At 55.4% G+C, this 57,671-nt stretch carries 57 protein-coding genes (2 of these 57 only partly in view); 36 read left to right on the top strand and 21 right to left on the bottom strand.

From position 1 onward, the window contains the following. The 4 genes from eda to zwf all read right to left on the bottom strand — a co-directional run. A protein-coding gene (gene eda, locus D9N14_RS11635) for a bifunctional 4-hydroxy-2-oxoglutarate aldolase/2-dehydro-3-deoxy-phosphogluconate aldolase (protein WP_290579780.1) crosses the window boundary here: on the bottom strand, window positions 1-94 show its beginning. It extends 524 nt beyond the left edge of the window; 94 of the gene's 618 nt are visible here — the first part of the coding sequence; it begins with the start codon at window positions 92-94; its stop codon lies off the left edge, out of view. A gap of 84 nt (window positions 95-178) precedes the next feature. Continuing rightward, window positions 179-1,978, bottom strand: coding sequence for a phosphogluconate dehydratase (gene edd, locus D9N14_RS11640; protein ID WP_290579782.1), 1,800 nt, complete (start codon window positions 1,976-1,978; stop codon window positions 179-181). Between the two features lie 3 nt (window positions 1,979-1,981). Next, on the bottom strand, window positions 1,982-2,659 hold the full coding sequence (pgl, locus tag D9N14_RS11645) for a 6-phosphogluconolactonase (RefSeq protein WP_290579784.1): 678 nt from the start codon (window positions 2,657-2,659) through the stop codon (window positions 1,982-1,984). Window positions 2,660-2,694: 35 nt separating this feature from the next. Continuing rightward, window positions 2,695-4,167 carry a glucose-6-phosphate dehydrogenase gene (gene zwf, locus D9N14_RS11650; RefSeq protein ID WP_290579786.1) on the bottom strand — a complete coding sequence of 491 codons (1,473 nt, stop codon included), beginning with the start codon at window positions 4,165-4,167 and terminating at the stop codon, window positions 2,695-2,697. 252 nt (window positions 4,168-4,419) lie between these two features. Here zwf and galU point away from each other — a divergent pair, with 252 nt between their 5' ends. After that, window positions 4,420-5,247 (top strand): UTP--glucose-1-phosphate uridylyltransferase GalU, encoded by an 828-nt coding sequence (gene galU / locus D9N14_RS11655; protein WP_290579788.1) that lies wholly within the window; start codon window positions 4,420-4,422, stop codon window positions 5,245-5,247. Here the strand turns inward: galU and pgi are convergent, their stop codons facing one another. The 3 genes from pgi to galE are packed head-to-tail and all read right to left on the bottom strand — an operon-like array spanning window position 5,248 to window position 8,577. Continuing rightward, on the bottom strand, window positions 5,248-6,885 hold the full coding sequence (pgi, locus tag D9N14_RS11660; protein ID WP_411267935.1) for a glucose-6-phosphate isomerase: 1,638 nt from the start codon (window positions 6,883-6,885) through the stop codon (window positions 5,248-5,250). Between the two features lie 4 nt (window positions 6,886-6,889). Then, on the bottom strand, window positions 6,890-7,576 hold the full coding sequence (locus tag D9N14_RS11665) for a 4'-phosphopantetheinyl transferase (protein ID WP_290579792.1): 687 nt from the start codon (window positions 7,574-7,576) through the stop codon (window positions 6,890-6,892). Then, window positions 7,573-8,577: a UDP-glucose 4-epimerase GalE gene (gene galE / locus D9N14_RS11670; RefSeq protein WP_290579794.1), complete on the bottom strand. Its 1,005-nt coding sequence runs from the start codon at window positions 8,575-8,577 to the stop codon at window positions 7,573-7,575. Before galE ends, D9N14_RS11665 begins: the two co-directional genes overlap by 4 nt. Before the next feature lie 139 nt (window positions 8,578-8,716). On the opposite strand from galE, the gene D9N14_RS11675 reads away from it, so the two are divergent. The 15 genes from D9N14_RS11675 (at window position 8,717) to D9N14_RS11745 (ending at window position 23,489) form a co-directional block, all read left to right on the top strand. Next, on the top strand, window positions 8,717-9,712 hold the full coding sequence (locus tag D9N14_RS11675) for a hypothetical protein (protein WP_290579796.1): 996 nt from the start codon (window positions 8,717-8,719) through the stop codon (window positions 9,710-9,712). A 122-nt stretch (window positions 9,713-9,834) separates the two neighbouring features. After that, entirely contained in the window at window positions 9,835-11,352 is a 1,518-nt protein-coding gene (gspE, locus tag D9N14_RS11680) for a type II secretion system ATPase GspE (RefSeq protein ID WP_290579798.1), read from the top strand. A 14-nt stretch (window positions 11,353-11,366) separates the two neighbouring features. Continuing rightward, window positions 11,367-12,587, top strand: a complete 1,221-nt coding sequence (gspF, locus tag D9N14_RS11685) for a type II secretion system inner membrane protein GspF (RefSeq protein ID WP_290579800.1) — start codon at window positions 11,367-11,369, stop codon at window positions 12,585-12,587. 98 nt (window positions 12,588-12,685) lie between these two features. After that, complete coding sequence (gspG, locus tag D9N14_RS11690) at window positions 12,686-13,114, top strand: type II secretion system major pseudopilin GspG (protein ID WP_290579802.1); 429 nt, start codon at window positions 12,686-12,688, stop codon at window positions 13,112-13,114. Window positions 13,115-13,118: 4 nt separating this feature from the next. Beyond that, on the top strand, window positions 13,119-13,826 hold the full coding sequence (gene gspH / locus D9N14_RS11695) for a type II secretion system minor pseudopilin GspH (protein ID WP_290579804.1): 708 nt from the start codon (window positions 13,119-13,121) through the stop codon (window positions 13,824-13,826). After that, window positions 13,807-14,190 (top strand): type II secretion system minor pseudopilin GspI, encoded by a 384-nt coding sequence (gene gspI, locus D9N14_RS11700; protein WP_290579806.1) that lies wholly within the window; start codon window positions 13,807-13,809, stop codon window positions 14,188-14,190. The genes gspH and gspI overlap by 20 nt, the downstream gene beginning before the upstream one ends. Beyond that, window positions 14,187-14,909, top strand: coding sequence for a type II secretion system minor pseudopilin GspJ (gene gspJ / locus D9N14_RS11705; RefSeq protein ID WP_290579808.1), 723 nt, complete (start codon window positions 14,187-14,189; stop codon window positions 14,907-14,909). Before gspI ends, gspJ begins: the two co-directional genes overlap by 4 nt. After that, a complete protein-coding gene (gene gspK, locus D9N14_RS11710; RefSeq protein WP_290579811.1) occupies window positions 14,899-16,005 on the top strand; it encodes a type II secretion system minor pseudopilin GspK in 1,107 nt (368 codons plus the stop codon). The genes gspJ and gspK overlap by 11 nt, the downstream gene beginning before the upstream one ends. A gap of 30 nt (window positions 16,006-16,035) precedes the next feature. After that, window positions 16,036-17,397, top strand: coding sequence for a type II secretion system protein GspL (gspL, locus tag D9N14_RS11715; protein WP_290579813.1), 1,362 nt, complete (start codon window positions 16,036-16,038; stop codon window positions 17,395-17,397). Beyond that, the gene (locus D9N14_RS11720) at window positions 17,394-17,906 is read left to right on the top strand and encodes a type II secretion system protein M (RefSeq protein ID WP_290579815.1); all 513 of its coding nucleotides are present in this window, start codon (window positions 17,394-17,396) and stop codon (window positions 17,904-17,906) included. The genes gspL and D9N14_RS11720 overlap by 4 nt, the downstream gene beginning before the upstream one ends. Then, on the top strand, window positions 17,907-19,670 hold the full coding sequence (locus D9N14_RS11725; protein ID WP_290579817.1) for an ExeA family protein: 1,764 nt from the start codon (window positions 17,907-17,909) through the stop codon (window positions 19,668-19,670). Next, a complete protein-coding gene (locus tag D9N14_RS11730; RefSeq protein WP_290579819.1) occupies window positions 19,670-20,395 on the top strand; it encodes a general secretion pathway protein GspB in 726 nt (241 codons plus the stop codon). Before D9N14_RS11725 ends, D9N14_RS11730 begins: the two co-directional genes overlap by 1 nt. Window positions 20,396-20,470: 75 nt before the next feature. Further along, window positions 20,471-20,839, top strand: coding sequence for a PilZ domain-containing protein (locus D9N14_RS11735; protein ID WP_290579821.1), 369 nt, complete (start codon window positions 20,471-20,473; stop codon window positions 20,837-20,839). 36 nt (window positions 20,840-20,875) lie between these two features. Next, the gene (locus D9N14_RS11740) at window positions 20,876-22,156 is read left to right on the top strand and encodes an ABC1 kinase family protein (RefSeq protein ID WP_290579823.1); all 1,281 of its coding nucleotides are present in this window, start codon (window positions 20,876-20,878) and stop codon (window positions 22,154-22,156) included. Between the two features lie 139 nt (window positions 22,157-22,295). Beyond that, complete coding sequence (locus tag D9N14_RS11745) at window positions 22,296-23,489, top strand: MORN repeat-containing protein (RefSeq protein ID WP_290579825.1); 1,194 nt, start codon at window positions 22,296-22,298, stop codon at window positions 23,487-23,489. On the opposite strand, the gene D9N14_RS11750 is transcribed toward D9N14_RS11745, so the two are convergent. From D9N14_RS11750 to D9N14_RS11760, 3 genes are read right to left on the bottom strand one after another with little or no spacing between them, the layout of a single operon-like run. Next, window positions 23,486-24,193 carry an LrgB family protein gene (locus D9N14_RS11750; RefSeq protein ID WP_290579827.1) on the bottom strand — a complete coding sequence of 236 codons (708 nt, stop codon included), beginning with the start codon at window positions 24,191-24,193 and terminating at the stop codon, window positions 23,486-23,488. The two genes, D9N14_RS11745 and D9N14_RS11750, sit on opposite strands and share 4 nt — an antisense overlap. After that, complete coding sequence (locus D9N14_RS11755; protein ID WP_290579829.1) at window positions 24,190-24,525, bottom strand: CidA/LrgA family protein; 336 nt, start codon at window positions 24,523-24,525, stop codon at window positions 24,190-24,192. Before D9N14_RS11755 ends, D9N14_RS11750 begins: the two co-directional genes overlap by 4 nt. Before the next feature lie 56 nt (window positions 24,526-24,581). Continuing rightward, on the bottom strand, window positions 24,582-25,607 hold the full coding sequence (locus D9N14_RS11760; RefSeq protein ID WP_290579831.1) for an NAD-dependent epimerase/dehydratase family protein: 1,026 nt from the start codon (window positions 25,605-25,607) through the stop codon (window positions 24,582-24,584). A gap of 261 nt (window positions 25,608-25,868) precedes the next feature. Here D9N14_RS11760 and D9N14_RS11765 point away from each other — a divergent pair, with 261 nt between their 5' ends. The 3 genes from D9N14_RS11765 to gorA all read left to right on the top strand — a co-directional run bounded on the left by D9N14_RS11765 (window position 25,869) and on the right by gorA (window position 28,263). Continuing rightward, on the top strand, window positions 25,869-26,018 hold the full coding sequence (locus tag D9N14_RS11765; RefSeq protein ID WP_290579833.1) for a hypothetical protein: 150 nt from the start codon (window positions 25,869-25,871) through the stop codon (window positions 26,016-26,018). Between the two features lie 137 nt (window positions 26,019-26,155). Next, window positions 26,156-26,791: an OmpA family protein gene (locus D9N14_RS11770; protein ID WP_290579835.1), complete on the top strand. Its 636-nt coding sequence runs from the start codon at window positions 26,156-26,158 to the stop codon at window positions 26,789-26,791. Window positions 26,792-26,907: 116 nt separating this feature from the next. Continuing rightward, window positions 26,908-28,263 (top strand): glutathione-disulfide reductase, encoded by a 1,356-nt coding sequence (gene gorA / locus D9N14_RS11775; RefSeq protein WP_290579837.1) that lies wholly within the window; start codon window positions 26,908-26,910, stop codon window positions 28,261-28,263. A 28-nt stretch (window positions 28,264-28,291) separates the two neighbouring features. Here gorA and D9N14_RS11780 read toward each other — a convergent pair whose 3' ends face one another. The 6 genes from D9N14_RS11780 to D9N14_RS11805 all read right to left on the bottom strand — a co-directional run bounded on the left by D9N14_RS11780 (window position 28,292) and on the right by D9N14_RS11805 (window position 34,599). Next, the gene (locus tag D9N14_RS11780) at window positions 28,292-29,722 is read right to left on the bottom strand and encodes a hypothetical protein (protein WP_290579839.1); all 1,431 of its coding nucleotides are present in this window, start codon (window positions 29,720-29,722) and stop codon (window positions 28,292-28,294) included. Window positions 29,723-29,919: 197 nt separating this feature from the next. Beyond that, window positions 29,920-31,695, bottom strand: a complete 1,776-nt coding sequence (locus D9N14_RS11785; protein ID WP_290579841.1) for an OmpP1/FadL family transporter — start codon at window positions 31,693-31,695, stop codon at window positions 29,920-29,922. A 93-nt stretch (window positions 31,696-31,788) separates the two neighbouring features. Then, the gene (locus tag D9N14_RS11790) at window positions 31,789-32,103 is read right to left on the bottom strand and encodes a hypothetical protein (RefSeq protein WP_290579843.1); all 315 of its coding nucleotides are present in this window, start codon (window positions 32,101-32,103) and stop codon (window positions 31,789-31,791) included. A 48-nt stretch (window positions 32,104-32,151) separates the two neighbouring features. After that, complete coding sequence (locus D9N14_RS11795) at window positions 32,152-33,399, bottom strand: cytochrome P450 (RefSeq protein ID WP_290579845.1); 1,248 nt, start codon at window positions 33,397-33,399, stop codon at window positions 32,152-32,154. 55 nt (window positions 33,400-33,454) lie between these two features. Beyond that, complete coding sequence (locus D9N14_RS11800; protein ID WP_290579847.1) at window positions 33,455-33,871, bottom strand: hypothetical protein; 417 nt, start codon at window positions 33,869-33,871, stop codon at window positions 33,455-33,457. Window positions 33,872-33,897: 26 nt separating this feature from the next. Beyond that, window positions 33,898-34,599 (bottom strand): hypothetical protein, encoded by a 702-nt coding sequence (locus D9N14_RS11805; protein ID WP_290579849.1) that lies wholly within the window; start codon window positions 34,597-34,599, stop codon window positions 33,898-33,900. A gap of 508 nt (window positions 34,600-35,107) precedes the next feature. Here D9N14_RS11805 and D9N14_RS11810 point away from each other — a divergent pair. From D9N14_RS11810 to D9N14_RS11835, 6 genes are all read left to right on the top strand, one after another. Further along, a complete protein-coding gene (locus D9N14_RS11810) occupies window positions 35,108-36,217 on the top strand; it encodes a spirocyclase AveC family protein (protein ID WP_290579851.1) in 1,110 nt (369 codons plus the stop codon). 2 nt (window positions 36,218-36,219) lie between these two features. Next, complete coding sequence (locus D9N14_RS11815) at window positions 36,220-37,113, top strand: SDR family oxidoreductase (protein ID WP_290579853.1); 894 nt, start codon at window positions 36,220-36,222, stop codon at window positions 37,111-37,113. A 433-nt stretch (window positions 37,114-37,546) separates the two neighbouring features. Beyond that, the gene (locus D9N14_RS11820; RefSeq protein WP_290579855.1) at window positions 37,547-38,845 is read left to right on the top strand and encodes a nitric oxide reductase activation protein NorD; all 1,299 of its coding nucleotides are present in this window, start codon (window positions 37,547-37,549) and stop codon (window positions 38,843-38,845) included. A 24-nt stretch (window positions 38,846-38,869) separates the two neighbouring features. Beyond that, window positions 38,870-39,679 (top strand): CbbQ/NirQ/NorQ/GpvN family protein, encoded by an 810-nt coding sequence (locus tag D9N14_RS11825; RefSeq protein ID WP_290579857.1) that lies wholly within the window; start codon window positions 38,870-38,872, stop codon window positions 39,677-39,679. Between the two features lie 69 nt (window positions 39,680-39,748). Next, window positions 39,749-39,871 (top strand): hypothetical protein, encoded by a 123-nt coding sequence (locus tag D9N14_RS11830; protein WP_290579859.1) that lies wholly within the window; start codon window positions 39,749-39,751, stop codon window positions 39,869-39,871. After that, a complete protein-coding gene (locus D9N14_RS11835) occupies window positions 39,868-40,650 on the top strand; it encodes a spirocyclase AveC family protein (protein ID WP_290579861.1) in 783 nt (260 codons plus the stop codon). Before D9N14_RS11830 ends, D9N14_RS11835 begins: the two co-directional genes overlap by 4 nt. A 2-nt stretch (window positions 40,651-40,652) precedes the next feature. Here the strand turns inward: D9N14_RS11835 and D9N14_RS11840 are convergent, their stop codons facing one another. Both D9N14_RS11840 and gltS read right to left on the bottom strand, forming a co-directional pair. Beyond that, window positions 40,653-41,666 (bottom strand): HAD family hydrolase, encoded by a 1,014-nt coding sequence (locus tag D9N14_RS11840; RefSeq protein ID WP_290579863.1) that lies wholly within the window; start codon window positions 41,664-41,666, stop codon window positions 40,653-40,655. Between the two features lie 139 nt (window positions 41,667-41,805). Next, window positions 41,806-43,023, bottom strand: a complete 1,218-nt coding sequence (gltS, locus tag D9N14_RS11845; protein ID WP_290579905.1) for a sodium/glutamate symporter — start codon at window positions 43,021-43,023, stop codon at window positions 41,806-41,808. Between the two features lie 219 nt (window positions 43,024-43,242). Between gltS and D9N14_RS11850 the strand changes: the two genes are divergently transcribed. The 7 genes from D9N14_RS11850 to D9N14_RS11880 all read left to right on the top strand — a co-directional run bounded on the left by D9N14_RS11850 (window position 43,243) and on the right by D9N14_RS11880 (window position 50,146). Continuing rightward, window positions 43,243-44,175, top strand: a complete 933-nt coding sequence (locus D9N14_RS11850; protein ID WP_290579865.1) for a hypothetical protein — start codon at window positions 43,243-43,245, stop codon at window positions 44,173-44,175. 114 nt (window positions 44,176-44,289) lie between these two features. Then, window positions 44,290-45,186, top strand: a complete 897-nt coding sequence (ppk2, locus tag D9N14_RS11855; protein WP_290579867.1) for a polyphosphate kinase 2 — start codon at window positions 44,290-44,292, stop codon at window positions 45,184-45,186. Window positions 45,187-45,270: 84 nt separating this feature from the next. Continuing rightward, the gene (locus D9N14_RS11860; RefSeq protein WP_290579869.1) at window positions 45,271-45,555 is read left to right on the top strand and encodes a hypothetical protein; all 285 of its coding nucleotides are present in this window, start codon (window positions 45,271-45,273) and stop codon (window positions 45,553-45,555) included. A 43-nt stretch (window positions 45,556-45,598) separates the two neighbouring features. Continuing rightward, complete coding sequence (locus D9N14_RS11865) at window positions 45,599-46,690, top strand: AI-2E family transporter (protein WP_290579871.1); 1,092 nt, start codon at window positions 45,599-45,601, stop codon at window positions 46,688-46,690. Window positions 46,691-46,718: 28 nt separating this feature from the next. Continuing rightward, the gene (locus D9N14_RS11870; protein WP_290579873.1) at window positions 46,719-47,936 is read left to right on the top strand and encodes a cation:proton antiporter; all 1,218 of its coding nucleotides are present in this window, start codon (window positions 46,719-46,721) and stop codon (window positions 47,934-47,936) included. A 109-nt stretch (window positions 47,937-48,045) separates the two neighbouring features. Next, window positions 48,046-49,191, top strand: coding sequence for a BamA/TamA family outer membrane protein (locus D9N14_RS11875; RefSeq protein ID WP_290579875.1), 1,146 nt, complete (start codon window positions 48,046-48,048; stop codon window positions 49,189-49,191). Window positions 49,192-49,258: 67 nt separating this feature from the next. After that, on the top strand, window positions 49,259-50,146 hold the full coding sequence (locus tag D9N14_RS11880; protein WP_290579877.1) for an autotransporter domain-containing protein: 888 nt from the start codon (window positions 49,259-49,261) through the stop codon (window positions 50,144-50,146). A gap of 45 nt (window positions 50,147-50,191) precedes the next feature. Here the strand turns inward: D9N14_RS11880 and D9N14_RS11885 are convergent, their stop codons facing one another. Together D9N14_RS11885 and D9N14_RS11890 are read right to left on the bottom strand one after the other, a co-directional pair. Beyond that, window positions 50,192-50,530, bottom strand: coding sequence for a zinc ribbon domain-containing protein YjdM (locus D9N14_RS11885; protein WP_290579879.1), 339 nt, complete (start codon window positions 50,528-50,530; stop codon window positions 50,192-50,194). Between the two features lie 60 nt (window positions 50,531-50,590). Then, window positions 50,591-50,773, bottom strand: a complete 183-nt coding sequence (locus D9N14_RS11890) for a CopG family transcriptional regulator (protein WP_290579881.1) — start codon at window positions 50,771-50,773, stop codon at window positions 50,591-50,593. A gap of 104 nt (window positions 50,774-50,877) precedes the next feature. Between D9N14_RS11890 and dauA the strand changes: the two genes are divergently transcribed. Further along, window positions 50,878-52,599 carry a C4-dicarboxylic acid transporter DauA gene (gene dauA, locus D9N14_RS11895; RefSeq protein ID WP_290579883.1) on the top strand — a complete coding sequence of 574 codons (1,722 nt, stop codon included), beginning with the start codon at window positions 50,878-50,880 and terminating at the stop codon, window positions 52,597-52,599. Window positions 52,600-52,619: 20 nt separating this feature from the next. Here the strand turns inward: dauA and D9N14_RS11900 are convergent, their stop codons facing one another. Continuing rightward, on the bottom strand, window positions 52,620-53,246 hold the full coding sequence (locus D9N14_RS11900) for a TetR/AcrR family transcriptional regulator (RefSeq protein ID WP_290579885.1): 627 nt from the start codon (window positions 53,244-53,246) through the stop codon (window positions 52,620-52,622). Window positions 53,247-53,411: 165 nt separating this feature from the next. Here D9N14_RS11900 and D9N14_RS11905 point away from each other — a divergent pair, with 165 nt between their 5' ends. The 3 genes from D9N14_RS11905 to D9N14_RS11915 all read left to right on the top strand — a co-directional run. Continuing rightward, entirely contained in the window at window positions 53,412-54,896 is a 1,485-nt protein-coding gene (locus D9N14_RS11905) for a carotenoid oxygenase family protein (protein WP_290579887.1), read from the top strand. Window positions 54,897-54,910: 14 nt separating this feature from the next. After that, entirely contained in the window at window positions 54,911-56,152 is a 1,242-nt protein-coding gene (locus D9N14_RS11910) for a saccharopine dehydrogenase family protein (protein ID WP_290579889.1), read from the top strand. Between the two features lie 255 nt (window positions 56,153-56,407). Then, a protein-coding gene (locus tag D9N14_RS11915) for a GMC family oxidoreductase N-terminal domain-containing protein (RefSeq protein ID WP_290579891.1) crosses the window boundary here: on the top strand, window positions 56,408-57,671 show its 5' portion. The gene runs 389 nt beyond the window's last position; 1,264 of the gene's 1,653 nt are visible here — the first part of the coding sequence; it begins with the start codon at window positions 56,408-56,410; its stop codon lies off the right edge, out of view.

Consider the following 57,671-nt stretch of genomic DNA (forward strand, 5'->3'; position numbering starts at 1 on the left):
CAGCCAGGGGAAGTGCGCACTCCAGCGTGGGCAATGCGATGACCGGAACAATGGGTTTGCCTTGCGTTGCCAGTTCCTGAAAGCGGGTCGTCACGGGCGTCTCCTGGTTGGTTTGAGTTCAGTGCTGGAGCGGATGTCTTTATATATACGTATAAACGCTGTCTGTCTGCAGCAGCCCTTAAACGATGAAGCTGGCGCCCTGGTTGGCGGGCCCTACACTGGCGCGGGCATTGCCAAACAGTATGCGACCGATACTGACCTCGGCGGGTGGCAGACAATACTCCGGCCGTTGCTCCAGGGTGTCTGAACTCACGTCGAGAATCAACTGGTCGCGGGACCAGTCCAGGGTAATCATGTCACCGGTTTGGATCTTGCCGATGACACCGCCTTTGGCGGCTTCCGGAGTAAGGTGGATCGCCGCTGGAAACTTGCCGGATGCTCCGGACATCCTGCCGTCGGTCACCAGCGCCACTTTGAAGCCGCGATTCTGCAATGAGGTCAGTGGGGGGGTCAGCTTATGCAGTTCCGGCATGCCGTTGGCGGCGGGGCCTTGCCCGGGCAGTATCGCGATAAAATCCCGGTCCAGTTTGCCCGCCTTGAATTGTTCCTGGATATCCAGTTGGGATTCGAATACCACCGCCGGCGCGGTAATGCTGCCAGCGTTGTCCTGCAGGGACGACACCTTGATGACGGCTTCACCGATATTGCCACGCAACCGCTTCAGCCCCCCGGATGGACTGAAGGGGGAGGAGGCAGGCCGGAACACGCTGTCGTCTTTATCGACACGGGATGCGTCCACCCACTCCACCTGATCGGCACCGGTGGGAAAGCGACGGGCCTCTTTGTAAGGAAGGCTGTAGGCGGTAGCAATGTCGGTGAACAGTAGCTGTTCATCCCATAAGGTATCAATCACCGCCGGGGTGCCACCGTTGGCATGAAAGGCATTGACGTCCGCTTTGCCATTGGGATACAAGCGGGTCAGCAGGGGAATCACTTTCGATAATTCGGCCATGTCTTCCCAGGTCAGTTGCCAGCCGCAGGTACGCCCGATGGCCACCAGGTGCAAGGTATGATTGGTGGAACCTCCGGTGGCCAGCAAGCCGATGACGCCATTCAGCAGGTTGGTCGCGTCCATGACATAGCCAAGGCCGGTCTTCGCCTTCAAGGTGCTGTTCACCAGCGCAGCCACCGCAGCCTCGGTGAGCGCATGCCGCAACGGGGAATCCGGGCCGACGAAGGCGCTGCCGGGAAGTTGCAACCCCATCATTTCAAGCAGCATCTGGTTTGAGTTGGCGGTGCCATAGAAGGTGCAGGTCCCCTCGGAGTGGTAGGATTTTTCCTCGGATTCCAATAATACCCGCTCATCCACTTTGCCTTCAGCATAGGCAACCCTGACCTTCGCCTTTTCTTCATTGCTGATGCCGGAATGCATCGGCCCGGAAGGAATAAACAGCCCTGGCAGGTGGCCAAAGGAAAGCGCACCCATCAACATGCCGGGCACGATTTTGTCGCAGATACCCAGGTAGACTCCAGCGTCAAACGTGTTATGCGAAAGGGCGATGCCGGTGCACAGCGCAATCACATCCCGGCTGAACAGAGACAGCTCCATCCCCGGCTGGCCCTGGGTAACCCCGTCACACATGGCTGGGGTGCCGCCCGCCACCTGGGCGGTGGCGCCGTGTTTCAAGGCGTACTGTTTGATGCGCTCAGGGTAGCGGTAATAGGGTTGGTGGGCCGAAAGCATATCGTTATAGGCCGTGACGATGGCCAGGTTCGGTGTGCTCTGGGTCTGCCGCAGCAGCAGTTTTTCACTGCTTTCCGCGGCGGCATAACTGTGGGCAAGGTTGGTGCAGCCCAGATGGCCCCGTTGGGGGGAAGCGGTTTCCATGCTGTCGCAGAGCGCGAGATAGGCCTGGCGGGAGTCCGCACTCCGCTTGCGCAGTTTGTCCAATACGGATAGCAGCACAGCATGGGTCATGGCTTAATCCTCGCTGGTGAAGACAGTCAGGTTATTCGCGTGGGCCGCCAGGGTTTTAACCGGGCTGACCACTGTGGGGTCTGACATCAGGTGACGAAAGCAATCCAGTTTGTCTTTGCCCGGAATATACAACATCAGGTGCCTGGCATTCTGCAGCCAGTGATAACTCATGGAAATACGGGGAAACGGTGCTTGGCCCGGAACCACCGGCACATAGCGGGATTTGCTGTGCATGGCTCCGTGATAGTCCGTTGAGTCCGGGAACAGGGAGGCCGTATGGCCATCCAGGCCCATCCCCAGTACCACCACGTCCAGGGCTTCCGGCAGCATGGCAGCCGTTTCATTGGCCCGCGCCAGGGTGTCTGCCAGGGACAAATCCGCCAGCAGGGTCAGCAATTTTGGTCGGGGCTGCGGCAGGGAATCGACAAACCCGCGGAGCATAGTCTGGTTTTGCTGGGATTCATCGGTGGTGAAGCGCTCATCCACCATGACCAGGGTGATTTTCTCCCAGGGAAGGTCGGCTCCGGATAATGCCTGCAACAGCCCCTTGGGAGAGCTGCCGCCGGATAATCCGCAATAGCAGTGCCCATTTTCATCAATGGCCGCCTGCATCCATTCCGACAGGCTGGCAGCGGCAGCAGCGGGTAGCTGCGCGTTGGGTTTTACACGAATCTCAGCCATGCGCCATCCCTTTTCAGCGTTATCCGGTTTCAGATCTATCCGGTAGCCCCTTCATGCCAGAGCCGTCCATCTTTTGCCAGTAACAGAGTGGAACCGGCAGGCCCCCAGCTGCCACAGGCGTAATACTCCGGTGGGCTGGTAGTGCTTTCCCAATCCAGCAGGATGGGGTCAATCCAGTGCCAGGCCTGTTCCAGCTCATCCTGTCGCACGAACAGGGTTTGGTCTCCCTTCACCACATCCAGCAGCAGACGCTCATAGGCGTCTGCGGAGCGCTTGTTGCCGCGGGAGTTGGGGTTAAGGTTCAGGTCCACCGTGCGCACATCCATACCCGGGCCCAGGCGCTTGCCACAGAGTCGTAACGTAATGGATTCGTCCGGTTGCAGGGTGATGACCAGTTGGTTGCTCATGAGTTGGCCGCGTACGGTATCAAAGATCCAATGGGGGATTTCCTTGAACTGAACCACGATTTCACAGCTGCGGCTGGGCAGGCGTTTGCCGGTGCGCAGGTAGAAAGGGACACCGGACCAGCGCATGTTGTCGATCATGACTTTCATGGCAACGAAGGTTTCGATGGTGCTGTGTTCGGACACGCCTTCTTCTTCGGTATAGCCGATGCAGTCTTTGCCTTTGATGGCACCTGCGGAATATTGCCCCCGCACCACAGAGCGGGCAATGTCATCACCCAGTAATGGTTTCAGGGCATAAAGGACTTTCAGCTTTTCGTCGCGGATGCGGTCGGGTTCGATATTGGGGGGCGGTTCCATCGCCAGGATACACAGCAATTGCAGCAGGTGGTTTTGCACAATATCCCGCAGGGCGCCGGTCTCTTCATAAAACTCACCTCGACTTTCCACACCAATGGATTCCGAAATGGTGATCTGGATGTGGTCGATGTAGTGATGGTTCCACAGGGATTCGAACAAAGGGTTGGCAAACCGCAACACCAGCAGGTTCTGAACGGTTTCTTTCCCCAGGTAATGGTCGATGCGGTAGATCTGGCTTTCAGTGAAGTAATTCGACATCTGGCCGCTGATGTTGCGGGCGGTGTTCAGATCCCGGCCGATGGGTTTCTCCAGCACCACCCTGGCGCAGGGGGTAATCAAGCCCAGCGCACCCAGGCTGGAAGCAATGGTGGCGTAGAGCGACGAATGGGTGGAGAAGTAAAATACCCTGGGGCGTTGGTCTTCGCTGAGCAGGGGAATCAGGTTGCGGTAGGACTCTGTTTTATCCGCCTCGATACTGACGCAGTTCAGGTGTTTGGCAAACTGCTGCCAGGACACGGTGTCCCAGCTGTCCTGGGGCAGATGTTGCTCAAGCTTGTCCTGCACCCGGTGGAGAAAAGCCTCTTTGCTGGGAGCGGTGCGTCCTACGGCGATGATGCGGGTGCTGGCGTGAAAGGGGGTCGTTCTGTAGAGCTGATAGAGCGCCGGAAGCAGTTTGCGCATCGACAGGTCGCCGGTGCCGCCAAACAGAACCAGATCGAAAAGGAGGTTGCTTGATTCTTTCACCCAATGACTCCTGCTCAGTTGACTGCGTGTGCTGTCACGCTATGGCCGAACGGCGTTATCTTTATGAATCAATCACAGCACTTTTTATACCAATACGCTCAAATATGAATTCTTGCAAGTTTTTGGTTAACGATAGTGGGCTGGATATTTAATTCTGGATGTGGGTAAAATCTGGGCTCCATCTCCGGTCCTGCTAGCCGACTGAGGATTGCGGATGGCATGGAAATTAATTTTTTTGCACAAGGTTGGGTCATGATCAGTAAATGTATTTTTCCTGTGGCCGGTTATGGAACACGATTCCTGCCCGCTACTAAATCGCAGCCAAAAGAGATGTTACCTATTGTTAATAAGCCCCTGGTGCAATATGGGGTTGAGGAAGCCATGGACGCAGGGTTGACCGACATCGGTTTCGTCACCGGACGGGGCAAGCGGGCTATTGCGGACCACTTCGATATCAGTTATGAATTGGAGCACCAGATCAAAGGCACGGGTAAAGAAGCCTATCTGGACAGTATTCGCCAGGTTATCGACAAGTGCACCTTCACCTACACTCGCCAGAGCGAAATGAAAGGTTTGGGGCACGCGATTCTGACCGCTCGCAAAATGGTGGGCGATGAAGCCTTCGGCGTGATTCTGGCGGACGACCTGTGCATCGAACAGGAAGAGGGCGTAATGGCCCAGATGGTTAAGCTGTACAAGCAGTTCCGTTGCAGCATTGTGGCCATCGAGGAAGTGCCCAAAGAAGAGATTTTCCGCTACGGTGTGATTGATGGTGAGTACATCAAGGAGGGTTTGTATCGTGTCACCGACATGGTGGAAAAGCCTGAGCCGGAAGCCGCGCCCTCCAACCTTGCCATCATCGGCCGCTACATCCTGACCCCGGATATCTTCGAGATCATTGAGCGTACCCCGCCGGGCGCCAACGGCGAGGTGCAAATCACCGACGCATTGCTGACCCAGGCCAGGGAAGGTGCGGTCATGGCCTACAAGTACCGCGGCAAGCGCTTTGACTGTGGTAGCGTTGATGGCTTTGTGGAAGCCACCAACTATATGTATGAGAACTTCTACAAGAAAAGCTGATTATTGATTCTGTTTGAAAAAATCAATCAGACCCTGAGTGGAGCCGTCTTCATCGGCGGCTCCCTGTTCCCCCGCCAGCTTGGCCGTGATCTTTTTGCTGAGCTGTTTGCCCAGTTCCACGCCCCATTGGTCGAAGGCGTTGATGTCCCAGATGATGGATTGGGCGAAGATCTTGTGTTCATACAGCGCAATCAACTGGCCCAGTACGTACGGCGTGAGCACCGGATACACCAGGGTGTTGCTGGGCTTGTTGCCCGGTACGTGGCGATGTCGCGCCAGAAAAGCCGCTTCCTCTTTTGACTTGCCCTGGGCCAGCATTTCCTCGATCAGGCTGGCTTCGCTGCGTCCCTGCATCAGCGCCTGGCTTTGGGCCAGGCAGTTGGAATAAAGGGACATTTGCTGATCCGCCACCGGGTCGGTGGATTGGGCACCTACGATGAAATCCACCGGAACAAAGTGTGTGCCCTGGTGCAGTAATTGATGGAAGGAGTGCTGGGTGTTGGTGCCCACGCCACCCCACAAAATGGCGCCGGTGGCATAATCCACCGAATCACCGGAAAAACGCACGGATTTACCGTTGCTCTCCATATCCAGCTGTTGTAAATAGGCGGGGAACAGGCTCAGGTTCTGGTCATAGCACAGCAGCGCCTGACTTTGGGCGTTGAAAAAGTCGGAGTGCCAAACCCCAAGCAGCGCCATGATCACGGGCATGTTGTGGCGAAACGGCGTCTGTCGGAAATGCTCGTCCATGGCTTTGCCACCTTCCAGGAACGCTTCAAACTGCTCAGGACCGATGGCCAGAGCGATGCTGAGCCCGATGGCGGACCACAGGGAATAGCGACCACCCACCCAATCCCACATGGGAAACAGGTTGGATTCGGGGATACCGAAGTCCGCTGCGGCCGCCAGGTTGGTGGAGACCGCCAGGAAGTGTTTGGCAATGGCCTGCTCGTCACCGGTCTGCTGCAGGAACCAGGCCCGGGCTGCCTGGGCGTTGGCCAGCGTTTCCAGCGTGGTAAAGGTTTTCGAGCAGATAATAAAAAGGGTGGTTTCCGGATTGCATTGGGGCAAGGCGCGGGAGATGTGTACCGGATCAATGTTGGAGACAAACAGGAATCGGGTTTTGCTGCTGTGGTATTTGGCCAGGGCATCCACCGCCATGGCCGGGCCCAGGTCGGACCCACCCACACCAATGTTGACCACTGTATCGATGGTTTTGCCTGTGTACCCTTTCAGATTCCCGGTCTCAAGATCACCGGCCAGCGCCAGCATTCGTTGCCGGGTGGAATTGATCAGTGCAGCCGTTTCCGGATCGAGCTCAGCACCGCCGTTGCGTAATGCCGTATGCAGTACTGCCCGTTGTTCGGTGTTGTTGATGATGTCGCCGCGAAACATGGCTTCCGTCTTGTCGCGCAAAGACTGGGCTTGCGCCAGGTCTGTCAATGCAACCAGGGCTTGCTCATCGATGTAGTTCTTGGAGTAATCCAGTAGCAACTCCCCGCAGGACGTGGAGAAGCGTTGGAATCGCTCGGGGTCAGCCTGGAACAGCGCCGCGATAGCGGTATCGGTCAGGCGGGTTTTATGGGCTTTCAATGAGTCAGTCTGAATAGTATTGCGTGACACAATAACTTCCTTAATTGCACTACAGTGATGTGTTTTCCGATTTCAGTGAGATAAAGGTAGCGACATAGCCCCTGTCAAAGCAGTAATTCCCCTGAAGAGTCCTGATCGGCACCGTCGGAGCCGGCTCCGGCTTGATGATGGTGGCGGTAAAGGCGCTGTTGGAGGGCTCAATCTCCACCTTTGCATCCAAAAAGTCCAGCGTATGGTAATTCAATGGAAAGTAGGTTTTATGGATGGATTCCTTGGCGCTGAAAATCAGTTTGTCCAATGCATGAGAAGCAAGTTCCTGGCCAAGCTGGAGTCGTAGCCGGGTGAGCATGTCCTGTTCGGCGGGCGAGCAGATCAGGTCCCGAATCTCTTCGCCCAGGGGGGAAGCCTGCTCCACATCCAGTCCGATACTGCGGTAGTGGGCGGTGGGCGCCAGCGCCACGACGCACAAACCCTGGGTGTGGCTGATGCTGCCGACCCAGCCAGCGGGCCAGGCTGGCTCCCGTTGCTTGCCCTTTAATAGTGCATCGCAGGGGACGCCCAGGCTATTGAACAGGTGATGGGCGCAGTTTCTTCCGGCGCGAAACTCCCGTTTGCGCTTGTCCACGGCCTTTGCAATCAAGGCTTCCTCTGCCGCGCAAACGGGGGTTTCCCACATCCAGTCTTCGGCAATCTTCCACTCCACGCCGCCGGGAAACAGAGGGCCCAGGTCGATCACGAACGCCGCTCCGCCAGTTTACGCTCCCAGTTCAGTGAGGTCCGGACGATGGTTTCCAGGTCGTCATAGCGGGGTTCCCAGCCCAACACTTTACGGATTTGATCCGCAGCCGCGATGAGGGCAGGGGGGTCACCGGCCCTGCGATCAGTTTCTATGATATTCAATGGCTTGCCATTCACTCTTTCAACCATTTCTAAGACTTCGCGCACGCTGTAGCCATGGCCGTAGCCAGCGTTCAGGGTGGTGGATACACCGCCCTTGCGCAGATATTCCAGAGCCTTGATGTGGGCCGAGGCCAGGTCATCCACATGAATGTAGTCCCGTACTCCGGTGCCGTCGGGGGTGTCGAAGTCGGTGCCGAAGATGTACACCTGCGGGCGTTTGCCCACGGCACACTCCACCGCCACTTTGGTGAGCAGGGTGGCTTTCTCTGTGCTCTGGCCGATGCGTCCCTCCGGATCGCAGCCTGCCACATTGAAGTAGCGCAGCACCACGTGGGTCATGGGGCAGGCTGCCGCCAGGTCCCGCAACATGGTTTCGCTCATCAGTTTTGACATACCGTAGGGATTAATGGGCTGTGTCGGCGATGCTTCGGTGATGGTGGCGGTTTCCGGTTCGCCGTACACCGCTGCCGTGGAGGAGAAAACAAAGTGTTTGATCCTGTTCTGCTGGCAACATTCCAGCAGGTTGCGCGTGTTGGCGGTGTTGTTGCGGTAGTATTTCAAGGGGTTTTCCACCGACTCGGGCACAATGGTATGGGCCGCAAAGTGCATCACCGTGTCCACCTCGTGGTGCTGGAGCAGCTCGTTGACCAGCGCCATGTCACCGGTGTCGCCTACGATCAGTTCCGCATTCAACACCGCATCGCGGAACCCGGTGGACAGGTTATCCAATACCACCACGCGCTCCCCGAGCGCCGTCAGTTGGCGAACCACATGGCTGCCAATGTAGCCGGCACCGCCGGTAACCAGAATTGCGCCGTTGCCATTCACATGCTCCATAATTGTTCCCTGTAAATTAATAAATCCCAACTAAATCAAAGGCTAGCAAGTATATCATTAAGTTGTTACCGACTTCAGAAAAAGCATCGCTGGCCGATACTAACTATAGTAGATACAGGTTTCTGCAAGGCGTAGCGAGATGAAGCCCATACCGGGTCTGACGTTTATTGGATGTATATTGCTGGCTGGAGTGGCGTTCAGCCATCCTGCCGATCCTTGCCTGGCGCGCATTGCCCAGTTGGCTCAGTCTGCCAAGGGTTGTGAGCTGACGCAAAAGGAAAGCGGGGAGTGTGACCCCATCAATGGTCAGTTGGAAGTCCAGGTGCAGCGTTGCAAAAGCCAACAATTCACAGAATCTGCCATTCAAGACGCGATAGAATACGGCGCTGCGGCCGTGGAGGGGGATGTCAGTCAAAGTCCATATCGGCTCCAGGTGAAGCAGCAGCAGTGGGAGTACCAGATGATGAAACCCAATCTGGAGCGCTTCGCAGATTATTTTCCGGAAGCCCATCACATTCAGGATGCCCTGCTGGAACGTTTCAATACGGCTGCCTGTCCCAAGCAGTATGAAGGGCGCCCGGACCGATATCGATTTCAGGGGCATCAGACTCTGTCCCGCTACCCAGGGATGGACGCTGCCCCGGATGGCAGCCAAAGCGCTGAGAAGCACGCTTTTTACGGCTTTTCCCCGGAGCGCCCGGGGGCTTGCTACCCTGTGTTGCCGGCGACGCCCGGCACCGCAGAGGGTGCGCAGAAAACCTTGATGCCGGTTAATATACCTGACTACTTTCTGGCGGAATTGGAGCAGAGGGAGCGGGTGAGAGTATTGCGGTGTGAGTCTGACTGTGAGGCCGAGTGGGCGTCCCTGGCCAGCTGGCATGAAGAGTACAGTAAGCAGTATCGTCGTCATCGCCAGTTATTGATGTGCCTGGACGTGGAACAGCGTAACGAGAACCGGCGCACGGTCAAAGGGGTGCGCCGAACCGCCATCAAGCTGCCGGACTATTGTCCGGAAGAGGAGATCGCAGTGCAGGAGCTGAACGCCAGGGGCCTGCTGGAAGAGTTGGACCGGCGCTTGTTCCTGGATACCGTCTGGCGCCCGATGCCGCCAGAGGATCCAGCAAAACCGGAGTGATTTTAGGTGGTTATCGCCGATTGATTAAAAACCGTCGGACGGGCATCATAGATCTTTAGCATTTGAGAATCATAATACGCCCAGGGATTGGGTGAGAAGACAGGTTTCGGAGAACGCTAGCCATGACAGACGCATTACCTGTGGCCGAAGAGAATAATAACGAAGCGCCATCCCGCAAGCGATTACCTTTTTCATTCGCCAAGCGCCATGGTGTGGTGATTGAGGAAGTCGGAGAAGTGGACGCCATGGTGGCCTATAAAGCCGGGATCGCCCCCGCCACCATCGTGGAAATTCGCCGCTTCCTTGGGATTCCCATCCAGTTTAACGAGGTGAACGACTCCGAGTTTGAACGCCGGTTGTCCAAAGCCTATGAGAATAACTCCAGCGAAGCCATGCAGATGGTGGAAGGCCTGGGGGATGAGTTGGACCTGGCAAGCCTGGCGGACTCGGTACCGGAAACGGAAGACCTGATGGAGCAGGAAGACGACGCTCCCATTATCCGCCTGATCAACGCCCTGTTGACCGAAGCCGTTAAAGTGAACGCTTCGGATATTCACATTGAAACCTTCGAAAAACGCCTGGTTGTGCGCTTCCGGGTGGACGGCGTGTTGCGTGAAGTGGTGCAACCCAAGCGCCAGCTGGCGCCGCTGCTGGTGTCCCGTATCAAGGTTATGGCCAAGCTGGACATTGCGGAGAAACGGGTGCCCCAGGATGGCCGTATTTCCATTCGTGTGGGCGGTCGCGAGATCGACGTGCGGGTCTCCACCATGCCCAGTAATGCGGGTGAGCGGGTGGTGCTGCGATTACTGGACAAGCAGGCCGGGCGCCTGGACCTTACCCACCTGGGGATGGCAGCCAACGACTTGAAGCGCATGTCGTCCATCATCACCAAGCCCCACGGCATTATCCTGGTAACCGGGCCCACCGGCTCCGGTAAGACCACCACACTCTATGCTGCACTGACCCAGCTGAATGACGCCAGCCGCAATATTCTCACGGTGGAAGATCCCATCGAATACCAATTGGAAGGCATTGGTCAGACCCAGGTGAACACCAAAGTGGAAATGACCTTCGCCCGTGGCCTGCGGGCCATGCTGCGTCAGGATCCGGACGTGGTGATGGTGGGTGAGATCCGTGACCTGGAGACTGCAGAAATTGCGGTTCAGGCCAGTTTGACCGGTCACCTGGTGCTGTCCACGCTGCACACCAACACGGCCATTGGTGCCGTCACGCGTTTGCAGGATATGGGTATTGAGCCGTTCCTGATTTCCTCTGCGTTGCTCGGCCTGCTGGCACAACGCCTGGTGCGGGTGTTGTGCCCCCACTGTAAAGAAGCCTATACCGCCGATGAAGGCGAGTGTGAGGTGATGGGGCTGGACGCCCAGAATCCGCCGCAGATCTATCGCGCGGTGGGCTGCGAACACTGCAATCACCTGGGCTATTCCGGTCGAACCGGTATCTATGAATTGGTGGTGGTGGATGATGAACTCCGTACCCTGATCCACAATAATGCCAGTGAGCAGCAAATGAACAAATATGCCCGCCTGCATGGCGCCGGGATTCGGGATGATGGCCGTCGCAAAGTGTTGGAAGGGGCGACCACCATCGAGGAAGTCCTGCGGGTGACCAGAGAGGGTTAAGAGGGGATTAAAGGGTGCCGGCATTTGAGTACGTTGTTCTAGACGAGCGCGGGAAACAGAAAAAGGGCGTACTGGAAGGGGATAGTGCCCGCCAGGTGCGTCAGCAACTGAAGGACAAAGGGCTGGTCCCGCTGTCGGTGGAAACCACCATCCAGAAAGCCGACAAGCAGGATAGTGCTAAATTCCAGTTGGGCCGGGCTTCCATCAGTGCCGGCGATCTGGCGATCGTGACCCGGCAAATGGCGACCCTGCTGCAAGCCGGGCTGCCGTTGGAAGAAGTGCTGAAAGCCGTCTCCCGCCAGCAGGAGAAACCCAGCAACAAAAGCATGATGCTGGCCATTCGCTCGAAAGTGGTGGAAGGTCATACCCTGGCTGCCAGCCTCAATGAATTTCCAAAATCGTTCCCGGAGTTGTATCGGGCCACCGTGGCCGCCGGTGAGCACTCCGGACACCTGGATCTGGTTCTGGAGCAGCTTGCGGAGTATACCGAGGCCCGGTACCGTACCAAGAAGAAAGTCCAGGGTGCTGCCATTTACCCCATCGTGCTGACGGCATTTGCTTTCATTATCGTTGTGGGGATGCTGACATTTGTTGTACCCAAAATCGTGTCAGTATTCGAGGGCTCCGGGCAGGAACTTCCCGCTTTGACCAGAATCCTAATAACAACCAGCGAATTTCTGCAAAGTTGGTGGTGGCTGCTGGTGATTCTTATCGTTGCCGCGGTGATGGGATTCCGGCGGGCATTGAAAAATGAGGCGTTCCGCTTTCGTTTTCATGCCTGGTTGTTAAAGGCGCCCCTGCTTGGCAGAATCAACCGCGGCCTGGATGCCTCCCGGGTGGCCAGTACACTCAGCATACTGTCCAAAAGCGGTGTGCCCCTGGTGGAGGCCATGAAAATATCCGGACAGGTGGCGGGTAACGTTTGTATCCGGGAATCCGTCACTCTGGGTGCCGACAAGCTGAAGGAGGGCAGTAGCCTGTTTGCTGCGCTGGATGGCTCCGGCTACTTTCCGCCCATGATGATGCAGATGATTTCCAGTGGCGAACGCAGCGGTGAGCTGGATTCCATGCTGGCCCGGGCAGCAACCAACCAGGAGCGGGAGCTGGAAGATCTGATCGATACCATTGTCGCCCTGTTTGAGCCCCTGATGCTCGTGGTGATGGGGGGTGTGGTGATGGTGATCGTGCTGTCCATTATGATGCCCATTTTGAGCATGAACTCCTTGGTGGGCTAGCGCGTAACGGCAGCCGGATACCGCGAGCATAGTCAATAAATGAGTCTGATAAACGTGAGTCTGATAAAAAGGGTAGTTTACTGAATATGAAATCGAATATGCGTACATCGATCAAATCAGCCCAAGCGGGTTTTACCTTGATCGAAGTGATGATAGTGGTGGCCATTCTGGGTGTGTTGGCGACGTTGGTGGTGGTCAACATCAGCGGGTCGCAGGATACCGCCAACATTAATGCCACCAAGAGCAATCTGCAGGCAGTATCGCAGGCGCTGGATCTGTACAAGCTGGATAACTATCGTTATCCCACCACGGATCAGGGCTTGCAGGCCCTGGTGGAAAAGCCGGACAACGCCCGCAACTGGCCCGATGGTGGGTATCTTAAAAAGATGCCTGCAGACGCCTGGGATCAGGAGTTCGTCTACTTGAGCCCCGGCACTGACGGTCCCTACGATCTGTTCTCTCTGGGTGCAGATGGGGCCGAAGGTGGAGAAGGTCCCGCGGCGGACATTTCCGTTAACGACCTCTAAGTTTATGCCCCGTACCTTACGCCACCACCATGGTTTCACACTGATTGAAATCATGGTGGTGGTGACCATCATCGGCATCATGACGGGCCTCATCGCCATCAATGTCATTACCCAGGATCCCCAGAAAGAACTGAACAAAGAAGCCATGCGCTTCAAGGCCCTGCTGGAAATGGCGCAGGAAGAGGCGCTGTTCAGTCAGCAGGAAATCGGGGTGATTGTGACCGAGCAGGGCTACAAATTCGCCCGTTGGTCCATTCCAGAGTCCGGCCAGTCTGTCCTGACCGAGACGGAAATGAGCAAAAGCACTGACGACCCGGCGGACCCCAGTACCGCTGCGGCCCTGTCGGCGGCTTTGGGCAACGCCAATAACAAACCGGATCCCAGTTGGAACCTGATCAGCAACGAACAGGCATTCCGCGAGTACGAGTTGCCCGAGGAGTATGAATTAATACTGGAGGTGGATCACGAGCAGATCGATCTCACCGGTGGCGTGGATCAGGAAGCCCGCGAGAAAGCCAAGGAGGCGACCAAGATTCTCGAAGAGGAGGAAGAAGAGCTGAAACCCTCAATTTTTGTGATGTCCAGTGGCGAATTGTCACCCTTCGTGTTGGAGATGGTCATGCGTGAGGACAGTGAAGTGATGGCCAAGGTGTCTGGTAGTGAAATCGGCCGTATCTGGATCGGTGATGAAGATGAGCTGGAAGACCGGTAGCGGCTTCACGCTGATTGAAGTGATGATTGCGCTGGCGATTTTCGCTGTGGCGGTGGCGTCCCTGAGTACGGCCATGCAAGGTAACATTCGCAATGCAGACTACCTCAAGGAAAAAACCATCGCCAATTGGATTGCCAACAATCGGTTGGTGGAAATTCAGGCTGAGGGTACTTACCCCCCGTTGCAGGACAAGAAAGACAAGATCGAATACGCCGGCTCTGAATGGGTGGTCAACACCAAGGTGCTGAAAGCCCAGACCAAGCTTCCCGTGCGCATCATTGAAGTCAGTGTGGGGCGGGAATCCGGCGATGAGCCCAACTATTTTGCCACCATCACCGCTCTGGCATCGGATACCAATCAGTGAAACCGCATACGCAACAGGGGCTAACCCTCATCGAATTACTGATCGCCATTGCGATTTTTGCGGTCATGTCCGCTGCCATGTTCGTGGCTTTCGACAGTTTCCAGAAGGGTAAACAGGTCACCGACACCAATGCGGAACGCCTCAAGCATTATCAACTGGCATTCAACATCCTGGCGCGGGATTTTCAGCAAATGGTACCGCGGCCGGTGCGGGATGAGTTCGGTTCTGACACCCCACTGTATGCCATGCAATCGGACGTGGGCATTGACGTGGAGTTCACCCGAGCCGGCTGGAATCGGTCCCCGTTCTCCAAGGTGCAACGGGCGGAGTTGCAACGGGTGGCTTACTATCTGGAAGAGAAAAAACTGATGCGGGGTGCCTGGCGAGTATTGGACCGCGCGGAAGACACCATACCGGATCGGACGGAGCTACTGGATGGTGTGGAGAGCCTGTCTTTTTTATTTTATTACCAGGATAAGCAGAACAAGCTGGCGGTGGCGGAATCCTGGCCACCTGCGTCGATGAAAAAAGGCGAAGGCGACGGCCCCACCCACGTGCCGAGGCGGGAATTTCTGCTGCTGCCCAAAATAGTGGAGATGAAGTTAACCACTGAGGATCTGGGGGAGATCACCCGCAAATTCCTCATCGCCAACTGCTTTGTGGATGCCTATCACCCCAACGATAATGAAGCTCCCCAGGGAGGTGGTTGTGGATCGTAAGCAGGCAGGCACAGTATTGATCACGGTGATCATGATGGTGGCCATTGCTGCGTTGCTGGTGACCGACATGGTGTATCGGCAGAAACTGGACATCAAACGTACATCGGCTCTGTTGTCCCGTGACCAGGCATTCCAATACCTGCTGGGGGCGGAAGAACTGGCCAACCTGACCCTGTCTGAGGACCTGAAACAGGATAATGATCGCAATGAGCCGGCGTTTGTGGACACCCTGGCGGAGGACTGGGCCGAGCCTACTAATCCGTTCCCGGTGGCCGGGGGCTTTATCCAGGGGCGCGTCATCGACCTGCAGTCCCGTTTCAACGTGAATTCCATTATGGCGTCAGACGCCAATGTGGCAAAAAAGCAGCGGGAACGGTTCCGCCGCCTGCTGGACCAGGTGGGCATACCGGTGGACAAAGACAGTAATGTGTCCACCCAAATGCTGGCGGAACGGGTACTGGACTGGCTGGACAGCGATCAGGAACCAACCGGGTTTGATGGCAAGGAAGACCTGGACTACCTGGGACTGGACCGGCCTTACCGGGCAGCTAATATGGTGCTCTGGGACATCAGCGAACTGATGCTGATTGAGGGCTTCACCCCCAATGACATCGCTCAGCTGGCGGATTATGTGTCGTTTCTGCCCCCGGATGTGGCTCTCAACATTAACACCGCGGATGTCAAAGTGCTGGATGCCTATGATCTTGGCCTGCCCGGTGTGCAGATTGATGAAGAGCGCAAGAAAACCGGTCCTGGCCGCCACGACGGCGGCTTTCTGGATCTGCAGGCGCTGGATGACCTGTTGCTGACGGCCGCGACCCCGCAGAATAATGAGGTGGAGAGCGGTTCAGATGAAGAACAGGATACTGAGAACGGGGCGGCGGCCCCCGGGGAACAACAAAACAACAAAGCCGTAGGCAACTTTTCAGTCAATAGCGAGTACTATTTGCTGGAGGCCGAGGCGGTGATCAACGAAAAACCGGTTTTGATGCGATCCATATTGTTCCGACCTGCGCTTAAAGATGGCGCGTCCAATAAGGACATAAAGATCAAAACCCTGTCGAGAAAGCTGGAAGATCCGCTAAAACGGGTATAATGACAAGAAAAGCACCTTAGGAAGGGGCCTGTGACTAGTAAAGTTTTTGTACGATTCATTAACGAAAAACAATGGGTTAAGCTCTGTTCCCGATATAGCACTGAGGAACAGCCCAGTGTTCCCGATGACATTTATGTGGAATGGGCCAGTGCCGAATTGGATGGCCGGGTGGCGGACTCGCAGATTGTTCCCTTCAACGAGTTCGTGGAGCAGCTGCGGAATCGTTGGTCCCACAGCTATCAATACGGGATCACCCTCATCATCTCCGGTGCCAACGTGTTCACCGCGGAGGTGAACATTCCCTCCAAACAGACCCGCCATATTGCCCAGGCTCTGCCTTTCATGATTGAGGATCAGGTGGCGCAGGATGTATCCCTGTTCCATTTGATCACCGGGGAGCGCAGCAGTGATGGTGATTTGCCTGTGGTGGGTGTTCCTGTGCAACTGGTGGAGGGCACCCGCGCCCTGTTCGCCGATTTTGATCTGCCGCTGGATTCCATACTGCCTGACATGCTCTGCCTGCCCCTCAGGGATAATGAGTGGAGCCTGCTGTTCGATGGCAAGCACCTGCTGATCAAACGCTCCGAAATGGATGGACTGGCCATTGAGATGGATGCGGCGCCAGTGGTGCTCAACTCTGTGATGGAACATTGGCAGGACAGGCCCGCGGTATTGCGGGTGCTGTTTTGCCTGGAACACCTGAATGAGAACCTGCAGAACTGGATTCGCACCCAGATCTCGGGGCAGGTGGCGGATGCGGAACTGGAGGTGGAATACGACGAAGCCAACGCCAGTGATTTCCAGTTATTGTGCGATCACATCCATGGCCATTTCGGCTCCAAAAAGCCCAGGTTTGATTTCCTGCAGGGGCGATTTGCCAGCTCCGGACGGCGCAAGCCCTCCCATTTCAACTGGAAGCCCCTGGCCGCCATGGTGGCGTTATTTGTGGTCAGTTACAGCGCCTTTTTGCACACCCAGGCCTGGAAAATGAATCAGGAGGCGGAAGCGCTGGAGCAGGAGACCCGCCAGTTGTACAAGCAGCTGTTTCCGCGGGACAAGCGCATCGTGAACGTAAAACGGCAAATGCAGCAGCATATTGATGACTTTCAGAGCGGCGCTTCCGGCCAAAGCTTTTTGGCTTTGCTGGCGCAGGCCGGTGAGCAGATCTACGACACCAACCGAGCCACCAGTAATGCCATCGCACCGCAGCGGGTCGCTTATGACGATGGTCAGGGGGATCTGCGCATGGACCTGATGGTGAAGGATTTTGGGCAGCTGGAAGCGTTTAAAACCAAGCTCCAGAAGGCAGAGTTGGGGGTGGAAACGGCCTCTGCCACCCAGGATAAAGAAGGCGTGAAAGCGCGCTTGAAAATACGGAGTGAGCGTTCATGAGTACAGTATTGCAAAACCTGCAAAACAGCCTGGACCCATTGCGCCGTCGCTACGACAGTATGGCGGATTCCGAACGGCTGGTCGTGAACGGCATTGGGGTTCTGGTTGTGCTGGTGCTGCTGTTCCTGATACTGATCCTGCCAGGGCAGCGTGCAGTGGATAAGGCCCAGATGTCCCTGACGGCCAAGCAGAACCTGTTATCCTGGATGCAGGATAATGAACAGCTGGCCCGGATGGCCGCTCAAGGGGGAACCCGGTCCTCCCGTTCGGATCAGCCTCTGCAGAGTATTGTGACCTCCACCGCGCCGGCGCTGGGTATCACCGTGAAGCGCATCGAACCGGAATCCGACGACAAGCTCAGGGTGTGGCTGGAAAAGGTCTCCTTTGATAAAACCATGCGTTGGCTGCATCAGATCGAAACCCGCTACGGCGTGCGGATTGTGAATGCGTCCATCGATGCTGACCGCGCAGAAGGGCTGGTGACGGCCAAACTGGTGCTGCAAAAGTAAATGTACGAAGCGTTTTTTCATCTAAAGGAAACCCCTTTTTCCATCGCCCCCAACCCCCATTACCTCTACATGAGCCAGCAGCACAACGAGGCGCTGGCCCATCTGGTTTATGGGGTGGGGCGCGATGGTGGATTTGTCTTGCTGACCGGGGAGGTGGGTACAGGCAAAACTACGGTGTGCCGGTGTTTCCTGGAGCAGATTCCGGATGACACGGATGTAGCCTTTGTATTGAACCCAAAGCTGCAGGTGGAAGAGTTGCTCGCCACTATCTGCGACGAGTTGTCGATTCCTTACATCGGTGACAGCATCACCGTTAAAGACTATATCGACTGTATCAATAATTTCCTGCTGAAACAGCATTCCAAAGGGCGCCATACAGTACTGATTATCGATGAGGCGCAGAACCTGAGTCCCGATGTGCTGGAGCAGATCCGTTTGCTCACCAATCTGGAAACCCATGAGAAGAAGCTGCTGCAGATCATCCTCTTGGGCCAGCCGGAGCTGCAGGAGATGTTCCGCCAACCGGAATTGCGGCAGTTATCCCAACGGGTCACCGCACGTTTTCACCTGAATGCATTGGCGGAAGAGGAGGTGGGCCCTTATGTCTATCACCGCTTGACCGTGTCTGGTGCGGTGGACCCACGGGCCATGTTTCCTGCGGCCACCATTAAAAAGCTGTTCCAGATTTCAAAGGGAATACCTCGCATCATTAACCTGGTGTGCGATCGGGCCATGCTGGGGGCCTATGCCAAAGAGACCCGGGTGGTGGATGGTACCATTCTGGGTAACGCTGCAAAGGAAGTCCTGGGTTACAAGGTGTACTCCCCGGCGCCGGTGATTGCGCGCCATAAATGGCTGCCGATCGCAATGGGCAGTGGTGTCGGCGTGCTGCTGATCGGGATCATCGGGCTGTCTTACTGGTTTGGCCTGACCCGGCAGGAAGACCCGGTAGTGGCCGTAACCAGTGCCCTTGCTGAGGGCCCGCCGGCAGCGCTGGCGCAGCCACCTGAGCTGAAAAGCCCGAATGCTCCACCACCTTCCCCAGCCGGGATGCAGCCGGATAACACCACCTCCGCTGCCCAACCTCCGGCTCCGCTGCAAGCGCCCGTGGCCAATGCAACAGCACAAAACGCGCTGTCCATGGCCCAGGCGTTCGAGATGGCAGAGCACACCCAGGATGCCGACGCCTATCAGGACCTGTTCAGTGCCTGGGGGGTGCAGTACGCGCCGGCCACCAATGGAATGGCCTGTCAGTATGCAGAATCACTGGGTCTGGGTTGCCTGAGTAAATTAGGCAGCCTGGGCTCCATCAAACACTACGGACTGCCGGTGATCATTCGCCTGTTTGGCGCCCAGGGTGGCGAGAAATACGTGGTACTGCGCAAGTTGGAGGATAATTACGCAGAGGTCTATCTGGAGGGGGAGGTGCAGCGCGTCAACATCACCGATCTGGATAGCTATTGGCGCGGACATTACTCCCTGCTGTGGAAAAAACCCCCTTCCTACCATGGCCCCATGCACCCGGGCACGATTGCGCCCCTCTCCAAATGGCTGGCCTATCACCTGGACGTGTGGGAAAACAAGCCGGAGCCCAGCGCGGGCCGCTCCACCTATGACCCGGAGCTGGTGGAGCGGGTGAAACAGTTCCAGCGTACTGTGGGTGAAGTGGACGACGGCGTGGTGGGAACGGGCACCCTGATCCAATTGTCCCGACGGGTGGATGACTCCATCCCCGTGCTGGACCCCATCAAGGGGGGCTCCTGATGTCCTATATCCTGGATGCGTTGCGTAAATCAGAGCAGGAACGCCAGCGGGGCAAGGTGCCGGATATTCATGGCGCGGTTTCCGATGCACCCAATGCCAAAGCCAGAGCCAATGTCTGGCCCATCATTACGGTGGCCGTGATTGCTCTCAATGTGGGGATTCTGGGCTATTTCTGGTTGCGAATACCGCCTGGTAACGCCCCGGCGGATACCGTTGCCGGCACCCCCCCGCCAGCATCAAACCCGCCATCGGTGCCGGCCCCGTCTCTGGTGCAGCCACTCGTACCGTCAACGGCTCACACTCCACCCACGGCAGCCAGGCCCGCCTCCAGTGCCGGGGTTGCGCCTGCCATGAACCCTTCCCCCGCCGAAGTGCCCCCGTCCGCTGCACCGGTGCAAACTGCCCGAACCGCACCACCACCGACTTTCACGAATACGCCGCAACCCGAGCAGGAGCAAGCACCCTTGCCCAAAGTGGGATACCTGCCCCAATTGGAAGAGTTGCCGCCCTACGAGCGCGAAGGGATTCCGGATATGACGTTCTCTTCCCACATGTATTCCAGCCTGCCCCGATTCCGCTCCATCATCATCAATGGCAAGCGTCTTAAGGAAGGGCAGTACCTCAGCGAAGATCTTCAGGTGAGGGAAATCACAGAGGGCGGGGTGATCATGAGCTTTGGAAATACCTTGTTTGAAGTGGACGTATTGGGACGTTGGGCACAATAAAGCATTATAAATCAGGAAGAAAATCCCATCCTCGACTACGCTGTAAATAGAGTCAGTCCCACTTTGAGGTGTGAAATGGCAGCTTCTGAAAAAGCCATCGAGGATAATAAACGCAGCGTCCCGCGACGCCATCTCATTTACTACCTGCGGGTGTTCGATGTGGAAACTAATTCGCTTTTGGGGAATCTGGTGGATATCAGCACCAAGGGCATCATGGTGGTTTCGGATCAACACGTGGAGCCCGGCAAACTCTATAAACTGAGAATGGTCCTGCCGGACACGGTGGAAGGTCGCAAAGAGGTGGAGTTCGACGCCGAAAGCCGCTGGTGTAAGCATGATGTCAACGAGCTTTTTTATGACACCGGTTTTGAGCTGCTGGACCCCCACCCCGAGTTTCTGGACGCGGTGGATCGTCTGGTGGAGGACTGCTTATTCCAAGAATAGGCCCACCCCAACTTGGTATCCGGAGCTGAGATAAACATGAGTGCCCTGGATCTCATCAAGTCCAATCTCAATGTAGCGAAAACCCTCATTCTGGATGGGCGTGATCGTTATATCGGTGTCACCCGCACGGCTTTGAATATCGAGCAGATCTATCGAAACTACCGGACCCGGGCGAAGGTGCTTTCCAGCAGCGAAGCCGAAAAGTTGCTACGCCAGGCCCACCGCGACAGTGCGGAACAGATTTGTGCGCTGTGCCGGGACAACGGGGCCATCTGGGTCAAGTTCGCCCAGTTTTTGAGTTGCCGCCCGGATTTGTTGCCACTGGAATACATCAGTGCACTGCAGCGCCTGCAAAACGACGCGGCGCCGGCGCGGTTTGAGGACATCCACCCGATCATTCTCGCCAATTGGGGGCAGGATTGGGATAAACAATTTTCCCGCTTTGACGTATTGCCCATCGCGACTGCCTCGGTGGCTCAGGTACACCGGGCCACCCTGCTGGACGGCAGGGAGGTGGCTATCAAATTTCAGTTACCCACGGCGCGCTCCCTGTTCGAACAGGATTCCCTGGTATTCACTACCTTGGCGAAAGCCCTGCGGCCGCTGATCCGTGAATTCGATATCAAGCAGGTGATTCAGCAGCTGATAGCCATGACGTTGGAAGAGCTGGATTTTCGTCGTGAAGCGGTGAACCTCAAAACCTTCCGCACACAAACCCATTTGCCTGGCATCATCATGCCCGAGTTATTTGAAAGCCTGAGTTCGGAGCGGGTGATGGTCACCTCCTGGGTAGAGGGCGTGCGCCTGAGTGAGTACCTGAGCCAACACCCGGAGCGCGCCAAGCCCTTGCTGCAGCGCCTGTTGGCCAGTTATCTCCAGCAGATCACGCAATTGGGTATCTACCACGCCGATCCTCACCCGGGCAATTTCCTGATTACAGCAGATGAGCAGATTGCGATCCTGGATTACGGCGCCATCGCCCACTTGAGCCCGGAACAGCGGCTGCAATACACTAACCTGCTGATGGGGTTGATGGGGTTTTCCACGGTTAAACTGGGTGATTTATTCAAGCAGGCAGGGTTCCGCTGCGAACGACCGGAAACCCTTGAAGAGATTTCCGATTACGTGGTGGGCGATAATCTGGAAGGACTGTCAATTGCTGACAGGCTTAGCGACTCCCTGGATAAATTAAGGAAAAACAAGGTTATAATGCCGGACTCGTTTGTGGCCATGGCTCGGGTCATCATCACGATCGGCGGTTTCATGACGCACTATGATGTGGATTTCGAGTTTGACCCGGCGTCGGTGGCAGCCTGAGTAGCAGTGTATAAACATTTCTTACACTGACACAACAAATTGGAATTGTTCCGGCGCTTTTCAAGCAGTAATATAGCTTTCATATTAATAACTAAATAAAAACTCGAAATTGATTTGTCAAGACCCCAGGGGGGTACCGGTGCTTTTTCGCAGTATACGATGTATCGTTTTATGGTCATTGCTCGCCGCTTCACAGTCCTACGCCGCTGTCACTGAAGTCGTCACTGAGATCGTTTTCAAGGAAACCATCCCCGAGTTAATGCTGGCCGGCGAAAGCTGGAAGTTTTCCAATGGCGACACTTATACCGGCATGTGGTTGCATAATAAGCCGCATGGTAAAGGCGTGTATCAACGCCTGAACGGTGATGTCTACACGGGCGAATTCCGTAATGGTTATATGCAGGGCGTGGGCACCTATAAATTCCAGAACGGTGATGTCTATACCGGTGGCTGGGACAAAGGCCTCACCAACGGCCGGGGTGTGATCGAATATCAAAACGGCAACCGTTACGTAGGTGGTTGGCAGCAAGGGCTGCGCCATGGCAAAGGTAAACTCTATTATCGCAGTGGTTCTGTCTACGAAGGTTACTGGAGCGATGATGAGAAGGAAGGCAAAGGCCTGATGACCTATCGTAATGGTGAGCGCTACATTGGCGACTACAAGAACAACAAACCCCATGGTCACGGCATCAAGACAGAAGCGGATGGCAGCAGCTATCGCGGTACCTTCTCCCGCGGGTTGAAACACGGCGTGGGCGAGTGCAACCAGGAAGGTGGTGTCATTCACGTTTGCCTGTTCGACAAAGGCCGTGAAATCCGTGACAAGTCCAAACTGGAACTGGCCAAGGCATACTACGAAAAGCACCAGCCGAAGTATGAGTTCAAGGGCGGCATTGCCTACCATCTGCAGGATGAGTTCACCAAAGCACGTTACTATGTGACCACGGATAACGTCTGGTGGGAGAAGACCGTTGCCCTGCTGGAAACGCAGTTACGCATTCGCAGCGAAGACGATGACCAATTCCTGTATCTGATCGTCAATCGCTATACCGGCCCCGGGGTGTATCACTTACGTAAAGGCGAGATCATGGCGTCGTCGCTGGATGGCAGCCCGATTGAACTACCGGATGACATTGTTGCCCGGCTGGAAATCAAGGCGGACGATGATGGCGAAATCCAGGGCGTGTTCAGTATTCCTCAGCTGTCCCATACCGAATCCAACAAGCTGTATAAAATTTATGGTGGCCAGTTTGAAGCCAAGTCCTCTCCACCCAAAGAGGTCAAGGGTAACGAGCATCTGGAGTTTCTTGTAAAAAACCGCGATAAGAGTTAGTGCAGCCAGGCCACTACAAAGGGCAGCAATAATGCGGTCATGACGCCGGTAATGCTCATGGCCAGCGCCGAAAAGGCTCCACATTCCTCTCCTTCCTCCAGGGCCCGTGCTGTTCCCAGCGCATGGGCCGTCAACCCCATGGTAAACCCCTTCACCCCCTGATCCTGAATGCCCATCCGGTTCATCAGGGGGATGCCGATCATGGCCCCAAGTGCGCCGGTCAGTAACACGAACATGGCTGCCAACGCAGGAATACCCCCAATCTGTTCCGTGACAATCATGGCAATGGGGGTGGTGATGGATTTAGTGGGCATGGACAGCATGGTGTCCAGGTTGGCTCCCAGTATCCACAAGATTCCCGCGGCCATGCTGACGGTCAGCGCGCCACCCACCAGTACCGTGAGAAATATCGGCAGCAACAGGGTACGAATGCGTTTGGCATTCTGGAACAGGGGAATGGCCAGGGCCACAGTGGCAGGCCCGAGCATCGCATGCAACAGATAGGACGATTCGTAGTAGGACTCGTAGGGTACCTGCAGCATGATCACTGTTCCAATGACCACGGCCATGCCGATTACCACCGGTTGCAATACCGGATGGCGATGACTCTTCAGATACAGCCTCTGTCCAAGATAGAAAGCGGCCACGGTGATGAGTACACCGAACAGTGGGAACTGGATGATGACAGAAAACAATTGATTCATAGTGTCTTTCGGAACAGTCGCGCAAAAAACATAAACAAGTAGGGTGTCACCAGAATGGAGACGATCAGACTGACCAGTATCGCCAGGGCGATGGCAAGGGCATCATCCTTGAGCAGCTCGCCGTGTTCCACGATGCCGGCACTGGCGGGAATCAGAAACAGGGGCAGTAATGGCAACAATACGGAAGCCACTTGCTGCAGTGGCTCCGGAATGTGGCCTTTTATGAGCAGAAACCCGAACAGGTAAACCAATCCCATCACCGGAGAGGGAATGGGTAACCCGAGCAGTACAACGGTGGCATGCCCGAACAACTGAAACAAGAATAAGTACAACAATCCAACCAGCATGGACTCGGCCTGTTATCTCAGAAAAAACTGGCCTAAGGGTATCACAAGTCCCTTTGCGGCGGGTTGTCTGATTGCCATTGCAAGGCGCGCTGCACGCCTTCCTCTGCACTTATAGCTGGAGTCCAGCCCAACTCCCGGGCGGCTCTCGCTGTGGAGAAACGGAACCGGTTGCCGAACGCTTTCACATCCGTACTGGAAAGCAGTGGCGCAGGCAGTAAGCGATAGCGGGCGCCCTGTTGGGTAACCTTGGCCAAAAACATCATCAGGGAGTAGGGCAGGTGCACTTGCCGGATGGTGCGCCCCTGAAAATCAGCGATGGTGGAGAACAAATCCATCGGTGTCATCCCACTGTTGGCATCCAGCAACAGGTAATCACGATTGTGGCTGGCGGGCGTGTTGATGATCTGATCGACGCCGCGAATCAGGTCATCGATATACACCAGGTAGATCTCCATGGGCTGGGAGCGATGCCAGGTGAAGACGGTGCCGCTGCGGACCATGTCCATCACAGCGGGGAAAAATTGGCGGTCACCGGGTCCATAGACCCAACCCGGATACACGATTGATGCCTTAAGATCGCCTTTCTTCCTCAAGTCGCGCACCAGGCGGGCAGCTTCGATCTTGGTGTCGGCATAGGGCTCCGCCCAGGGCTGGTATGGGCTCTCCTCATTCAGGATCTGCTCAGGGCGGGGGATTCCGAAAACGTCCGATGTGCTGATCAGGGTGAGATGTTTCACGTTCATCCTGATACAGGCTTCAGCGACCGTTTGGGTGCCGGTGACATTCACCCGCTCGAACACGGCTTTTGGCGCAATGGAGTTCAGCAACGCGGCCCCATGAACGACTTCGTCGCAGCCGTCGATGGCGGTATCCAGCGCAGACGGATCGCAAATGTCCCCTTCGATCAGGCGTGGCGTGCCGAATGCCCTGAGCCACGGCATCAGTTCCGCTTTGCGTGGGTGGTCAGGGAGGTCGAAGAGCCGAACCTGCCAGCCCTTATCCAAAAAGTGAGCCGCTAGACGGCTGCCGACGAATCCGAATGCCCCGGTTATAAGAATCTGTCTCATTTGTTGACGATTTAGGCTCTAAAAGTGGAACAATGGTACCACTAAATCAATCTGTCACCGCAAAAAGCAGAAAAAATGTGATAAACGTCACACTTTATAAGCTCTCAGGTTATTAAGAATATTACAAAACGATCTAAGAAAAGATGACGAACGCATACATGAAGTTTAAGGGCGGACTATACTAGCTATTGTTTATGGAAATTTGCGTAATGGGAGAGCGCAATGAGTATTAACCAGGACCATTTTTCAGGAGTGGCAGTTATGGATCCGAAATCAAAAGAGATCTACAACAAAATCGAAAACTTCCTCGAAGAACGTAAAGGCCGTGATCGTCGTAAGGACGAAACGGAAGAGCAGGCGAAAGCCAACGCTGAACGTCGCAGCGGGGATGACCGACGCGAGACTTCGTGAAAGTCGGCAGATACTCTTTCTAAAGGCGAAGAATTTCACACTTCGCCTTTTTTGTTGCCTTTTTTGTTAAGTCCCCATTCAGTTAGAATACGGCATCATTTCGTAAAACCAATACAGTGGGTTGTCAGGAGAATTTAATGAAGAAGGCGTTGGTTGTGGCTTCCGTTCTAGGGGCCATTTCAATCTCAGGTTGTGCCATCGATCCCTATACCGGGGAGCAGAAAGTCAGTAATACGGCCATCGGCGCTGCGGCCGGTGCAGTGGTGGGCGCGGCCGTCTCCAGTAAGAAAGATCGGGCCAAAGGTGCTGCCATTGGTGCCGCATTGGGTGGCGGTGCAGGCTATTACTTCGATTATCAGGAAAAAATTCTGCGGGAAAAGCTGCAGGGTACCGGTGTCAGCGTAACACGCCTGGAGAACGGCGGCATTCAGCTGAATATGCCAGGTAACGTGAGTTTCCCCACTAACCAGTACCAATTGCTCCCCAGCTTTTACGATACGCTGGACAGTGTGGCCATCGTCCTGAAGGAGTACAGCAAGACCGCTATCCAGGTGACCGGCCATACCGACAGCACCGGCAGCTTTGAACATAATCAGCAATTGTCCGAGCGTCGCGCCGAGAGCGTGAAGAGCTACCTGGCGAGCCAGGGTGTGGCGTCCAGTCGCCTGCATTCCAACGGCTACGGCCCCCGTTATCCGGTGGCTTCCAACGCCACTCCAGAAGGTCGGGCAGCCAATCGGCGGGTGGAAATTCAGATCCTGAATCAGAACTGATCCACTTTCATCGAAAGAGGGAGCCCATCGGCTCCCTTTTTTTTTGAAACAAAACTTCCCCTCACCTGTCAGTACAGTACATTACTATGAGGTTCGAATAGTTTAGGAGTGTTGCAGTGACAGAGTTTGATTACGACTTGTTTGTCATAGGAGCCGGGTCCGGTGGCGTGCGTTGTGCGCGTATATCGGCTGGGTTGGGTGCCCGGGTCGCGGTTGCAGAAGAGCGTTATATGGGGGGAACCTGCGTCAATGTGGGGTGTGTTCCCAAAAAGCTCTATGTGTATGGTTCCCATGTCAAAGAAGAACTGGAACTGGCGGCAACCTACGGCTGGGATGTGGACACCAGGGGATTTGATTGGGCCACCCTGAGGGAAAACAAGGTGAAGGAGATCACCCGCCTGAACGGCATCTATCGTAACCTGCTCAGTAATGCCGGGGTGGAGGTTCTGGATGGCCGCGCGGTGGTGCGTGGTCCGCATCAGGTGGAGGTCGGCGGAAAAACCTATACGGCCCAGCATATTCTGATCGCGACCGGTGGGTGGCCTTATAAGCCCGATCTGCCGGGTATTGAGCATGCCATCACCTCCAACGAGTTTTTTGATCTGGATGCGCTGCCGGGCAGGGTGCTGGTGGTGGGCGGTGGTTACATCGCCATTGAGTTGGCCTGCATCTTTCACAACCTGGGTGTGGATACGGTGCTCAGTTACCGCAACGAGCTGTTTTTGCGCGGCTTTGACGGGGATGTTCGCCAGCACTTGAAGGCCGAACTGCTGAAGAAAGGTATGGACCTGAGATTCAACCATCAGGTGAAACGCATTGACCCCGCCGGTGACGGCCGCTTTCACGTTGCTGATGGAGCAGGGCAGGTGGAAGCCTATGATCTGGTTCTGTATGCCACGGGCCGTGTTCCCAAGGTGGAAGGGTTGGGCCTGGAATCCACCGGGGTGGAACTCAATGCCAAGGGAGCAGTGTTGGTGGACGAGCACTACCGCACGGCGGAACCCTCGATATTCGCCCTGGGCGATGTGACTGACCGGGTGCAATTGACGCCGGTGGCCCTGGCTGAAGGCATGTATCTGGCCCATCACCTGTTTGGCGACGGGCGCCAGCCAGTGAAGTACGACGCCATTCCCACGGCGGTCTTTACCCAGCCACCGATTGGCACTGTCGGTTTAACCGAAGAGGCTGCCCGTGAGCAAGGTTATGCTGTGCAGGTTTTTAAATCCGAATTTGCGCCAATGAAATACAGCTTTGCGCAAGTGAAAGAGCGAACACTGATGAAGCTGATTGTGGATGCAGACAGTGACCGTGTGTTGGGCGCTCACATGGTGGGGCCGGATGCCGGAGAGATTATCCAGGGCATTGGAATCGCCGTGGGTATGGGGGCCACCAAAGCGCAGTTCGACCAGACCATAGGCATCCATCCCACCGCGGCGGAAGAGTTTGTCACCATGCGCACACCGGTGGGATGAAGGTAGAGTGGTGCAGAAGTCATGCACTTCAGCTTTGTCGGATGGCCGTAAAGGGGTAAGTGCCCATAATGCCGGCTTTGCATTTTCCGGTCATCCGATTACCGTCAACGGTGCCGTTGAACTTCACTTTGAGTTTGAACGGTTTGCTGACGTGATTGATCCATTGGATCTGGTTGCCATTGAGGGCTGCGTCGTGGATCGGTGAATCCATGCTCTGGCCCTTTTGCACGCCAACGATCGTATCCCCTTCCTGTTGAATTACCAATTGAGTTTCCTGGTTCCCGGTGGGTGCCTTGATGGTGACATGCCATGTGCCCTCCACGGAATTCCCCGACGAAGATGGCGCTACTGCCATTGCAGGTTCGGGGTCATCTACTTTCAGGCGCGGCTCCCGGGGCGGAATGGGTTTGGGCACCATCCGTGAGGTGATGGGCTTCAGGTCGGCGTAGGTAACAATACCGGCCGGTGCCATCACCACGGCGGGAATGGCATTGACCACAGGGTTGGCGGGGAACATAAAGCCGATGGTCATCAGCTCTTCCTCCGGCAAGGTTAAATCCGGCAAAACTTCGACCCGCAGGTTGATTTGCGGAGTACCCTCCACCTCAATCAGGTACGCCATGGCGATGTCCCAGGGCGGATCGAGTTCATCACCTACACTCCATTGCACGGTGGCATCAATGACCGTCATGTCGTCAGCGATGCCGAGCCATTTGGCCATGATGCCTGCCACGGTTCCGGCTTTAACCGTACGGCCGGGCACGTCCAGGTCTTCGCTGGCATGGGCGAAGCTAACATCACAACGCACTTCATCCAGGGGGAAGTCGAACATGGCCGCAATGGTTTCCACTGCATCGCCAAAGGGCAGGGTGGCTTGGCGAATGGCGTCAGCATGGCCAGGATCGTTGGCCGGGCGCCCCCAACCCAGTCCATCCTGATTGGCGTCCCCGGCCCAAAGCCCGATGTTGAACGATTCCAGAATTCGGATCTGATTGACTTCCTTGCACAGTCCCGCCGCCGCGGCAGTCAGATTGTCCACCCAGCCTGGATTGATGCCGCTGCCGAACAGACTGGCCTGGCCGGCTTGTGCTGCGGCTTCCAGTCGGGCACGGTCAGCATCTCCATAGGCATAGCCGGTCATAAAACTGGCCGTGGTCGCAATGTTGATGCCGGCCCGCAGCAACGTTTCCATATGCTCAATGTTGGGGTGCAGGGGCATATAGGCAACGCAATCGGGTTTTAATGCGATCAGTTCATCGATGTTATGGGTGGCGGTGATGTTCAGTTTTCTACCCAGTTTCAACAGATCACCCAGATCCTGCCCGTGCTTTTCTTCACTGAAGGCGTAGGCCCCCACCAGCTCCAGTTCTGGTCGTTCCAAAATGGTTTTGGCGGCTTCACTGGCCACTTTTCCAGTGGTCCATTGCACTACACGGAAGGGCTTTTCTATTGGGGACATTCTGCTTCTCCTTGTTATTGTGAGCAGACATTTTCCTAACGTGGGTGTTAACCAAATACGGTTATCAAAGTGTGGAAAGGCTGCGTGATATCACAAGGTAAATTGAATGCACGGTTTAGAAAAGCTTTTTGTTGTTCAACATAGTGAACAGGTCTGGATTCTGAGTGGTAGTACTGACGCATGAGTGTTTCTGTGCCTCAGAAATGTTGCTGAAATCCGATTTCAAACAACAGCACTTCCACTTTGGTTTTTATATCCTGACCGGCATAGGAGGGGTACACCACATTGGCAGGATCGCACCCATTACCCAGTTGTGCGGAGCAGGCGGGAAAATCGGTTTTTGATTTCAGGTGGCCTATGGCGAAATCAATGTGGCGATCTTCTTCCAGGTCCAGGCCAAACCCAAAGGAAATTAATTTGGAATCGTTCAGGGGGATCAGTGCATTGGGTGCATCTTCGGGAACAGCGGATGGCCGGTCTTCGAATCCGGCGCGAATGACCAGGTGTTCGTTATACTGATATTCCACACCGGTTCCCCAGTACGCGACGTCGCGCAAACTGATTTGATAGTCGACAGAGTTTGGGGTGATGCCGTTTTTTTCACCGGTTCCCACCAGGTCGGCAATGTTGCCCCATTTTAGTAAAGGTACGTCCATGCCGAATTCAAGATAGATCTGACTGAAGGCGGACCACTCTGTCCAGCGTGCGTCGATGTTCCACTTCCATTTTGGGGTTAACTGGATGCTAAGCCCGGCGTTCCAGCGTTGAGGAATTTCGTAGGAAACGGTGAGCGGACCCTCGGCATCGTTTTGGATTTCTTCAGCAGTGGGTAACTGAAGCCCGAAGTTACCAATGAGTGAGCCAACAGCTTCCAGTACATCACTGCTGTGAAAATTGTACAGAAATGTTTTAAACGGATCGTAGATGGGAAAGGCGAATTCCCCATCCATTTCCACATCGATGGCAGAGTTATAGGATAGGCCAAGTGTGAGCCAGGGTTTGGGCTGCCACAACAATCCGAGGTTGTAACCCAGCACCAGGTTCTGGTCTACTTCGAACGACAGTTTGCCAAAGGTGGTAAAGGGTGGAACCTCAGTGCAGACGTCCACCACCCATTCCGGATTCAGGCCAAGGTTGTTGTCGCCGACCTGTTTGGGTGTGCCATCGGAGTTGCAGAATGTGCCCTGAATGAAGGGTGACCCCAAAAAGAAAATCGCCACATGGGGCTCATGAATGGGCAGTTCCAGGCCCATCCCGGAATAGTTAAAATTTATAGAGAGACCCACGGACAATTCATCGGACACTTCGTACGCCACCGTGGGGGAAAAATACGTGATCAGGGTGAATGCCGCCCGCTCCTGGGCGAATCTTCCCGGGTCATCCTTGGCCACGTGCATACCGTTCATCATGGGTGCGTAGACGTTGGTGCCAAAGGTGAAACGGCTGCCGGGTGGGTTGTAGGTAGCGCCTCCCGCCATGCCGGCCCCAATGGGCATATCCACCATGCCGCCGGGTAACATCAGGGTGGGGCCACCCTCGGATCGGCTTTTGGTGAACAAGGTCTCGTTGTAAACGTATTCATCCCATGGACTTCTACCGTATAACAGGTCTCCGTTTTCATCCTCGAAAGCCCGGTGCTGCTCGCGATAGTCGTCGATCATGTCACTCATGTAATCGCCGTAGCCACCCAATTCCATTTCCGTGGAAAACAGGCCCACAATACCTTTGATGAACATCTGCCGGCCCTTGAGGCGGCTAAGTCCGGCCGGATTAAAGTGGATGGAATCGATGTCCGGTGGATCAGCAGTGACTGCATGCCCAAGGGATAAAGCCTTGGGATTGCCGATGGTGATGCTGTCAGTGAACGAGGCTCTGGTGGGTGTGGATTGCAATACCAATGCAATTCCAACGCCCCACGCCAGCGCATAAACCTGCACTGGGGCAAGCCGGGGTTTGGGATTGAAAGCAAGCATCGTATGGGCCTTCGTAGTGTTATTGGCAGTCATCTTGTTTTTGTTATAGGTTGGGCCCCGGTTGAGGCCCAGGATGTTCTGCGGGTAGCTGGGTCAGGCGCGCACGGCGGTGAATGGAAAGGACCCCATGATCGCCGCGTTGACTTTACCGCTGATATTATTGCCTTCCACCACGCCCTGGAATTTCAGTGTGATGGGCAATGGTTTCTTGATTTTGTTGACCCAGGCCAGTTCGCCATTGGTTGGATCAAAGCTCAGGTCGGTGGCCGTTTCGACCTGGCCCATGGCGGATTGTGTGCCGGTGAGTACACCGTCCACGGTCTTCAGTTCTAACGTTGTCTCTTGGGGGCCGGTGGGGCCGTGGATGATGACACTCCATTTACCGTCGATGGGGGCTGTGTGTTCCATGTGGTTCTCCGGGTGATTATTTTGTTGTTTTGATTCAGCGGGCACACATTAAGTGTTCCATACCAGGTTGATACGGGTGGGCCCGGCGATGATGCTGCCGTGGAACGCAGGTGGTTGGTTCGGGTCCAGACGGAATTCGGGCAACGTTTTCAACAGCGTTTCGTACATCACGCGCAGTTCCATTCTGGCCAGGTGGGCTCCAAGACAATGATGAGGCCCGGCACCGAATGCCAGATGGCTCAGTTTGTCCCGCCGGATGTCAAATTCCTGTGCACTTGAGTAGACCGCTTCGTCGATGCTGGCCCCGGGAATGAACATCATGATGCGTTCTCCCTGAGCCAACTTGATGCCCTGGAACTCTGTGTCCGCTTTCACCATGCGGATGGGGGCGACGAAGGCATATCGGCGTAGTAATTCCTCCACCGCCTTGGGAATCAGATCAGGGCATTCGCGTAGCTCCTGCTGCAATTGGGTGTCGCTGGCCAGGTGACGGACACCGAAACCCAGCGCGTTTACCACTGTATCCAGGCCGGCGATGAACAGAATGACGCAGTAGCTGCGCATCAGGTCGAGGTTCATTGGCTCCCCCTCTAACTCCAGCGACCAGAGCATGCTGATGATGTCATCTTTGGGATGGGCTTTACGGTCAGTAATGGTCTCCCGCAGGACATCGGCAATGGCTTTCATCATCAACATGTTCTCGGACAGGTCCGGGGATATTACGGACAAATGCTGCTTCGCCAGTTCCCGATACTCCCGTTCTTTTTCCACCGGCAAGCCAAACATGGAGAGAAAAATTTCAACAGGGTAGACATCAGCAATATCGTGTTGAAATTCACAGTGCCCCTGTTCTGCAATCCCATGCACCAGGCGTTCTGCCAGTTCGCGTATTTTAGCTTCCATTGCGGCCACCGATTTCGGGGAAAACGTGGCAAATAACGGCGCTCTCAGTTTGGTGTGCAGTGGCGGGTCGATACAGATGGGCACGGGTGCCGGGATACGGTCCTCCTCCGGCAGCTCTGCCATCATGGCGTCAAAGGCTTCCGGTGAAAAATGTTCGCTGGAGAATGTTTTAAAGTCGGTCAACGCAGCGGTTACTGCGTCGTGGGACATGAACATCCAATGCCCGCCGTTGTACGGAGTCCAGAACATGGCGGGGGCCTCAAGCAACAGCTCTGCGGCGCGGGTATGGGGGTCACTGCAGTAACCTGGATCGTTGTTGTAGTCGAATTCGAAGACCAAATTCTCCGGTACGTGATCGGGGCGTTTCATCTTGCCGATATACGGGTTTTCCATAGTGGGTCCTCTGTTTAAACTCTGGGGAGTCTTACGTTGTATTCTGGCTGTCAGCTCAGGGAAGATATTCCGGTGCCGCCGCTTCCCGCAGTAAGCGTTCATCCCGGAATCTCACCAGGTCGCGAAAGCCAATCCGTTTGTACTCTGGGCGTGGTTGAATGCCCCACTCGTCCTGGGCCGTGCCGTCAGCACCCAAAGTTCGGCCTGAACCTTCGTTAGCACCGTACAAGGGGTGGGGTACCAGACACTCCGCACGGTCATCGGACCAGCGCACCTTCATCAGTTCATCGCACACCTCAGTGATGGAGAGCGTGGGCCACCCGAACCAGATCAGCAAACCCGGTAAACTGAAGGAGGCCTCCAACACCAAGGCCACCAGGCAGACGAACAACGCCCGTTTCAACCAGTTATGCATGTTGGAGAAGTGTTCTGTGGTACCCAATGGCAAATTTTTATTGTCGTCTGAGTTCATGATGTGCTTCCTGACGTCGTGTGTCTTCAGTCTGAGAAAATTTCTCGGTTCACGGTATGAAGGTATGGCAACGACAGAAACGGGGTGATATAGAAAATGTCGTACACCCACCATCCCCACACAGGAAAGGTGATGTTCGCGTAGCGGACGTCGGCATAGAAGGTCATGTTAAGGTTGTAACCAATCCATACGATCAGGCCCATCCAGCAAGTGACGATCAACCATTGTTGGCCCCAGCGTTTCATCTGCAACAACCCGATTGCTGCTGCCAGGCGCGGGCAGAAACACGCCAGGATAAGGGAGATCTCCCAGCCTTTTTCTCCTGGCGCACCGGCACCGCCCACGGCGTAGGGGCCCACCATCAGCTCGTTGTAGTGCCAGAAATAACCCCCATCGAACACCGCTCCCCAACCGGCCGTTAACACCCGGTTGATCAGGGAGTGATTGGCGAACAAGTCCATGGCCCAGCCCAGGCTGTTGAGGGAGGAATCGATAATCACGAGATAGCCGATTAATGTCACAATTAATGGCCGCACAGACAATCCAGCCTTACCCGCCTGAATCTGTAGGTTCAAACCATAGAAGAAGAGGGGAAGACCAAAGATCCCAAGAACACCCGTCCCCATTAACAGTGTGCCGGCGATCATCCATTTATCGGCACGCCATTGTGCTTGCTTGCTGTCGTCCTGATGCGCGTCGTAAACGCCAAATCCGGTTGCAGATGCCATAGGTTTTACCAATCACTCAATGAATACAGGTGCAACTGGAACAGGAATAATCCCAGCAAATACGAATACAGTAAGGTTTGAAATACGATGAGTGCCTTTTTTCGGCGGCGGTCTTGTTGTGAGATGACATTTTTACCCATGCTCAACTACCTTCATTTTTATTCTCAATTGTTAATTTCAAATTGTTATTTTCAGAACGTACCCAGCGAATCCATCAGCCAGTACCAGAACCAGATCACCAGTCCGATTGCTCCGAACGCCAACCCCAGGCGGACCATCTCAGTCCAGATCAATTCCCACATGCTTTGCTCCTTGATCTCCCCCTCGTTAGAGGGTGTGTGTCGATTGGATATGGATTCACTCTACGATCATTCTAACTGTCGCGCAAGTAAAAAATATACTTGCGGGTAAGTATAAACTGTGTGAAGATCCGGCCAATACGGTAGTCATCGTAGCCACTTAATCTGCCGGGCTGCGGTATCAAAACAATAATAAGGAGGAGAAAAGCATGGCCGGAAACAGCGGCACCCTAGCGGTGGCAAACCCAAAAAGTGCCCAAGTGACCTGGTTGTGGTGCATTGGAATGGCGGTCTGCGCATTATTGGTGGCGCCTTTCTTTCGCACCGGTTTAACCTCGGAGCGAGTGGCAAATCCTGAGGTCACCGGCGTGCCGCGTCCGGTGGAGTTTCTCTTTGGCTACCCTCACTGGGTGGATTGGGCAAACTATTTCACGGTGATTGCCATGTTGGTGGTCATTGTGCTGTGTGTGGTGTCATGGCGCCGCAACCCGGGCAACCCCAGTGTGCTGATGGCCATCGCGTCAACGGCCATCGTCTGGCAGGACCCCATCATGAACTGGGCACCTTATGCGGTGTATAACCCGGAACTCTGGCATCTGCCTGAGTGGTGGCCCTATGTCAGCCTGTCACCTACGGTGGAGCCGTTTATTGTCATTGGCTATTGCATGTTTTACTTCGGGCCCTATTTTCCCGCCGTGTGGATATTACGCCGGATGCAGGCTAAGCGTCCTATGGAGGCGTTTGTATGGCGGCACCCTCTGTGGAGTCTGGCTGGGTTGATTCTGGTGATCGGCTTTATCATGGATATGATGCTGGAGGTTACCCTGGTGCGAACGGGACTGTACATATACTCCCAAGTGATTCCCTGGGGGTCGCTGTTCGCCGGCACCACGTTCCAGTTTCCACTGATCTGGGAATCCACGTTCGTCACCTTTGTCATGATCCCGGCCGGCGTACTGTGTTACCGGGATGACACTGGGCGATCGGTGGCAGAAAAGCTGGCGCAGAAACTGAACTTCCTGCGTTCACGACCCACACTCGCCACGTTCCTGCTGATGTTCGGCGTATTGAACGTCGCATACTTCATGTACGGTGGAGCGTTTGGACTCATTCGTGCTTCCGGCCTGGCCACCGCCGTGGCTTGCCCTTACCCTTTTCCCGAAGCCAAAGTCTATGATCCCCAGGGATTCTATGAACGGGAGGGCGAACCCGGACCGTATTTCGACGGTTACTGGAGCACCTGGATGACAGGGCAGCCTGAAGGCCGGCCGGCATCCAATCCATTGAATGTGAATCCTGGTTGCGTGGGGGAGGGCTGATCATGCGAAGTATAGTGATTACCGGTGCATCGCGAGGTTTGGGATTGGCGTCCGCAGCACACTTTTATCATAAAGGATGGAAGGTGATTGCGGCCATGCGTTCGGTGGAATCGGGCATGGAGCGCTTGCGTTCGGTGACCGGCTCAAACGGAAGTTCAGACAAGCACGATCCTCGGTTGATTGGCGTAAAACTGGATCTTGCGGATTCGGAGTCCATTGCCAATGCGGCACAGTTGATACTGCAACAGGTGGGCGCTCCGGATGTGATTGTACACAATGCCGGTTTGGCGGCGGCTGGCAGTGCGGAGGAAACGCCCATGGCCGCCTGGCAACAACTGTTTGCCACCAATCTGTTTGGGCCGGTGGAGCTCACCAAGGCTTTGTTACCGGCCATGCGGGAAAAGGGTCAGGGTCGAATCGTTGTGATTTCCAGTCAGGGGGGTATCCGGGGCATGCCCGGCATCAGTACGTACTCTGCCTCGAAAGGTGCCTTGGAGCGTTGGGCGGAGTCCATGTCCCACGAGATTGCGCCCTTTGGTCTTGGCGTCACCATTTTAGTTACGGGTACGTTCAAAACCGAAATACTCACGGAACAAACCCCGGACTACGGAGATCATCACGGGCCATACGCCAAAGTCTATGAAGGCATTCATACCACTGGACGGGAGTTCGTTGACAAGAACGCATCACCACCGGAGAAGTTTGCCCAGGCGCTGGCGGCTGCCGTTGAGGACGATGCCCCCATACGCAGGCGCACTGTGGGTCCGGACGCAGCAGGATTGTATTTCATGGCGCGCCTACTGCCGGGCAATCTGGTACACAAGATCATTGCAAAAGCCATGAAGCTGCCCCGCCGCAATGCGCTTAAAGATCCGAGTTCCATAGGCCGCGTTTAAGTCGATGGACAAGCTCGATGAACTCGGTTTGCTGGCTTCGGCGTTGGCAGGAAGGCCGATACAACTGCAGCAACTGATGCAAAACAGGTTGGAGGACAAGTATCCCTCTGATGCTGCCTGGACGGATGGCCGTACACTCTATCTTCGATCCGGGAGGATGGGCGCCCCTCTGTTGCAGGAATTGTGCGTGCAGTGTGCATTGTTGGCGGCTGGCAGTCTGCATCATGAGGTGATGAAGAAGCTGCTACGCAAACCGGGCCTTACGCAGCGGTATCTTGTGGTGGAGGGCGCAAGAGCGCTTTCCCAAATCGAGTTGATTTCGCCTTGCTCTATGAGGTCTTTGTGTGGAGATCTTGCGATCCCGGAATCGGACTCTGTCTGGGGCTCGTTGGCCATTGCAACCAGTAAACGAGAGCTTCCACCCGTCCCTGACGTGTTTGGTGCGATTCGCCCCAAACAGGTGCTCAAGACATTGCAGCAGCACGGCGGCGCGATCTCCGCGGGTGTGCACGTTCCGCGGTCTGCTCCGTCGACGCCCACGACTGAGTTGATGGACGATCCTGATCGGGAAGAGGAATACGATCGAACTGCAGAGACGGATCACGACTTCTCCAGTCCGGTTGGGGGCGGTGGTGCTATCGGCAGGCTGTTGCAGAGATTGTTTTCCATGGTTCGGGATGTGAAAGGTGGGGATTCCCCGGGAGCGGATGCGGCGAGTCATTGGACCCGTTCAGGCACTCGGGCAGGTACCCGGGCCGTGTACTCGGTTCTCGATATCGATACACTGCGACATACCTCCAGCAGTGAGTCCGATGGTGGGGTAAGGACAGGAGGCGGGTTGCTTTACCCGGAATGGAATTGCCACCGGCATCGCTATCATCCAGCTTGGTGTACGGTTCAAGAGCTCGACGTCACCCTGGATCATTCAGTCACCGTGGAATGGGCGCAACAGCACCAACTGCGACGGCCTTTGCTGCGATTGGCGAGGGGGATGATGCGCCATCCTCGTCAACGCCAGGGGGATGATATCGACATTGATGCCGTAATCGAGTCGCAACTGGGAGTAGGTGCCGGCCTCCCGCAGGATGAGGCTGTCTACCTGGAATCGCAACGCCGTCGACGGGATCTGTCAGTGCTTATTTTGCTGGATATTTCAGGCTCGGTAGCGCAACCGGGTGTGGATGGCGTTGCGATCCATGAACAGCAAAGAAAGGTGGCCGCCAGCCTGCTGCGGGCATTGCATGAGGTGGGGGATCGCGTGGCACTGTACGGGTTTCACTCCCAGGGTAAGTCAGAGGTGCATTTGGCAGCGGTGAAGCGCTTTGATGAAGTGCTTGGCAGCACGGTGATGAAGCGTTTGTTCAGCCTGAAACCGGGCGCGTACTCGCGACTGGGCGCCGCCGTACGTCATGGAGTGTCACAGTTACTCGAACAGGGTGGAACACCCCGCAAACTGTTGCTGGTGATCTCAGATGGCTTGGCCTATGACCATGGCTATGAACCGGTCTATGCCGCTGCAGACGTGCATCAAGCCTTGGGCGAAGCCCGCACCCATGGTGTCGGCTGTGTGTGCCTAGGTGTGGGTTCGATGACTGAGGTGGAAGCCCTGCAGCAAGTGTTCGGCAGTGCAGCCTATGCCGTCATTCCACATCCGCAGGACATCAGCCGTTGCATCGGGCCGCTGTTTGAAACAGCACTGATGAATGCTGAAATCCAGAGGCAAATAGCTTGAATACCAAAGAACAGGTTTCCCAATATGAATATGACCAACCGTAATTTTGAGCAGCATACTTCATTTCCTTTTTATGTGCCGGTGAAAAATGAGAAAGCCGTGTTTAGGGCCGCCTATCAGCAGGGGCTGTCCATTTTATTAAAGGGCCCAACCGGTTGTGGTAAGACCCGCTTCGTCGAGGCCATGGCCAGTGAACTGGGCAGACCTCTGATCACTGTATCCTGCCACGATGATCTGACCACTGCGGACCTGGTGGGTCGCTTCCTGATGAAGGATGGCGCTACAGAATGGGTGGATGGGCCACTGACCCGTGCCGTGCGTGAAGGTGCTATTTGTTACCTGGATGAAGTGGTCGAAGCAAGAAAAGACACCACGGTTGTGTTGCATCCGCTGTCGGACTATCGCCGCCAGCTGCCCATTGAGCGTCTTGGGCTGACCCTGGACGCCGCGCCAGGGTTTTGTTTGGTGGTTTCCTATAACCCCGGCTATCAAAGTGTATTGAAGGACCTAAAGGATTCAACGCGACAGCGGATGGTGGCCATTGAGTTTGATTACCCACAGCCGGAGGTGGAGCAGAGAATTGTTGTGGAGGAGTCCGGGCTGGACCCGGAACAAGCGCAGAAACTTGTGAAACTTGCCCAGGCCATTCGTCGGATCGAAACCGGTGGTTTGCGGGAGGTGGCGTCCACCCGGGTTTTGATTGCTGCTGGATTGTTAGCGGTACAGGGGCTGTCACTGAAAGAGGCAGCCCAGGCGGCCATCGCCTGTCCGCTTACGGATGATGTGCAGGTAAGTAATGGCCTGGCAAAAATGGTTGAGGTGTATCTTTCCTGATGGACCTTCAACCTCCATTCACATTGATGGGATTTGTTGGGCTTTTGGTAGAAGACAAAGGAGGCGTTAATGGGTGCACTGATTATGCTGGGAACGTTATTCGGATTGATTGTGATTATCTTTGGATTGGTGCTCAAGTTTGATCCCCAGGCGCGTCAACATGGGTATGCTGAGGATAAACAGAACCCATGAATGAACTGACCCCCGTTTTGAAAGCGGCGATAAACTTCGCCTACCTGGGAGGCGCGTTGTTTGTGTCTCTGGGTGTGTATTTGAGTATTCGCAATCGACGCATTCACCCCTTGCTGCTGGTGTGTATTTCTGCGATATCCTTCTCCTGGATTGAAGCGCCCTATGATTGGGCCGTGTATGCCCAGTTTCCTCCCGCCATACCCCGGATGCCGGAGTGGTGGCCCTTAAACATGACGTGGGGTGGGCTACCGGCAGCGGTGCCTCCGGGCTATATTGCTTATTTTGTGCTGCCAGCGTTGACAGGTGCCTTCCTGGGGCGATACATCAGTTCGCGTTGGCAGCTCAGGGCACCGCAAACCTTGTTGGTAACGGGTCTGGTGGTGGGTTTCACCTGGGCGTTTCTGTTCAATGCGTTGTTGGGTGCGCAACTCGGCGTATTCTACTATGGGCGTGTTATTCAAGGTCTGGCATTGTGGGAGGGAACCCGGCATCAGTACCCCCTGTATGATTCCCTGGCGATGGGTGTACAGATGATGGTGTTCACTTATTTGTTGGGTCGCTTGGACAGTCAGGGTCGCAGCCTGGTGGAGATCTGGGCGGATCAACGAGCACAGAGCCCGGCAGGTGCCGCCCTGCTGTCAATCGGTGCGTTCATCGTAATTGGACACCTGGTCTACCTTTCCGTGTTTGCGCCCCATCTCATTACCAAATTGATGGGGCTGGTCACGGTGGGGCCGACCGAACAGTTGTTTGAGGGTATACCCAATCAGCCGTTATAGGATTAGTTATTGGCGGGGAACACTGTTTTCCAGTCGTCCTTCATACTGATGACCGTCCAATTGTTCTTTTTCGCCTTGTCCATCAGGTTCTGGGAAAAGTGGCCGGAACTGCTGGCGGGGAGACCGTTGGCTGGGCCATAGGCGTATTCACGCTCTTTGTCATCGTGAAAGACCAGCATCATAAGGCGGGCACCCTGACTTGCACCGGTCCACTCAAGCATCTGCTGGTCACCGTCTGAGTTGCCGAATGCTGCTATTGGACGACGGCCGATGTGCTCATTGATGGCCACCGGCTTGCCTGCTTTGTCATTGATAAAGCCGATTTCCCCTAATCGTGTCAGAACCGGGTTTCCATTCTTTACTTCATAGCGTGTCTTGATGGAGGAACCGATGACTTGCTCTGGTGGTATCCCGTACAGCGATTCCGAAATTGGACGCATGAACTCTATTCCACCACCGGACACGATGTAAGTCTTGAATTCATTGTTCCGTAAGTATGCCAATAACTCCAGCATGGGCTGGTAGGCTGTTTCGGTATAGGGGCGGTTGAACCGAGGGTGCTGCGCTTGTTGAAACCATTCCAGTACGAGGGTGGTGAAGGTATCGGTACTCATGCCGGAATGTGAAGCCATCACCAACTCCAGCAAGCCCTTTTCACCACTGGCTGACAATGTTTTCATGTCGTTTTCAAGAGCAGCCTTGAATGGTTGTTGGCTTTTCCACTCAGGATGTTGTGGCGCCAACGTTTTAACACGGTCCAGGGCAAAACTTAACTGAGTATAGACGGGTTGTTCGGACCAAAGTGTACCGTCGTTATCGAACGTTGCAATCCGCTCTGCAGGGGGCACGAAATGTTCGGAGTTTTGATCAGTGACAGTTGCAACAAATTGAAGGATGCGTGTTTTGGTCTGGCCGTCTTTCCAGGAGGGCAGGGGGTCTGAAGCCCAGGCGAAAGTGGACATTACGATCAGGATGGCAATGAGATGTATGCGTGCCAATGTTGATGTGATGATCATGATTCAATTCTCCTGTTACCTTTTTTCCTTCTGGCCATTCGACTATGTATTACCCTATACCGGCATTGTACATGTTAGATGACAAACCGGGAGGTTGGCACGCCTATGTTGGCCTCATTGATATTGGAACCACTCTACCTCAAAACAACTTCAGGAACGAGGGAATCAACATCGCATTCACCAGATCGATGAAGAATGCACATACCAGGGGGACGATGATGAATGCCAGATGTGAGGCGCCGTAACGGGTGGTGACCGCCGACATATTGGCCATAGCGGTGGGGGTTGAACCCAACGCAATACCACCAAAGCCCGCGCACACCACCGCGGCATCATAATTGCGCCCCATTAATGGAAAGATCACAAACAGATTGATCACCAGTGCCAGAATCAGCTGTGCACTCAGAATTGCCACGATGGGGCCCGCCATTTCCACCAGGGTCCAGAGTTGCATGCTCATCAGTGACATGGCCAGGAACGTACCCAGTGATATATCCGCTATCAGTGCCATGGTGGGTGTACGGGTGGGCCAGGGCATCCCGGTCAGACGCGGAAACGAGGTGGGCACCAGGTTAGTGATCAGAATGCCTGCGAACAGGCAGGTGACGAATAAGGGCAGCTCCAAACCGGTTTGTTGCAGCAGCTCATTCAGGAACAGACCCAGCACAATGCACACATGAATGGCCAGTATGCTGTCCAAAAACTGGAATGAAGTGATGGTGGGCTGGGTTCCGCTTTGTGCAGTGCCTACGTCCAGTGGCTCGGCGTGTACCGGCTTAAGGTTATGACGATGGATGAGGAATTTGGCGATGGGTCCCCCCATCAAGCTGGCCAGGATAAGACCGAACGTGGCGCAGGCCAGCCCAATCTCCATTGCGTTGGCGATCCCGTACCCTTCGCTGATTTTGGGTGCCCAGGCAATGGCGGTGCCGTGGCCGCCGATCAACGACACCGTGCCGCCGATTAAGCCCACCGGCCCCGGCTCCCCCAGCAAGCGTGCTACGGTAACGCCGGTGATGTCCTGCAAAACCATAAAACCAATGGTGGCGGTTAACAGGATGATGAGCGGCTTGCCCCCTTTCAGCAGATCCGCCAGGCTGGCATTGATGCCGATGGTGGTAAAGAAATAAACCAGAAGCAAGTCCCGCGCCTGCAGTTCAAACGTGATGGAAATGTCGAAGAAGTAATACACTATGCCGGTCAGCAATGAAAAGAACAGACCACCGCTGACCGGTTCGGGAATGCTGAACTCCCGCAGAAACCTGACTTTTTCGTTGACGCGCTTGCCAATAAAGAGAACCAGTATGCCGATGGTGAACGTAATGAACGAGCCGACCTGAAGCGAATCTTCGACCATTTGGACCACGGAAGATCTCCAGCAATGCAGATGGGTAGGGTTGATATCCGCGATTGTGCATGATCCAGGTTGCGTTAACAACACTGGCAAAACGAGGCTATTTGCATGCGGGCCGGGATCGGTGATAATCGTTGACTACTCACACCACCTGATACTCGCTGCCATGGTCGGCTTCCGATGCTCAAACTGTTTGAACGTATTTTTCCCGGTGAGAAACACATGTCCTCCAGCTACCCGGAGCAGCTGATCAAGAAGGCGGTGGAACGGACGGTGGACGCCACTGATCCCCGTGTGCGTATCCTGGGTCACTACGGAAAACAACTGCGTCCCGCGGTGCTGCATGCCATGGATCATGTGATCGGGCTGGTGGATGCCCTGGCCGCCCCCATACCCATGACACCGGCAAACCATGCCACAGCGTTATCTCTGAACGTCATGTTTTCCTCCGGTGACAGCCTGCTGGATTGTTTGCGATGGGACGTGGCCCTGCGGGATTTTCTTTCCGCTGAGGGGGTAACTGAGGGCTCGGTGTTTGCGCTGTTGATGGCTAAACCGTCCCGCCGTCACATTTTCGGCCATGACCTGATCGAAGGCAAAATGATGAGTGACGTTCCCCTGACGGTGATCAGTTTTGATGACCATCGACTGGTGGGGTTGGCCAGGGATGAGGTGGAAACCCGCCGCATTTTGAAATGGCGGGCTTTTGATTACATTTTGGTGACAGCGCTCAACGCCGTGACTGAGGCTCAGACCCTGCGCACCGGGTTGAAATCCCGCAAGCAACTATTAAAGGCCAAGCTTGATATCCTTAATCGCAGTAGTGGTAAACCATTGCAGGGTCCACTGGGGCCTGAAAAACAAAAGATCCAGGAACGCATGGCGCAGGTGGAAGCGGAGTTGAGTGACATCGGGGCTGAGGATACGGTTCTGCATCAACACCTTGAATTGATTGGCCGAACGTTGCTGGCCTCTGATCAGCATCTTTTTTGTAACCCGGAAACCCTTTACATCGACCCTATGCAATACCTGCGTGATGCAAGTCACCCCAAGGCTCGGGCCGTACCGGTGCAGTTATTGCATGATGCCCAGGGGGCTCAATGGGCGATCCAGCTGGTCAGCATACCCACTGATTGCATTGCTGAACTCAGGTAGCGCAGAATGTAGCACTGTGTATGGGGAGTCTACTCAACAAAGCACCCCCGTAAAGAGTCTGGGTAAGGGATGTGGTTGAGGGTTGAGGGTTGAGGAGGTGGTTGGGGAATGGGAATGAGCGATCAAGACAACAGCGATCATGAAAATCATGAACATGGGCCTGATGCTGTAACAAAAGTTGAAGCAGGCGCCAAACGCAAAAGCAAATCCAAAAAGCGCCAAAAGAAAAGTGATACTGCATCCCCCCTCAGCCGCAAAGCATACCTGAAGGCGCTGCGTGGCCTGCACGAGGAACTGGTCAAACTGCAGCTTTGGGTGAAAGATAAGGGCCTGAAGGTAGCCATTGTGTTTGAGGGTCGCGATGGTGCTGGCAAAGGGGGCACCATCAAGGCCATTACTGAACGGGTGAGCCCCCGGGTGTTCCGGGTGGTGGCGCTACCTGTGCCCACAGAAAAAGAAAAAACCCAGATGTATATGCAGCGTTACATACAGCACTTTCCGTCGGCAGGGGAGGTGGTGATCTTTGACCGTAGCTGGTATAACCGGGCAGGCGTTGAACGGGTAATGGGGTTTTGCACAGAAGAGCAGGCTGTCAAATTCCTGGAGGCGGTGCCCCTGGTGGAGCGTGCCATGGTGGATTCTGGCATTATCCTGTTAAAGTACTGGCTGGAAGTCAGCCCCGAGGAGCAGGAACGGCGGTTGCGTGATAGGATCGACGACGGTCGCAAGATCTGGAAGCTCTCACCGATGGATTTGAAATCCTTCGACTGTTGGGATGATTATTCCAAAGCCCGGGATGAGATGTTCCAGGCCACCGACACCGCCTGGGCGCCCTGGTTCGTGGCCCGCTCTGAGAACAAGAAGCAGGTACGTTTGAATGTCATCCGTCACATATTGGACCACATACCCTATGAATCACTGCCCAGCAAAGAGCTAAAGCTTCCCAAACGTAAGATCGGGCGATATAAAGAGATCAAATACCCGTTTCGTTGGGTCCCGGAGAAGTACTGATTCCTGGCCATTTTGATGTACCGATAGATCCCTAACCACTCACCGTTCACCCATGTCGAATCATGACGAATAAGGAAAGCCGCGATGAATGAACACAGCAAAGACGAGCAGGGCACCATACTGGCATTGCTACAACGGCTGGAATCCCAACGTATACCCAGATTGTTGGAGATTCTGGAGAACGTGGAAAAGGGCGAAGTGCTGGCGGATCTGGAGATCAGCTATCTGGAAAACGCCATGAAGGAAGCCAGTGACAACCGGCAGCACATCAGCAAATACCCGGAGTATCAGGATGTGGCGGTCAAGCTGGTGGAACTCTATGAGAAGATAACCGCAAAAGCCCTGGAGAATCAGAAGGCCAAGAAATAGATCCACACCCAGTATTCGGGCGCTTTATCGGAGCCGCTATCCCATGCTTAATTACGACTCGAAACGTCCCATTGATTTTATTGTGAGTGTGGGCCTGATTCTGATCCTGGCGGGGCTGTGTTACCGGATCTTATCTCCGTTCTGGGGGTTGTTGGTGTGGTCCATGATCCTGGCAACGGTGTTGTATCCCCTCCATCAACGTATTTCCAGAGCGTTGGGGGGGCGACACGGTTGGGCTGCCGGCTTGATGGTGCTGGTCACATTTGGGTTGGTCGGGGTGCCGGTTGCCCTCTTATCCAGCTCACTGGCGGATTCCATCGTCTGGCTCATCGATAATGTGCGGAGCAATTCCCTTCATATTCCCATGCCCCCCGAGCAGCTGAAAACGCTCCCCCTGCTGGGTGAAAAACTGTTTGATGCCTGGGTGCTGGCATCCTCAGACCTGCCGGCGCTGATTCACCAAATGCAGCCCAAGATTGGCGAGCTTACCCGCAGTGCATTGTCCTACGTTGCGGATCTGGGCAGCGGTATCCTGATGTTTTTTGTTTCATTCATCGTTGCTGCCATCATGATGGTGTTTGGCAGCAGCGCCTCTTCATTGGGCCGCTCCCTGGCCGAGCGGGTGGCTGGCACTGAACGGGGCGCGCGGTTCTTGAATCTGGCCACCACCACTATCCGTGCCGTGGCGTTGGGCGTGATCGGTGTGGCCGCGCTGCAGGCATTGATGATCGGAACCACCGCATTGGCCTTCGGCATCCCCGGTGCAGGGGTGCTCTCCATTGTGGCGTTGGTTCTGGCCATTATTCAACTGCCGGTGTCATTGGTGACGTTGCCCCTGGTGGCCTGGGTTTGGTTGGGTGGAGAATTTGGGCATATTAATGCCATCGCCATTACCATTTTGTTGCTGTTGGCCGGGCTGATCGATAACTTCCTGAAACCGGTGTTTCTCAGTCGTGGTGTTGATGCGCCGATGCCTGTCATTCTGCTGGGTGCGCTGGGGGGAATGATTACCTCTGGCGTACAGGGTATGTTCGTGGGTGCAGCCGTTTTGGCCATAGGGTATCAGGTGCTTATGGGCTGGCTGCAGGAAGGTTTGCCTGTGCCCGCCAATCAACAACCAGATCAACAACCTTAAACTCATACAAAAAAAGCGAAAACAGGATATGTATGAAAACCTCACCTTGATTGGTGGCTTTCTTCTGGTCTACAGCCTGGTGGCCGGAGGTGTTGAGCGCACCCGGGTAAGCGGCCCCATTATTTTTACCGCATTCGGGTTGTTGATTGGTCCGATGGTCTTCGATCTGCACAGTATGGAGATTGATGGAGACGTTATCTGCAGTCTGGCGGAAGTCACCCTGGCGGTGGTGCTGTTCACCGATGCGGCCGGTGCGGATGTCAGGATTCTAAAACGGTTCGGTGGGATCCCCGCCAGAATGCTGTTGATCGGGCTCCCTCTTACCATCCTGTTGGGTGTGGGGGTCGCGGTGTTGTTGATCGAGGATCAGCCCATCCTGCTGTTGGCGCTGCTGGCCACGATGCTGGCGCCCACCGATGCGGCACTGGGCAAGGCTGTGGTCAGCAACAAAGCCATTCCCAGTGAAATCCGGGAAAGCCTGAACGTGGAAAGTGGTCTCAATGATGGCATCTGCGTGCCTATACTGTTGGCGTTTCTGGAGTTGGCCCATGGGGCATCGGGAGAAGCACAACCTTTAGGCTTGGTGGTCAAACTGTTAGTGGAAGAAATCGGAATTGGCCTGGCGGTGGGCCTTGGGGTTACCTGGATCGCCGTCAAACTGTTCCGCTCGGCGCAGGTGCGCGGCTGGTCAACCAAAACCTGGATGCAACTGTCAGTGGCCGCGCTGGCCATCACCTGTTTCTCCCTGGCACAGTATCTGGGTGGCAGTGGTTTCATCGCGGCATTTGCGGGGGGCCTTCTGGTGGCCTTCATGGGTCACAAGCACGCCAAAGTGATGCATGAAGAGGTATTGGTCTCGTCAGAAGGTGCCAGTGACGCGCTGGCACTGGTGACCTGGGTGTTGTTCGGCTCGGCAGTGGTGGGGCAACTGGTGGAACATCTCACCTGGCTCATTCTGTTGTATTCAATATTGAGCCTCACGGTGATTCGCATGGTCCCGGTATTCGTTTCGCTGTGGGGCAGCGGTGTGGATACGGAGGGCAAATTGTTCCTGGGCTGGTTTGGTCCCAGGGGGCTGGCCAGTATTGTGTTCATGGTGCTCATCGTCAACAGTGGCATGCCGGACACCGGACCTTTGGTTGCCACCGCCTCCTGTACAATTGTTCTCAGCATCCTGGCCCACGGCATTACGGCCAACCCCTGGGCTCGGGGTTATGCACGCCGACGCTCCAAGGTGAAAGCCTGAACCTATGAGCACTTGCTGCCAACAAGTAATAACCGTGGGGCCAAAGCAAATGATTGGGTTGAATCATCTTTGCTTGTGGCTACGTACTCTTGGCTGCGGTCTAAGTTTCGTGTTTTATCTGCTGATGGGGCTGTCCTCCTTGGCCCTGGCTGCAGAGGCCGAAGTTGGTTCCGAAGACAAGGCCCCCTCCATGTTTGAAGGGGAGGACGGCCAGTTCGACGTCAGTGGTTTTCTGGATCAGGCCTATGGCTTTCTTCCGGTGATGATCCCCATCACCGAGCCTGCTGTGGGCTACGGCCTGGCCGCTGGGGTGATGTTCATCAGTTCGCCCCTGGGCAGCGCCACTGAGTTGAAACGCCCCAACATCACTGCGGTAGGGGGAATGAGAACCGAAAATGGAACTGAAGGCCTGTTCACCGGGGATATTCGCTATTGGATGGATGGGCGGTTGCAAACCCTGGTGGGTTACTTCGATGCTTCTGTGAATCTGGATTTCTATGGTATCGGCAAGAACGACGTTCTGGCCGATCATCCCCTTCGCTATAACCTGGACCCCAGACTGGCCATTGGCCAGGCCAAGTACCGATTGGGCGATACCCGTATATGGGTGGGGCTGGGGTACGCCTATGCGGATATCGACGTAAGTTTTGATGTGTCGGGCGACGTGCCCTGGTTGCCGCCCTTTGACAGCAATACCAAGATCGCCGGACTGTTGCCTTCCGTGAGCTATGATACCCGGGATAACGTATTCACGCCGGTCAAGGGCAGTTATCTGGAATTGTCCGGTGGCTGGTTCGGCCCCAATCTGGGTGGTGACGATGAGTTCCAGCGCCTGAAATTGCTCGGCTTGCATTACCGTCCGCTGAGCTCGGACTGGTTCCTGGGGTTGCGCCTGGATGGCACCGCGAGTTTTCAGGAGCCACCGTTTTATTTGCGGCCCTATATCAGTCTGCGGGGTGTGCCTGCCATGCGCTACCAGGGTGATGAGGTGGCACAGGTTGAGGCGGAGCTGCGTTGGCAGTTGTGGAATCGCTTCAGTGTGTTAGGGTTTGCCGGCGTTGGGAAAGCCTGGAGCCAAGCGGAATCCCGGTTTGAGGGCAAGGGGGATGACAGTGAGCATGTACCGGCCGGCGGCTTCGGATTCCGCTATGAAATTGCCCGCAAATACGGCATACATGTGGGAATGGACTTTGCCTTCAGCGAAGATGAAGAAGCCTTCTACATTCAAGTGGGCAGTGCCTGGTCCCGCCCCTGATGCCAACTGAGTCATACCCAGATTGAATCCGTTTTCCCGAGTCTTGCTTATTACACTGCTGGTTACCATGCCGCTGACCGGTGTGGGCGATATTGCCGATGATCTGCTGCAGCGCCGCACCAACGCAGTGTTGGCGGTGATGGGCTATTCAGTGGTGCCGGACGTCACCACCAGTACGCTGTCCATCACCAATACCGAATCCGGTGACCCACAAATGACGATGAGCCAGCTTGCCGGGGGCTTTACCATCAGTCGGGATGTTCCGTTGTATCTGGAGGGAGGGGTGGCCTACAGTCGTTACGATCCCACCTTTGCCTATACTGACGGTGCGGAAACCCGGGACATTCCCCTGAAGTGGACCAGCTTTATGGTCACCGCTGGCGTGGGCTGGGATTTCAGGATTCGCAAGAATCTGGTCATCCGTCCCATTGCGGATTTTGCCTATGGCCATCTGGAAAGTGATGTTTCCATCGCTGGCCGCTATCTGGATTATGTGAAAGATAAAGAGTTCGAGTTTTTGGATGGGGGCAAACTGGATGCGGCCGGTTACGGTGGTTCCATTATGTTGGACTATGAAGATTACCAGCCAGCACGGGATATCGACATCGAATGGCGTTACAACTATGTCGTGCTGGAAAACTACCAGTCCACCGGCGATTTTGTCGATGGGAAAAGTGATGCCATCTCCACCAATCTTTATATGCGATGGCGGGTGCCAAGTCGATGGCAGCTGTTAGGTCGGCCCTTTCGGTACGTGTATGAGGGGGCCCATTCGACGTTCTTCGGAGATCAGGTGGAAGTGATTGGTTTCGACCACTTGACCTCCCTAGGGTTGGGTGGGGAGCTGGACACCAGCGCCTATGACATCATCGTCTCAAGAGTGCGCCTGGTGTTGCGATATCGTTTTGGGGATAACGTCCGCGGCCATGCTGTGGGGCTCGCAGCCAGTTTTTGAGCGTGTGGCTTGCAGAACAAAAAACCAGACCAAGGCCCCAATCTCTCAAACCTTCTTCACGAATTCCGATTTCAACTTCATCGCCCCGATCCCGTCAATCTTGCAATCGATATCGTGATCGCCTTCGACCAGGCGGATGTTCTTCACTTTCGTTCCCACCTTGACCACCAGGGAACTGCCTTTTACTTTCAAATCCTTGATCACGGTAATGGTGTCACCATCCTGCAAACGATTGCCGTTGGCGTCGTTCACCATCAGGCCATCGTCAACCCGTTCTGACTCACCGGCGACCCACTCATGTCCGCACTCCGGACAAACCAGCATGGTGCCGTCTTCATAGGTATAAGTTGAACTGCATTGGGGGCAAGGGGGTAGTGTGCTCACGAATGGCTCCGCTGGGGTGGAATGTGATGGTTGATTGTGAAGGTCGGGTGACTGATCCGGCTATTTATCCGTGTTGAGCTGCGCCCGGGTGGCGTAATCCACGCCGTGCTTGTCCAGATAGTCTCGAATAAGCTGGCGTACCACCTGGGAAGGAGTCAAATCCTGGGCTGCACACAACTGTTCAAAGGCGGATTTTTTGACTGGATCTATGAGCACCGTCAGGCGAGCAGTCTTGCTTTCCATGTCGAAACCTTTGCTGTCAGTATGATAATGCCATGATAATAACATTATCATTGTAAAATAATAGTATTATAATCAGACTTTGTGATGTTGTGGAGTTCACCGCAATGCCCAACCGTGCCCACTTGTTTTCGTTGCGAATCGCCCATGCCATGCGGGAGAGCTGCCTGCAGGAGCGCTACGGTCTGGACCGGCTGCGCAAGGATGCCTTGGCGGGGGTGGCGGTGGGTATCATTGCGATTCCCTTGGCCATGGCGTTGGCGATTGCCAGTGGAGTGGCGCCGCAGTATGGGTTGTACACCGCCATCGTGGCCGGGTTGGTGATTGCACTCACCGGTGGCAGCCGCTTCAGTATCTCTGGCCCTACGGCGGCGTTCGTGGTGATCCTGTACCCCGTTGCCCAACAGCATGGCTTTGCCGGCTTGCTGATGTCCGGTCTTCTGGCGGGCTGCATTATGGTGGGCATGGCGCTGCTGCGTCTGGGCCGTTATATCGAATACATCCCCGAACCGGTCACCCTCGGGTTTACTGGAGGCATTGCCATTGTCATTGCCACCCTGCAGGTCAGGGATTTCGGCGGACTGGCGATCGAGAAGATGCCGGAATCCTATCTGGGGAAACTGTTCGCCTTGGCCGCCGCGATACCGGACGCATCCTGGGCCAATTTGCTGGTGGGGGCGGTAACGCTGCTGACCTTGCTGGTGTGGCTGCGCGTCAATAAGGCGGTGCCGCCCCATTTACCGGCGGTGGTCATCGGCAGCGTGCTGGCCTGGGGCCTCAGTCAACACGGGGTCTTCGTGGATACCATCGGAACCCGTTTTCACTATGAGCTACCCGATGGCAGCATCGGTAACGGCATCCCACCTTTTGCGCCGCATCTGGACTGGCCCTGGTCTTATCCCGGGGCTCAGGGCGTGCCATTTGAGCTGTCTCTGTCCACCATCGAGGCCCTGTTGCCCGGCGCGTTTGCCATTGCCATGTTGGGCGCCATCGAATCCCTGTTGTGTGCGGTGGTGTTGGACGGCATGACCGGGAAGCGTCACAGTGCCAACAGTGAATTGTTGGGGCAGGGCATCGGCAACATAGTCACCCCGTTCTTTGGGGGGATCACCGCCACCGCCGCAATTGCCCGTTCTGCCGCAAACGTCAAAGCCGGTGCGCAATCGCCCGTCGCTGCATGCATCCATGGGATGGTGGTCTTGGCCGCCATCGTGCTACTGGCACCCCTCTTGGCCTATTTGCCGATGGCCTCCATGGCGGCATTGTTATTGATGGTGGCCTGGAATATGAGTGAAGCCCCCAAAGCCTTGCACCTGCTCAGAACCGCGCCAGCCGGGGATGTCCTGGTGTTCATCACCTGTCTGTCATTGACGGTGCTGTTTGATATGGTGATCGCCATCGCGGTAGGTATCGTGCTGGCTTCTCTCCTGTTCATGCGCGAAATCGCCACCATGACCCAGGTGAAAGACATCACCCGTAAAACGGCAGCGCTGCCCGATATTTCCGTTCCGGATGGATGGCAGGTTTTTCAAATCAATGGGCCCTTGTTTTTTGCCGCAGCGGATCGGGTGTTTGGTGAGCTGTCGCAGATGGTGGCCGGTGTGAAAGGCGTTGTACTGTACATGGATGCGGTGCCCCTGCTGGATGCGGGTGGCCTGTCGGCGTTGCAGAAGTTTCTCGCCCTGTGTCGTAACCAGTCGACTCAGGTGGTCATCACCGATCTGCAGTTTGCGCCCCTGCGCACACTGCGCCGCGCAGAACTGCAGCCGGTTCCCGGCGCACTGGCGTTCGCCAGTACGCTGGAAGAGGCCCTGAAATCCACATCATAAATAGTTTCCGCTCAGAAGACTCAGTGGGGCGTCTGTGCCGCAAAGCCCTGTATAAGAAAGTGCACATCCCGCATGCCTTTTTCAATCAGGCTACCCTGGGCGTTATACAGCATCAGCCAGGTCTGAAAGTGTCCCAACAGACAACTGAGAATGGCATCGATGATGACATCCGTGGCGACATTCCCCAGGGCGCCATCTTTGCGTGCAGCCGCAAACAACGGCTCCACCGCAGGCAGGAATTGAGCCATCCTGGATTGATAGCTGGGCCCTATTTCTGACAGGCAGTGACCGCCATCCCGCAGAATCAACAGGCATAGTTCACGGTTCTCCTCCCCAAACCTGAGAAAGGCGCGGGCGATTGCCATAAGGCGTTGCAGCGCCGGCTCCGGGCTGGCCACTTCCTGCAGCGCCAGCATACCCAAGTGATTGAACAGCTCTTTCACCATCTCCAGCAGCAGGTTGTCTTTGCTGCCAAACAATTTATAGATCGTCGCCTTGCTGATGCCGGTTTGGTTGGAGATCACTTGCACTTCGGACTGGCGGAATCCGTGTTCGGAAAAAATATACTGTGCCGATGCCAGGATCGCGTCTCTTTTATTGAGGGCGGGTTGTCCCAGCCAGGTGGGATTGATCTTGGTTGAAGCCATAGAAATTCAAGCACTTATGGGTTGTTTGGGAACTCGGTTGCAATTATTTCATATCTGGAATAAATTGGCAGCAACTAAACGCATGCGTTTAGTTGTTTGCAGTGATAAAAAATAGAACAAAAATACTGCGAATATACGATCCTACTTACATAGAGGGTAAAGATAATGGTTGCCGAAGCTAAACGCATACGTTCAATCCGGCCCGAGACAATCTCCCACCAGCGGGGCTTTGAAACGCTGGCGCAGGAATACGATTACAGCGTGCCCATCAGTGCAGTGAAGGGACAGATCCCTGCCGCAGTTAGAGGTACGTTCTTCAGGATCGGGCCGGGGCGCAACAAATTGGGTGGGCAGGAATTCGGGCATTGGTTTGATGGCGATGGCATGCTGCACGCTGTGTCGTTCAAGGACGACAAAGTGGTATACCGCAACCGTTACGTACGCACACCCAAATACCTGGCAGAAACCAAAGCCAACAAAATCGTGATGCGCAGCTTTGGCCATAACGCGCCGGGCGGGATTCGCAACAACATTGGCCGCCTGCCCGCCAACTGCGCCAACACCAGCCTGGTGTATCATGGTGGCAAGCTGCTGGCCCTGTGGGAAGGGGGCCGACCCTGGCAGCTGGACCCGGCAACACTGGACACCATTGGTGAACACGATTACAACGGCAAGTTGGGCAAATTCAATGCTTTCAGCGCCCACGGCAAAGTGAATGCCCGCACCGGTGTTTATTACAATTTTGGTATCCGGCCATCGTTTTCCCCCAAAGGTGCTCTTACCGGTAAGGGGGCCATTGATCTTTACAAGATCGCGCCGTCCGGCAATCTGGTGGAGAAGGGGGCGTTCGAGGTGGATTACCTCAGCTTTTGCCATGATTTTGCGTTGACCGAGCACTATATGGTGTTCTTTCAGTCCCCCATTGCCATGAAATCACCGTTACCCTGGCTGGCGGGCCTGATTCCCTTTGACCAGGCCATCGATTGGCGGCCGGAGCTGGGCATGAAAGTCTATGTGGTACGCACATCCGATTTTGGTCTTGAGCGGGTGTTTACCCTGGACAACCCCTTTGTGGCGATTCATTTTTCCAATGCCTGGGAAACCGAGGCCGGTACCATTGAGCTGGATCTGACCCGGTTTGAGGATTTCTCGGTTAACCAGTTGCTGCGCGATGTTTTCCACAGCCAGGGGGATTCCTTCGGCGGCACCTTCTGGCGCTACAGCCTGGATATGTCCCGCGGTGGAATCAATGCCAGACAATACCGCGATGCCTTGCCGGGGGAGTTTCCCCAGTGGGATCACCGCTATACCACACAGCCCACCTCGGTGATGTATGCCGCCTGTGGAATGTCAGATAACGCCACGTTTTTTGATGGCGTACAGAGTATCGACCTGGCAACCGGAGAAGTTAAATCCCATTTTCTGGGCGCGGGGCGATATACTTCGGAAGCAATGCACATCGCCGATCCAGATAACGGTGATGATAAACAAGGCTGGCTGGTGAGTATGGTGTATGACGCCAGCACCCACAAAAGTGAAGTCGTTATTTTTGATGCCGAATCCCTGAAGGAGGTGGCCGTGGTGCCGTTGCAGAATCATGTGCCGTTTGGATTTCACTGCGGCTACAGCCCCCGATCCTTTGTTCGCTGAGTTGATACTTGAATATGGTTAACGACATTACCCCTAAATCCGAACGTGAATTTGATGTGGTGCTGTACGGCGCCACCAGTTTCGTCGGCCGTTTTGTGGCGGAGCATTTGCATCAACGGCAGCAGGGGGATAATACCCTCCACATTGCCCTCGCTGGTCGGGATGCGAATAAACTGCAGGCATTGCAACGGGAATTGGCGATCACCGATATGCCGGTGATCAATGTGGATGCCGCAGACAGTGCGGGACTGTTCGCGATGGCCAGCCGCGCTAAGGTGATCGCCAGTACTGTGGGGCCCTATGCCCGCTATGGCTCAGCGCTGGTGCAGGCCTGCGCCGAAGCCGGTACGGATTACTGTGATCTGACTGCCGAACTCCCCTGGATGCGCGCCATGCTGGATCAGTATGGCAGCACAGCCAAAGCTTCCGGCGGACGCATCGTTCACGGCTGCGGTTTCGACTCCATTCCATCGGATGTGGGCACCTGGTTGTTGCAACAGAAGGCGAAGCAGCGTTTCGGTTCCTACTGTGATCGGGTCGAAATGCGGTTGCTGAAAGCCCGCGGTGGCTTCAGCGGTGGTACCGCTGCCAGCCTGACCGAAATGGTGTTCGAAGCCACCGACGATCCCCAGGTCCGCGCGGTCACCCTGAACCCCTATGGGCTTACCGAACCGGGGCAGAGCGGGCCACAACAGGATCGTATGTTGCCGAAGTACGACAGGGGATTGGGGCAATGGAGCGCCCCGTTTCTGATGGCACCGATCAATACGCGCGTTGTGCAACGCAGCCACGCCATTGCTGGAATGCCCTGGGGCGAAAATTTCCTTTATGACGAGGCGATGTCCACCGGCAAGGGGCTGCCAGGAATGGTGCTGGCAGCTGGTGCCACTGCGGCCCTGGGGAGCCTGATTGGCCTGAGTGCATTAAAAATGACGCGGCCGCTGATCAAAAAAATCCTGCCAAAACCCGGTAAAGGGCCGAGCCTGCGCACCATCGAAAACGGTTATTTTGTCATGCGGGCCACCGGTACCACCTCTGATGGCCGCCGCTTAGTCATGGACGTGGAGGGCGAGAAAGACCCCGGTTACGGCGCCACTGCACGCATGCTCGGTGAAGCGGCGTTGTGCTTGGCTGCCGACAGCAGCAATCAGGTGGTCGGCGGCGGGTTCTGGACGCCGTCCACGGCCATGGGTGAGGCGCTGGTAACGAAGCTGAGTCAGCATGCTGGCATCCGCTTCAGGGAAGTGGCGCAATAAATTGAACGGCGGCGGCTGGGTTTGCGATGGGTGTCCAAAGGCACCCACGTAAGGCACCCACGTAAGGCACCCACGTAGTGATAAATGGGTTCACTATGTTGAATCCGCATTCCATTTACAAAGTTACACATAAAGAAAGGTTGCGGCTAATTAGTGTCTGAAAGTAGACTACTTTATGTTTTGACACGGCATGTTGTCACATGCGAAGTTCTCTCCCCAATAGCCTTTAGATAAAAAGAATAAAGGAACGATCAGATGAATAAATTTGACCGCCGTAAATTCCTCGGTGGTGCTGCTGCTGTCGCGGCCAGCACGACCATACCCAATAAATCCGAAGCGGCATGGCGCCGGACCACGCGTTCGGAAGAACGTGTTGTCGTCATAGGCTCCGGTTTTGGTGGCGGTATCAGCGCATTGCGGCTGGCCCAGGCCGGTGTAAAAGTTCTGATGCTGGAAAAAGGCCGCTGGTGGCCCACTGGCCCGAACTCCAATACGTTTCCCAGCGCAACGGTGCTGAGCAAGAAGCATTTCTTTTATACCGCCTGGCCGGAGTATGGCGGCTTCCGCATTGGCCTTTGGCCCTATGCTGGAATTCTCGAAGCCATGCCTTCGCCAAACCATACTATCGTCTCGGCCTGCGGTGTAGGCGGTGGCTCATTGGTGTATCAGGGGATGACGCTGCAGCCCACCGAAAAGAATTTTACCGACTGGTTTCCGTCTGGCATCGACTACACCGAAATGGATGAAGTCTATTACCCCCGTGTGGCCGAGATGCTGAAGGTCAAAACCGCTCCGGACGAGTTGATCAACAGCGCCACTTACAAAGCTGCGCGAATCTTTGCTGATCGTGTGCAGGCAGCAGGCTACGACCTGACGAAAATCCCCATGCCCATCGACTGGCAGTTTGCCTTGGACGAACTCGATGGTTTGATGGAGCCTTCGTATACCAACGGCGATTGCGCGCTGGGTGTGAAGAACGGTGGCAAGCATTCAGTGGACGTCACCTACATTGATCAGGCGCTGGCCACCGGAAATCTTACCGTTGCCGCGCTGCACCATGTGCGTGAGATCGAGCGGGATGAAGACGGCTCCTGGTTGGTGTATGTGGATCGCACCAGCCTGCGCGGCACGGTGCTGGAACACAAAATCATAAAAACCCAAACGCTGATTCTGGCGGCCGGTACCGCCAACACCAACAAGTTGCTGCTCAGCGCGGCCGCGGAGGGAAGAATTCCTGACCTGCCCGACGAGTTGGGTCAGGGCTATGGCACCAACGGTGACCAGATTTACATCTGGAACAAAATGCCGGATAACCCGGGTCCCCGCCAGGGCGGCCCCGTGATCTACGGTAGTCGCGAATGGGATGATCCCAATCAGCTGGCGAATACCATCATTCAGGCCTCCATACCGCCGCTCCAGCCAGGCCGCGACTTTGCGTCCGCCATTCCCACCTCGTTGGTGCCAGGTATGAATGGCATCTCGGCAACCGATCCGACCTTGCCGGGCACACCGGCCACGA

The sequence above is a fragment of the Ketobacter sp. genome (assembly GCF_003671495.1).
Classification (GTDB): domain Bacteria; phylum Pseudomonadota; class Gammaproteobacteria; order Pseudomonadales; family Ketobacteraceae; genus Ketobacter.

Coding starts and splice junctions, on each gene's coding strand:
- edd (WP_290579782.1), bottom strand. CDS start 1,978: ATGACCCATGCTGTGCTGCTATCCGTATTGGACAAACTGCGCAAGCGG.
- pgl (WP_290579784.1), bottom strand. CDS start 2,659: ATGGCTGAGATTCGTGTAAAACCCAACGCGCAGCTACCCGCTGCTGCC.
- galU (WP_290579788.1), top strand. CDS start 4,420: ATGATCAGTAAATGTATTTTTCCTGTGGCCGGTTATGGAACACGATTC.
- galE (WP_290579794.1), bottom strand. CDS start 8,577: ATGGAGCATGTGAATGGCAACGGCGCAATTCTGGTTACCGGCGGTGCC.
- D9N14_RS11675 (WP_290579796.1), top strand. CDS start 8,717: ATGAAGCCCATACCGGGTCTGACGTTTATTGGATGTATATTGCTGGCT.
- gspE (WP_290579798.1), top strand. CDS start 9,835: ATGACAGACGCATTACCTGTGGCCGAAGAGAATAATAACGAAGCGCCA.
- gspG (WP_290579802.1), top strand. CDS start 12,686: ATGCGTACATCGATCAAATCAGCCCAAGCGGGTTTTACCTTGATCGAA.
- gspH (WP_290579804.1), top strand. CDS start 13,119: ATGCCCCGTACCTTACGCCACCACCATGGTTTCACACTGATTGAAATC.
- gspI (WP_290579806.1), top strand. CDS start 13,807: ATGAGCTGGAAGACCGGTAGCGGCTTCACGCTGATTGAAGTGATGATT.
- D9N14_RS11720 (WP_290579815.1), top strand. CDS start 17,394: ATGAGTACAGTATTGCAAAACCTGCAAAACAGCCTGGACCCATTGCGC.
- D9N14_RS11725 (WP_290579817.1), top strand. CDS start 17,907: ATGTACGAAGCGTTTTTTCATCTAAAGGAAACCCCTTTTTCCATCGCC.
- D9N14_RS11730 (WP_290579819.1), top strand. CDS start 19,670: ATGTCCTATATCCTGGATGCGTTGCGTAAATCAGAGCAGGAACGCCAG.
- D9N14_RS11735 (WP_290579821.1), top strand. CDS start 20,471: ATGGCAGCTTCTGAAAAAGCCATCGAGGATAATAAACGCAGCGTCCCG.
- D9N14_RS11740 (WP_290579823.1), top strand. CDS start 20,876: ATGAGTGCCCTGGATCTCATCAAGTCCAATCTCAATGTAGCGAAAACC.
- D9N14_RS11750 (WP_290579827.1), bottom strand. CDS start 24,193: ATGAATCAATTGTTTTCTGTCATCATCCAGTTCCCACTGTTCGGTGTA.
- D9N14_RS11760 (WP_290579831.1), bottom strand. CDS start 25,607: ATGAGACAGATTCTTATAACCGGGGCATTCGGATTCGTCGGCAGCCGT.
- D9N14_RS11765 (WP_290579833.1), top strand. CDS start 25,869: ATGGATCCGAAATCAAAAGAGATCTACAACAAAATCGAAAACTTCCTC.
- D9N14_RS11770 (WP_290579835.1), top strand. CDS start 26,156: ATGAAGAAGGCGTTGGTTGTGGCTTCCGTTCTAGGGGCCATTTCAATC.
- D9N14_RS11780 (WP_290579839.1), bottom strand. CDS start 29,722: ATGTCCCCAATAGAAAAGCCCTTCCGTGTAGTGCAATGGACCACTGGA.
- D9N14_RS11785 (WP_290579841.1), bottom strand. CDS start 31,695: ATGCTTGCTTTCAATCCCAAACCCCGGCTTGCCCCAGTGCAGGTTTAT.
- D9N14_RS11790 (WP_290579843.1), bottom strand. CDS start 32,103: ATGGAACACACAGCCCCCATCGACGGTAAATGGAGTGTCATCATCCAC.
- D9N14_RS11795 (WP_290579845.1), bottom strand. CDS start 33,399: ATGGAAAACCCGTATATCGGCAAGATGAAACGCCCCGATCACGTACCG.
- D9N14_RS11800 (WP_290579847.1), bottom strand. CDS start 33,871: ATGAACTCAGACGACAATAAAAATTTGCCATTGGGTACCACAGAACAC.
- D9N14_RS11805 (WP_290579849.1), bottom strand. CDS start 34,599: ATGGCATCTGCAACCGGATTTGGCGTTTACGACGCGCATCAGGACGAC.
- D9N14_RS11810 (WP_290579851.1), top strand. CDS start 35,108: ATGGCCGGAAACAGCGGCACCCTAGCGGTGGCAAACCCAAAAAGTGCC.
- D9N14_RS11815 (WP_290579853.1), top strand. CDS start 36,220: ATGCGAAGTATAGTGATTACCGGTGCATCGCGAGGTTTGGGATTGGCG.
- D9N14_RS11825 (WP_290579857.1), top strand. CDS start 38,870: ATGAATATGACCAACCGTAATTTTGAGCAGCATACTTCATTTCCTTTT.
- D9N14_RS11830 (WP_290579859.1), top strand. CDS start 39,749: ATGGGTGCACTGATTATGCTGGGAACGTTATTCGGATTGATTGTGATT.
- D9N14_RS11835 (WP_290579861.1), top strand. CDS start 39,868: ATGAATGAACTGACCCCCGTTTTGAAAGCGGCGATAAACTTCGCCTAC.
- D9N14_RS11840 (WP_290579863.1), bottom strand. CDS start 41,666: ATGATCATCACATCAACATTGGCACGCATACATCTCATTGCCATCCTG.
- gltS (WP_290579905.1), bottom strand. CDS start 43,023: ATGGTCGAAGATTCGCTTCAGGTCGGCTCGTTCATTACGTTCACCATC.
- D9N14_RS11850 (WP_290579865.1), top strand. CDS start 43,243: ATGTCCTCCAGCTACCCGGAGCAGCTGATCAAGAAGGCGGTGGAACGG.
- ppk2 (WP_290579867.1), top strand. CDS start 44,290: ATGAGCGATCAAGACAACAGCGATCATGAAAATCATGAACATGGGCCT.
- D9N14_RS11860 (WP_290579869.1), top strand. CDS start 45,271: ATGAATGAACACAGCAAAGACGAGCAGGGCACCATACTGGCATTGCTA.
- D9N14_RS11865 (WP_290579871.1), top strand. CDS start 45,599: ATGCTTAATTACGACTCGAAACGTCCCATTGATTTTATTGTGAGTGTG.
- D9N14_RS11870 (WP_290579873.1), top strand. CDS start 46,719: ATGTATGAAAACCTCACCTTGATTGGTGGCTTTCTTCTGGTCTACAGC.
- D9N14_RS11880 (WP_290579877.1), top strand. CDS start 49,259: ATGCCGCTGACCGGTGTGGGCGATATTGCCGATGATCTGCTGCAGCGC.
- D9N14_RS11890 (WP_290579881.1), bottom strand. CDS start 50,773: ATGGAAAGCAAGACTGCTCGCCTGACGGTGCTCATAGATCCAGTCAAA.
- dauA (WP_290579883.1), top strand. CDS start 50,878: ATGCCCAACCGTGCCCACTTGTTTTCGTTGCGAATCGCCCATGCCATG.
- D9N14_RS11900 (WP_290579885.1), bottom strand. CDS start 53,246: ATGGCTTCAACCAAGATCAATCCCACCTGGCTGGGACAACCCGCCCTC.
- D9N14_RS11905 (WP_290579887.1), top strand. CDS start 53,412: ATGGTTGCCGAAGCTAAACGCATACGTTCAATCCGGCCCGAGACAATC.
- D9N14_RS11910 (WP_290579889.1), top strand. CDS start 54,911: ATGGTTAACGACATTACCCCTAAATCCGAACGTGAATTTGATGTGGTG.